The organism is Amycolatopsis sp. NPDC114505 (genome assembly GCF_055633615.1).
Genome location: NZ_JBVKDV010000002.1, coordinates 1,397,386 through 1,455,056, shown reverse-complemented (window position 1 = coordinate 1,455,056; position 57,671 = coordinate 1,397,386). Strand labels below are relative to the sequence as shown.

Genomic DNA, 57,671 nt, shown 5'->3' with positions numbered 1-57,671 from the left:
CGAGCCCACCGTCAGTCCGAAGTAGACGTTCGCGGCGATCACCGCGGCGAACCCCACCACCATGGCCCGCTGCAGGTTCCGGTCCGCCTGCCAGCCGCCCAGGATGTTCCCCGCCGTCATGCCGAGCCCGACGGCGACCAGTGCCCACGGGACCGCGCCCGGCGACAGTCCCGTGACCGACGTGGTGATCGGCGCGAGGTAGCTGTCGACGGCGAAGAACCCGGCGATCCCGATCGACGCCGTCACCGCGACCAGCCACACCTGCGGCCGGCGCAGCGCGCGCAGCTCGTCGGCCGGTGACCCGCCCGCGGCCGGCGCGTCCGGCACCGTGGCCGCCACCGCCAGCAGGGCGAGGAAAAAGACCCCGGCGATGATCAGGTACGCCGTCCGCCAGCCGGCCGCCTGCCCGAGCCGGGTGATCACCGGGACGCCGGCCACGTTCGCGACGGTCAGCCCGCTCAGCACCACGGCGAACCCGCGTCCCTCGCTGCCCGGCCCCATCAGCGTCGCCGCCAGCAGGCCCGCGGCCCCGAAGTACGCGCCGTGCGGCAGGCCCGCGGCGAACCGGGCCACCAGCACGAGGCCGAACGTCGACGCCACCGCGGAGGCGACGGTGCCGAGCACGAACAGCACCAGCAGCCCGAGCACCAGCCGTTTGCGCCGCATCCGCGCGGTGATCGTGGCGAGCACGGGCGCGCCCACGACCACGCCCAGCGCGTACGCGGTGATCATCCACCCCGCCCGCGCGACCGAATCCGGTTCGGCGTTCCCGAGCACGCTGTGCGCGATTTCGGGCAGCAGCCCGGCCGGCACGAACTCGGTCAGGCCGATCGCGACCGAGCCGAGGGCCAGGGCGAGCAGGGCCGCCCATCGGCGTCGCCGGGTGAGATCGTCCATTCCGGCGACTTTAGCAACGCTGTTGCATTAATACCAGAACCCGGCGGTAAGGTGGCTCGGTGCACCTGGCCTACCTGCGGGAATACCACGAAGCGCTGGTGATCGCGCTGGCCCGGACCGTGCCCACGCTCGAACGCGGCACCGTCGCCGAGGTCACCGGGCTGACCCCGCAGGCCGTGTCGAAAGTGCTCGCCCGCCTGGTCGACGACGGCCTGCTCGAACCGGCCGGCGTGCGACGCCCGGCGCGCGGCAAACCGGCCGCGGTCTACCGGCTCGTCCCCGGCAGCCGCTGGGCGATCGGCGCGCACGTGACCCGCCGGGAACTGCGCCTGGTCCTCGCCGACCTGGCCGGCACCGTCCGCGCGTCGATCACGACGCCCCTGCCGGGCGACTTCACGCCGGAGCAGCTGCTGGACGAGCTGGCGGCCGGCGTCACGGCGATGATCGCCGAGCACCGCCTCAGCACCCCGGAGCTCGCCGGCGTCGGCATCGGCATGATCGGGCCGCTCGACCAGTCGACCGGCACCGTGCGCGGCGCCCACCGGCTGCGGCACTGGCGCGACGTCCCGCTGGCCGAGCTCGCCGAGAACCGCCTGGGCCTGCCCGTGCTCGTGGACAAGGACGTCACCGCCGGCGTCACGGCCGAAGCCTGGCGCCGCGGCACGGCGTTCCGCGACGCGGCACTGGTCGTGGTCGACGCCGGGGTCGGCGCCGGGCTGTGGCTGGGCGGTGCCGCCCACCGCGGATCGCACACCAACGCCAGCGAGTTCGGGCACGCCGTCGTCCAGCTCGACGGGCCGCGCTGCGCCTGCGGCCGGCATGGCTGCCTGGAAGCTGTCCACGAGCAGGCACCCGATCCCGCCGCGGCGGCCGCCGTGCTCGCGACCGGCGTGGTCAACCTCCTGCAGACCCTCGACCTGGGCCACATCGTCCTCGGCGGCGCGGACCTGCTCCCCCACGGCGAGCTGTACCGGGAAGCCGTCGACCACGCGGTGCGCACCCAGCTGCCGGGCGCCGACTGGCTGACGGTGGAGGTCTCCCTGACCGCACTGGGCACGGACGTCGTGGCCGCCGGCGCGGCGATGCAGGTGCTCAACGCCCGCTACGGCCTCCCCGATCCGGCCAGGCCCCGCGAGTGAAGCGGTTTTCGACAGGTCCTGCCCATGCGGGCGGCGCTCAAGAGTGGACGGGGCTCGATTGAGCACGCGCGGCCCGGATCAGCGGTGGTCGAGTTCGTCGTCCAGTGCGGCTGAAGCGGTACTCGACCGGGTCCGGCACATGCAGGCGCTCAAGAGTGGACCCAGGGCTCGGCTGAGCACGTGAGGCGCGCGGCCCGGATCAGCGGTGGTCGAGTTCGTCGTCCAGTGCGGCGTCGACCTTCGCGGCCGCGCGCACCAGCGCCCGATAGGCCAGCGCCGCGAGCGCCGACACGGCGAACACCGCGGCCATCGCCCACACGTCCCCGCCGTCGTCGGCCGGTACCACCGCGACCGTGACCAGGGTGAACAGCAGCCACCGGTTGCGCGCGGCGGGCCGGGGCCGCCACCGGCCGGCGACCTGCGCCTTGGCGACCAGGGACAGCGGACCATGAACACCCACGGCGACCGACCTTTCGTCCAAGATCAGCCACGGACCGTGACCGACCACGAATGAGAGACGTCCCGACAGTCGCGTAATCCGCCATCGGAGTTACCAGCTTCAGGCCGAACGACCCTTCGTAAGCAACAGTCCACTCGAAAGAGTGAGATGCAGAGTTGTTACCCTCTTGTGACCGGGTGTTTCTCTGGCTATTTCCGGCATTGCGTGGCAATACTGGTCCTCCCCCACCGAAGAGGTGATTTCCGAAAATGACTAAACGGATACTTCTTGCCGTTTTCACCACCATTTTCCTGATTTCGAGCAGCACGAACACAGCCTTCGCGGAAATCGATTCCGGCCCGATTTCGGCGTGGTCGCCGAGCATGACGATCGGCGGCCCGAACTTCACCGACCGGACGCTGCGGATGGTCGTCCACCCGAGCGTCGGCGGTACCGCGCTACGCCTGCACCTGTCGAACCTGCGCGGCACCACCCCGCTCGCCGTCGGCGCGGTGAGCGTCGCCCTGCAGGCCGACCGGGCGACCGCCGCCGACGGCTCCCGGCGCACCGTGACGTTCTCGCACGCGAAGACGCTCACGATCCCGGCGGGCCAGGAGGTCGTCAGCGACCCCGTGCCGCTGCCGGTGCGCGCGGAGCAGAACCTGCTCGTGAGCCTGTACCTGCCCCAGGCGACCAGTTCGGCGACCTGGCACTCCGACGCGTTCGACGTCTCCTACCTCTCGAAGCCGGGCGACCACACGGCCGACACCGACGACGGGAACTACGTCACCGCAACGACTTCCTGGTACTACCTGTCCGGTTTGGACGTCGTCGCCCCCGCGGCGCGCGGCACCGTGGTGGCCTTCGGCGACTCCATCACCGACGGCTACAACACCCCGGCGAGCGTCTACCACCGCTGGCCGGACGACCTCGCCCGCCGGCTCGCCGGGCCGCACCCGACCGCGGTGGTCGACGCCGGGCTCGGCGGCAACCGGGTGCTGACCGACGTGCCGAACATCTGGCAGGGCGTCAGCGCCCTCAAGCGGTTCGGCCACGACGCGCTGGCGCAGCCCGGCGTCCGGACCGTGATCCTCATGGAGGGCATCAACGACATCGGGAACAACGCCGGCCCCGGCGGCGTCCCGCTCACCGCGCAGCACCTGATCGACGGCTACCGCGAGCTGATCCGCCAGGCGCACGCGGCCGGGGTGCGGATCCTCGGCGGGACGATGCTGCCGGACAAGGGCGCCGGCTACTACAGCGAACCCGCCGAGGCGATCCGCCAGGCGGCGAACGCCTGGATCCGCACCGGCGGGCAGTTCGACGGCGTCGTCGACTTCGACCAGGCGCTGCACGACCCCTCCGATCCCGCGGCCCTGCGAGCCGGCTTCGACTCGGGTGATCACCTCCACCCGAACGAAGCCGGCATGCAGGCCATGGCCGACGCGGTCGACCTGCGGCTGATCAACTCTTAAACCGCTCGACCCTCAAGAAACGCGGAAGCCGTCCACCAGGAAATAGGTCCCGCTCTTCTTGGAAACGGTCAGCGTGTGCCGCCCGGCGGCGAGCCCGGTCACCGAATAAACGGGGAACCGGGTTTGCCGCTGGGCGGTGTTCGCGCTGACGGTTCCCTTCGCAACCCCGTCGAGGGTGACGGCGATGTCACCTTCGTCGGAATTCGTCTCGGTGAGGAAGTCGATCCCGGTCCCGGTGAAGGTGATCGACGCGGAACCGCCGTCCTGCTGGGTGTAGTGCACCCCGTTTTCGAGGTCGCCGTACGTGCGCGAGCCGCTCGAGGCCCAGCTCCCGGTGTAGGAGATCCGCAGATCGTCGTCGTCGAGCACCTTGGCGGGCGGGAGCCGCGGCCCGGCCGCGTCGATGATCGCCTGCGCCGCGGGCGGCCAGCGGCCGTCGGTGACCACAGTGGACGGCGTCAGGTCGATGTCCGTGCCGCTGTTGTTGTAGCGGTCGGTGTCGGTGAAGTTGCCGTGGATGGAGTCGTCGTGGATGGTCGGCGTCCACAGGTTCAGCCACAGCGAGCCGTTGCTGAACTCCACCACGTTGTCGTGGGTGTTCCACAGCGAGCTGCCCTCGTCGTGGTAGATCATGTTGCAGCCGTTGACGCACTCCCCCAGCACGTTGCCGACGAACTCGGAGCCCGACGCCTGCCCGCCGAGGGTGTAGACCGGGCCACCGTCGAACAGCACGCCCATCACGCTGTGCACGTGGTTGCCGACGACGTGGTTGCCGCCGGTGTAGGTCGTGCCGTGCAGGCACTGGTCGGGCAGGCCCTGCTTGGCCTGCAGCGCGCAGCTCGACGCCCAGCCCCAGCCCCAGCCGATCGACACGCCCGAGTACGGCGTGTAGCCGATGTCGTTGTGGGACAACGTGGTCCCGCGGCTGTGCCCCACCCAGACGCCGACCGCGTCCTGGTACTCCTGCCCCGGCCGCTGGACGACGTTGCCGGCGACGGTGTTGCCGCTGGTCATCAGCGCGGGCTGGGTCTGGTAGTAGTCGTCGACCTCCCCCACCGCGACGCCGCTGCCGCCGAGGTCGGTGATCGAGCCGCCGGACACCGTCGAGTCCTGGGTCTGGTCGGCGAGGTCGATGCCGCTGGTCCCGGTGTGCTGCACGGTGACGCCGGTGAAGGCGATCCGCGCGCCGCGGTGCACCTGCACGGCGGCCGGGATCCGGGTCGGCGTCCGCGTTGTCGGATCCCAGAGGATGCCGGCCTGGTTGTCGATGTAGCCCGCGGTGGTCGGGGCGTTCCAGGTCGTGTAGGCGAAGGTGATGCCCTCGAAGGCGATGTCGTGCACCAGCGCGACGACGTCGGGGATGACCGTGAAGGCGTCGATCAGCAGGTAGTCGCCGCCGGCCTTGACGACGCGGACAGTGTGCTCGCCCTTGGCGAGCCCGGTGACCGAGACGACGGCCTGCTGCGCGAGCCGTTCGGTGCTCTTGGCCGAGACCGTCTGCTTCTTGACGCCGTCGACGTAGACATCGATGTCGCCTTCGTCCGAGTTCGTCTCGGTCAGGACCTGGATGCCGGTCCCGGTGAAGGAGTAGCCGAACGCGTCACCGTCGGTCTGGGTGTAGTGGACGTCGGCGCCGAGGTCGCCGAGGTGCCGGCCGTTCGAGTAGTTCCAGCTGCCGGTGTAGGTCGCGCGCCAGTCGGTGTCGTTGAGCGGCGCCAGGTGCCCGGGGGTGCCGGCCAGGTCGAGCAGTTCCGGCGCGACGGGCAGCTCGACATCGGCCTTCGCGAGGTCCTCACCGGGCCTGGGCACGTAGTAGAGGAAGCCGGCGTCGCCGTCGAGGTAGAACTGGCCGGGCGTGCCGAGCAGCTGGTAAGCGTTTTCGAGCCAGGTCACGCGGTCGAGGCTCGGCAGGCCGGCGCCGTTGAAGGGGAAGCTCGGGTTGGGGACCGAGGTGTGGTTGTTGGTCCAGCACCCGGGGTCGACGGTCAGCGCCGAGCCGCCCGACGCGCCGGGGGTGATCGAGGCCAGCGGGCAGCGCAGCTGCTTCCAGCCGTTGTTGGCGACCACCTCGACCCGGGCGGCGTTCGTCCAGCCGGTGTAGGACGCGTCGGCGGTGGTGAAACCGGTGGCGGACACGGAAAACCCGCCCGGGTCCGGTGCGGTGCGGGCCCGCGCCGCACGGACGCCGTTCACGAACAGCTCCCGGCTCGCCGTCCCCTTCGGCACCGGCGCGCGGTAGATGTTCTTGGCGGCGTCCGTCTTCCGGAAGCCGCCGATCTTCATCGCGCCGCTGAAGACCGGCGTCTGACCGGCGGCCGCGCGGTAGACGACGCGGTGCCCCGGCCGGCCGGAGTCCTGCACGCCGAGGCGCAACGGCGTCGTGAGCGAGTAGGTGCCGCCGCGCAGTTCGACCACGACGTCCCCGGCGGCCCGCGGGACGAGCCCGCGGACGCGGTCGCGGGCCGTGGCCAGGTCGCACGGGGAGGACGAGCCGCAGGCGGAGCCGTGCCCGGAAGGGGCGGCGTAGAGGACGTCCGGGGGTCTTCCGGGCGTGGCGCCGACAGCCGCGACGACGGCTGTGGCGGTGACCAGGTGCGCGACGACGGTGACGATTCGCATCAAGGTTCTCCGGCGGGTCAGCGGGCAGACATCTGATGAATATAGCCCGACCCAGCGTTCAACGGAGCATTCCGCGACCTGAAACCACTCAGAGTTCCTACCTTTGACGGGAGCGAGCGCCGTCAGGGCACCAGCAGCTCGACCGCCGCGGTGAACCGGCTCAGGTAGGCCTCGCGGGTCTCGACCTGGTGCTTCAGCCCGATCGACGCGCTGATCAACGTCTGCGCGACGCGGACCGCCGCGGACCGCCCGGACTCCTCGGCGATCGCGTCCGTCACGAGCTCCTCGAAGCGGGCCGGAGCCGTCTCGACGATCTCGCCGAGCAGGTCCGGGTTCTGCTCGATCACCCCGGTCACGTCCCGGCCGAACGGCCCGGCGTACCGGCCGGCCCACCGGTCGAACGCGCCGGCGAGCCGCTCCCGCAACGGCTTGCCGGGGTCGGCGAGGATGCGCCCGGCCGCGGCGAGGTCCTCCTCCAGCGCCCGGGTGACCGCGGCGCGGAACAGCGTTTCCTTGGAGGCGAACAGGAAGTACAGGCCCGGCCGCGAGATCCGGGCCGCGCGCGCCACTTCGTCCATCGAGGTCTTGCGGTAGCCGTGCCGGGCGAACGTCAGCAACGCCGAGTCGAGCACCGCGTCACGACGGCCGCTGCCGTCGCCCGATTCGGAAGCCATCCGACGACCCTACGAGAGTAAGACGTACTTTACAAGTTCTGTCTAGTTCGTATAGTCGATGGCATGTCCTCCCGAGCACTGATCACCACCCCGTTCACCGCCGGCAGCACCGCGGCCGAGGTCCTGGCCGGCGTCGACCTGGCCGGCGTCCGCGCGATCGTCACCGGCGCGTCGTCCGGCCTCGGCGCCGAAACGGCCCGCGTGCTGGCCGCGGCCGGAGCCGAAGTGACGCTCGCCGTCCGGAACCCGGCCGCCGTCACCCCCGGTGAAAACTCGCGGGTCGCCCGGCTCGACCTCGCCGACCAGGCGTCCGTCCGGCGGTTCACCGGCGCTTGGCGGGGACCCCTGCACCTGCTGGTCGCGAACGCGGGCATCGTCACCGGTGGCCTGGCCCGCACGCCGGAGGGGTGGGAGCTGCAGTTCGCGACCAACCACCTCGGCCACTTCGCCCTCGCCACCGGCCTGCACGACGCGCTCGCGGACGGCGCGGCGCAACGGGGCGAAGCGAGGATCGTCTCGCTCAGCTCGACCGCGCACATGCGCGCCGGCGTCGACTTCGACGACCTCCACTTCACGCGCCGGCCCTACGACCCCCAGATCGCTTACGCCCGCTCGAAAACGGCGAACTCGCTCTTCGCGGTCGAAGCGACGCGACGCTGGGCGGGCGACGGCATCTTCGCGAACGCCGTGAACCCCGGCGGAGTCGCGACCGGCCTGCAGCGCGACTTCACCGACGCCCAGAAAGAGTCGCTGGCGGCAGCCGAAGCCGCGGGAATCTTCAGCTACAAGACCGTCGCACAGGGGGCGGCGACGACGATTGTCGCCGCGGTCAGGCCCGAGTTCGCCCGCACCGGCGGCCACTACCTCGACGACGCCCAGGAGGCGTACCCCGTCCCCGACGACGCCGCCCTCGCCGACCACCCCCACGGCGTCAAGGAATGGGCGCTGGACCCCGCGCTCGCCGAACGCCTCTGGACCGTCTCGGCCGACCTGATCGACGGCGGCTCCGGCCGCCGTGTCTTGTCAGCGTGAAGAACTTCGGCCTACGATGACTCCAGTCGCTTGATTGAAACGATTCAATTTTGCTCGGCCGCCACCTTTCACCGCAGAGAGGGACCGCGATGCTTTCGCGCCTGATGAGGGTTTCCCTGGCACTGGTGACCTTTCTGGCCCTGACGGTGGCACCCGCCGCGGCGGACCCCGGCGGGGTCCAGGTCGGTGGGCTGGAGGTCGAGCACCAGGTCGACCCGCTCGGCGTCGACGTCACGCGGCCGCGGTTCGGCTGGACCCTGGACACGCGCGCCGTTCGTCAGTCGGCGTATCGGATCGTCGTGTCGACCCAGCCCGGCGGGCGGGCGGACGTCTGGGACAGCGGCGAAGTCCGGTCGGCACAGTCCTTCGACGTCGCCTACGGCGGACCGGCCCTGCGAGCGCGCACCCGGTACTTCTGGCGCGTCCAGGTCTGGGACGCCGCCCGGCACGCGTCGCGGTGGAGCGAGCCGGCGTGGTTCGAGACGGCGTTCCCGGACCCCGCCGAGTTCCGGGGCGACTGGATCGGCTCGCACACGACCGCGGCCCCGCCCTCGTTCGACGGCGCGAGCTGGATCTGGTTCCCCGAGGGTGCCCCGGCCGACTCCGCGCCGGCCGGGACGCGCTACTTCCGGCGCGCGTTCGACCTGCCCGCGGGCCCGATCACCGCGGCACAGCTCGAGCTCACGGCCGACGACAGCTTCACCGTCTACGTCAACGGACAGCAGTTCGCCGCCTCGCCCCGCGTCGCCGACTCCTGGCGGACGGCGACCGTCGTCGACATCGCGGCCGCCCTGCGTCCCGGCCGCAACGTGATCGCGGCCGAGGCGGCCAACGCCCTGCCCGGCCCGGCCGGGTTCCTGGCCAAGCTCCGGGTGGAAAGCCAAGCGCCCGTGGACGTCGTCACCGACGGCGCCTGGAAATCCGCCGACGCCACCGCGACCGGCTGGCAGCAGCCGGACTTCGACGACTCCGCCTGGCCGCAGGCGCTGGTGGCCGCCGCGTACGGCGCCGGCCCGTGGGGCAGCTCCGTCACCACGCAGCCGCCAGCGGAACCGTTGCTGCGCAAGGACTTCTCCCTGACCAAGCCGATCAGGTCCGCGCGGGCCTACATCGCCGGTCTCGGCTACTACAAGCTCTACCTCAACGGCGCCCGGATCGGCGACCACGAGCTCGACCCGGCGTTCACCGTCTACGACAAGACCGACCTCTACGCGACCTACGACGTCACCGATGCCCTGCGAGCGGGCGGCAACGCGGTCGGCGTCAGCCTGGGACGCGGGTACTACGCGATGACGAACCCCGACGAGTGGCTGGCTTCCCCGTGGCACAGCGAGCCCAAGCTGAAGCTCGAGCTCGACGTCACCTACCAGGACGGCAGCACCCAGCGGGTGACCAGCGACCGCACCTGGAAGACCGCCGACGGGCCCACGCGCTCGGAGTCGCTCTGGTTCGGCGAGACCTACGACGCGCGCCTGGAACAGCCCGGCTGGAACCGCACCGGGTTCGACGACACGAGCTGGCGGCCCGCACTGCCGGTGGCCGCCCCCGCGGGGACGCTGCGCGCCGCGTCGTTCCCGCCCGTCAAGGTGACCGATCACCTGCCGATCGCCGCCGTCACGACGCCGAGCGAGGGCGTGCACGTCTACGACGTAGGCACGACGACGGCGGGCTGGGCCCGGGTCGCCCTGCACGGGCCCGCCGGTGCCGAAGTGAAGATCACCTACGGCGAAAAGCTGCGCCCGGACGGCACTGTCGACAACATCGGCGGCTTCGGCATGCAGCTGCAGTCCTACACCTACGTCCTCAAGGGCGGCGGGCCCGAGAGCTTCCAGCCGAGCTACAGCTACGCGGGCTTCCGCTACTTCCAGGTCACCGCGCCGGCCGGCGTCACCGTCGACTCGGCCGACGCGCAGCGCGTCCACACGGCGGTCGCGAGCACCGGGGGCTTCACCAGTTCCAGCGGGCTGCTCAACCGGTACGACGACGCCGAAGCGAACACGATCCTGAACAACCTGCACTCCGTCCCGACCGACACCCCGATGTACGAGAAGCGGCCCTACACCGCGGACGCGCACCTGTCCGCCGACGCCGCGATCGCCCACTTCGACATGCAGGACTTCTACGCGAACTGGATGCGCGACCACCGGGACGACCAGAACCCGGACGGCTCGGTCGGCCAGACCGTGCCCGCGACGGTGGGCGGCAAGAAGGTCACCGACCCGGTGTGGTCGGCGAGCTTCGTCCTGATCACCTGGGACCTGTACTGGTACTACGGCGACACGCGCGCGCTCGCGGAGAACTACGACGCGATGAAGGCGTGGCTCGGCTTCTACGAACGCGACATCGCCAAGACCGGCAACATCTACACGGGCTTCAGCTACGGTGACTGGCTCGCGCCGGGCGCCGCGAACCCGCCCGAGGGCACGCGGCTTTCCGGGACCGCTTATCTCAACAAGACCGCCGGCACCATGGCGCGGATCGCGCGTGCACTCGGCCACGACGCCGATGCGAAGCACTTCGACACCCTGGCGGGCACGATCGCGAACGCGCTCAACGCGACGTTCTTCGACAAGGCGGCCGGCGCCTACTACGACGACCGCGCGGCCGGGTACCGCCAGACGTCCAACCTGCTGCCGCTGAGCCTCGACATCGTGCCCGCGGCGGATCGCCCGGCCGTCGTGGCCAATCTCGTCCAGGACATCAAGGCGCGCGGAGTCCACCTGAACACCGGTGCGCTGGGCACGAAGCTCATCCTCCCGGCGCTCACCGACGCCGGCTACGGCGATCTCGCGTACCAGGTGGCGACCAACCCGACCTATCCCGGCTGGGGCTACTGGTTCCAGGGGCTCGGGGCCACGACGATGTGGGAGGAGTGGCCGGCCACGTCGCGGTCGCACGACCACGCGTTCCTCGGCACCGTCGACGACTGGCTGTACCAGCGCGTCGCCGGGATCCAGCCGGCCGCGCCCGGCTACGCGGCGGTCAAGATCCAGCCGTATCCGGTCGGTGATCTGACGAACGCGTCCGCGCACGTCGACTCGCCGTTCGGCCGGGTGAGCTCGGCCTGGACCCGTGACCACGGCCGGTTCACCCTGCGGGCCGGCGTCCCGGCCGGGGCGACGGCCGAGATCTTCGTCCCGGCGCGGGACGCCCGGTCGGTCCAGGCTCCCCCGGGTGCCCGGTTCGAGGGCGTGCGCGACGGGTACGCCGCGTTCCGGGTCGGTTCCGGCGATTACGTGTTCCGCGCCCCGGCCTCGTAGTCTGCGGACAGACGATCAGACCTGGGGAGCTTCGCCATGACGAACAGCACTGAGACCACGGAGGTCGTCATCGCCGGGGGCGGCCCGGTCGGGCTGACCCTCGCCCACGAGCTCGGCAGCCGCGGGATCGGCTGCGTCGTGCTCGAACCGCGGCCGGAGCCGAGCCTCGCTTCCCCGCGGTGCAAGCAGATGAACCCCCGTTCGATGGAGATCTTCCGGCGCCTGGGCATCGCCGATGCCGTGCGCGCCACCGCGCGGCTGCCCTTCGGCTGGTCCGACTCGGCGGTCTTCTGCACGTCGCTCACCGGGCACGGGTTGGAACGTTTCGACGGCGTCTTCGCCCTCAGCGACGTCCAGCGCCCGGAGCTGGCCGAACCCGCGTTGTGGTGCGCGCAGAACCACGTCGAGGAGGCGTTGCGCACCACGCTCGCCGGGCGGGAGACGGTCAGCGCGCGCTGGGGCTGGACGTTGACCGGCGTTGCCCAGGACGCCGACGGCGTCACCGCCACCGCGACGGACGACGCGGGCCGGGAGCGCGTGGTGCGGGGCAAATACCTGGTCGGAGCCGACGGCGCCCGCAGCGCGGTCCGGCGGGCGTGCGGGATCCCGCTCACCGGGCGGAGCCACGAGATCCGGAACGTGCAGGTGATCTTCGACGCGCCGGGGCTGTCCGCCCGCCACCGGCTGGGCCGCGCGGTGCAGTACTGGGTGGTCAACCCGGACGTCAACGGCCTGATGGGCACGCTGGACACCGAAGACCTGTGGTGGGCCATCATCATCAACGCGCCCGAAGACGCCGACGCCGCGTGGTACGAACGAGCCGTCCACCGCATGATCGGCGCCGAGGAGCCCATCACCGTCACCGCGACCGATCCCTGGACGGCCCGGATGCTGGTGGCCGACCGCTACCGGGACGGCCGCTGCTTCCTGGCCGGCGACGCCGCCCACCAGAACCCGCCGTGGGGTGGGTTCGGTGCCAACACGGGCATCGGCGACGCCGCCGACCTCGGCTGGAAGCTCACGGCCGCGGTCCGAGGCTGGGCCGGCGACGGCCTGCTCGACTCGTACGAGACCGAACGCCGTCCGATCGCGCGGCGCGCCATCGCCGAGGCCGAGCGCAACATGCGGGTGTTGACGGGCGAACTCGCCGTCCCGGGCCTGGACGACGACGGACCGGACGGGCAAGCCCTGCGCGCGAAGACGGCGGAGCTGATCCGCCAGGCCAAGACGGCGGAGATGTACACACTCGGCTTCGTGCTCGGCACGGCGTACCCGGACTCCCCACTGGTGGTTCCGGACGACGGCCCGGCACCGGCGTCGACCGGGACGGAGTACCGGCCGTCCGGTGCGCCGGGTAACCGGCTGCCGCATCAGTGGCTGGATCGGACTCGGTCGTTGCAGGATGAGCTTGGTCCTGGGTTCACGCTGTTGGAGATCGCGGCGCAGCCTGCTCCGGAGTGGGAAGCCGCCGCGGTGGTGGCGGGGGTGCCGTTGCGGCGGTATCGGCTCAACCGGCCGGATCTGCGTGGGCTTTACGCCGCGCGGTATGTTTTGGTGCGGCCCGATGGGTATGTCGCTTGGCGCGGGGAGACCTCGCCTGGGGACCCGCGGGCGGTATTGGACCAGGCTCGGGGACAGCGGGATTGACCGCTTGGTGCTCGTGGGCGGCGGGAACGCGCCTGGCCGAGCGGGCGCCCCGAGCGGTGCCGCGCGTCGCTTGAGGGGCGGCTTCCTCCCGACGACCCGCGGGACTGGCCGCTCGGTCTCGCCGACAGCGGTAGAAACGCCCCTCGCCGCTCAGACGCGCCTGAGCAGTGCGCCCAGTGCCGCGCGCCGGTATGGCTCCCCATCGACCCGGGGACCGACCGCTCGGTCCCCAGCGGCGGAAGAAATGCCTCTGGCAGAGCTGGCACACTCGAGCGGTGCGCCCGGAGCCACGAATCGCAAGTCGGTTGAGGGGCGGCGGCACCGACTCCCCGGCGACCCGCGGGATCGACCGCTCGATGCCCGCCGACGGCAGCAGAAACCCTGGCCGAGTGAGCGCGCCCGGTGCCGCGCGCCGCGAGTCGGTTGAGGGGCGGCGGCACCCGCACCCCCGGCTACCCTCAGGACCGACCGCTCGTTCTCGCCGACTGCAGCAGAACCGCCCCCGGCCAAGCACGCGCGCCCGAGCGCCGGGCGGCGCAAGTTGTTTCAGGGGGCCGTGTCTAGCCCGCCACGTGGGCCGTGTTCTCTACCCAATGCCGGGCCAGCTCGGCGTCACCGTCCATGGTGATCGCGGTCAGGGGGCTCCGGCGGGTCAGGACCAGCAACAGCGACTTCGCCGGACCCCGCACCGTCACATTTGCCCCACCTCCGCCCGACTCGCGGCGCGCGCCGTCGGCGTGGCGCTTGATGTGCCAGTCGCCGACGCTGGGCTTGTCCGTGGCCTGCCAGTGCAGCGTCTCGCCCGTTCCGCGCAGCGCGGCCGCCGCCTCGGGGCGGCGGGCCGTCCACGTCGGTGATGTCAGCATGGCCAGGTGGTTGGTGATCAGCGCCGCGGCGATGTCCGCGTCCAGGGCGTGGTCGCGCCCGGCGGCCGCCGCCGCGTCGAAGCCGTGGATCACCGCCTCGTTGAGCAAACTGTGGAGCCAGAACTGTGCGCCCGTCCGGTCGTCGCCCGCGGCGTTGAACACCGCCGCCGTCAGTGCCGTGTCGGAACAGGCCGCGGCCGCTCGGGCTGCCGCGTCGGACAGCCACTCCGGCCAGGTCTCGGGGTCCGCCGGCAGCTCGGCCACCTCGGTGGGCAGCTCGGCCGGGTCGGTGATGCGGCGCTCGATGATCTCGGACACCCAGTTCAGGGTCTGGCCGACGTGCTCGACCAGGCTGCGCACCGTCCAGTCCGGGCAGGTCGGCACCGCGGCGTCCGGGCCCGCCGCGCCGGCGGACGCCGCCAGCTGCCGAGTGTGGTCCTGGAGTGCCTGCCGGCAGCGTTCCGCGCTCAGCTCGGGACTCATCGGTCGTCCTCCCCCACTACTGCCTCGCGACCGCCCAGGGCATCAGCTCCTCGGCGAGCGCCTTGCTGTACGGGCGCACCAGCGCCTGCAGTTCCGCGCAGGCGGGCTCGCCGATGTGAGCGTAGGGCGTCACGCTGTTCTCGTCAGTCACCTTCTCGATTTCCGCCCGGCGGGCCGCGCCCGTGGGGGTGAACGTCGGCGCCGCGTCGTCGGTGAGCCAGTCTCGCTCGCGGAGGCCGGCGACAGCCTGGTTCCACTCGTCCTCGGACCACGCCCGGGAGGTGCGCAGGGTCTCGGCGGGGACGGCGCCGGACGCCGCATGCGTGACGAGCGCCTCGATCCCCCGCAAGCCGGCCGTCAGCAGCGCGGCGATGTGGGCGTCGCCGCGGTACTCGCGAAGCAGGGTCTGTGCGTGCCACAGCACCAGATGGGGCTCGGTGGGCCACGGCAGGGCCGCGTGGGCGGCGAAGAGCGGGCGGCCGGTGACGTCGCCGGCGATCGTCTCGGCGGCCTCACGCAGGAGTGCGGCGGCCCGGGCCATCTCGGGTGACGTGATCGCGTCGCCCAGGATGGCGCGCAAGGTCCGGTCGGCCGCGGCGTAGCGCGCGGCGAGGACGGCGGCCGGGTCGGTGGTCGACCACGCGGTGGTGATCGACGCCTCGACGAGGGCCGGGTTGAAGTTGAAGAAGGTCGCGACGACGACCGGCGCCGGGACCGCGCCCAGCGCCGCCGACCTCGACGCGAAATAGCCGGCCCGGCCGGTGAGACCGAGCTCCGCGTAAGCCGCAGTCGCTTCCGGGGCGAAGTAGATCATTCCGTGGTAGGGCTCGAGAAACCGCCAGGTCCGGCGCGCCGCTTCGATCACGCGGTGAACATACCATCCGGTCGGTACGGCGAGGGTCTATCGAGGCGGGAGCACCTCCGGCACGTCGACGATGCGGCTGCGCAAGTACTCGCCGAGACCCTTCGCTTGCGGGTCGGGACGCACCGACGCGGCGACGCCCTCGCCGAGCAGCCCGACCACGACGAAGTTGAGCGCGCGCAGGTTCGGCAGCTCGAAGCGCCGTACTTCGAGGCCGGCCGCTTCGGGGAGCAGGGACCGGAGCCGGTCTTCGTCGAGGTACTGCCGGAGCCAGGTGTACTCCTCGTCGGTCCGGGTCCAGAGGCCGATGTTGGCGTTGCCGCCCTTGTCGCCGGAGCGGGCGCCCGCCACCTCGCCCAAGGGCACGCGATGGACGGGGCCCGGGAAGACGCGCGATTCGGGAGCAGCATGCGCCGACGACAGAGACAGCCCGGGCGCGGGATGCGGGATCACGCGCCGGGTGCCGTCGGGCAGGGTGACGCGGTGCCGGACCTCGGCCGCCGGCACCAAGGCCGGCCAGTACACGCCGAACCCGCTCTCCGCGGCCGGTGGGGTCGTCGTGTGGAAGCCCGGGTAGCCGCCGAGTGCCAGCTCCATCGTCGTGTTCGAGAAGCGGCGGCCGACCTTGGCCCGGTCCGGGTCCTTGACCGTGATCCGCAGGTGCGCGGTGGCTTCGGCGTTCACCGCCGCGTCCGGGTGGTCGAAACGCAGCAGCGTCACGTCGACCTCGGCGTACTGCTCCTTCCCGCCCAGCAGCTCGAACAGCTGCCGCTCGGCCCACTCGGCCTTCTCCTCGATGCGGCCGCCGGTGAGCACCAGGGTCATCGTGTTGCGGTAGCCGCCGTCGTGGTTCAACGCCACCTTCAGCCGGTCGCCCGGCGCGCTCCCCCGCGTGCCGCTGATCCGCACGCGGTCGGGGCCCGCCTGCTCGAGCCGCACGCTGTCGAAGTGGGCCACCGCGTCCGGTCCGGCGTAGGCCGGTTCGGCGATCTCGTACAGCAGCTGCGCGGTGACCGTGCCCACCGAGACCAGCCCACCGGTGTTGTCGTGCTTGGTGATGACGCTCGAACCGTCCGCCTCGACCTCGGCGATCGGGAAGCCCGGGTAGCGGCGGTCGGTGACCTCTTCGAAGAACGCGTAGTTGCCGCCGGTGGCCTGCGGGCCGCACTCGATCACGTGTCCCGCGGCCATCGCGCCCGCGATCGCGTCGAAGTCGGCCGGCGCCCAGCCGTGCCACCACGCCGCGGGGCCCACCACCAGGGACGCGTCGGTGACGCGGCCCGTGACGACGATGTCGGCCCCGGCGCCCAGTGCTTCGGCGATGCCCCGGCCGCCGAGGTAGGCGTTGGCCGTCACCGGCGTCACCCCGGCTTCGGCCAGCTTGCGCCCGGTGTCGAGGTGGGCCAGGTCGTGTCCGGCCGCCTGCAGCTCGTCGAGCCGGTCGACGAGGTCGTCGCCGTCCACGTACGCGATCTTCGGGTGCAGGCCCAGCCGTCCGGCGAGCGCGGCGATCTCGGCGGCCAGTCCCGGCGGGTTCAGCCCGCCGGCGTTGGACACGATCCGGACGCCGCGGTCCAGGCAGGTGCCCAGCACCTGCTCGAGCTGGGTGAGGAACGTCTTCGCGTAGCCGGCGCCGGGATCCTTCCGGCGCGCCTTCCAGAGGATCAGCATCGTCAGCTCGGCGAGGTAGTCGCCGGTGAGGACGTCGATCGGGCCGCCCTCGACCATCTCCCGCGCGGCCGCGAGGCGGTCGCCGTAGAAGCCGGAGCAGTTCGCGATCCGGACCGGGCGGCTCATGCGCGTCCCCGGCCGGGTGCGCCGGCGAATGCCTGGGCGAGGCCGATCCACTCCCGCGCGACGGGTCCGGACACGAGCAGATCGGTGTTCTCGGCGAGCCGGCGCTGGGTGACCGTGAGGCAGAAGTCGAGCGCGGGGCCTTCGACGCGGTCGGTCGCGGCCGCGTCGCCCCACTCCCACCGGGCACCCGAGGGCGCCCGCAGCTCCACCCGGATCGGCACCGACGGCGCCGGGCGGTCGTGCAGCCCGAAGCTGAACGCCGTCGTGGACACACCCAGGTGCGCGATGTGCCGGAGCCGGTCGGTCGGCACGCGCGTCACGCCGAGGGTGTCGGCGATGTCCTGGCCGTGCGCCCAGGTCTCCATGATCCGCGCGGTGACCGACGACGCCACGCTCATGTCGGGCCCGTACCAGGGCAGCCGGGCTCGTGGGTCGCGCCCGCGGAACGCCGTCACGAACGCCGACCGCGCACGCGTGAACCACGTCCGGGCTTCGGCCGCGGTCAGCCCCGCGTACCGCGCCGCGACGCGGTCGGGGAAGTCCATGCCGCCGGCCATCAGGGCCGCCGCCGCTTGTCGGAAGCCGTCGGGGTCGACGGCCGCCTGGGTCGCGGACTCGTCGAAGAACGCGAGGTGCGTGACCTGGTCGCGGACGTCCCAGCCGGCCGCGGGGGTGGGCCGGGCGATGCCCTCGTCGTCGAGCGGGGCGAGCATCGCTTCGACGTCGGCGGTTTCCGCCAGCAGGTCGTCGAGCAGCGCGTCCAGGGAGACCGGCATGTCAGCGTCCTTCCCACACCGGGGTGCGCTTCTCGCGGAACGCCGCCGGGCCTTCCTGCGCGTCGCGCGAGCGGTACACCGGGGCCCAGATCTCCTCGGCCCGCTCGTAGGCGTCCGGGCGGGACAGGTAGGCGGTGCGCTTGGCCGCGTGCACCGACAGCGGTGCGTTGGCGGCGATCCGTTCGGCAAGTTCCTGTGTGTGCGACCGCAGCTCATTCAGCGGGACGACGTGGTTGACGAGCCCGGCCTCGCGGGCCCGGTGCGCGTCGAGCGGGTCGCCGGTGAGCAGGATCTCCATGGCCACCCGCGGCGGGACGAGCCAGGACAGCGGCGCCGCCCACGGCGCGCCGCGGCCCACCTTCACTTCGGTCACCGCGAAGCGCGCGTGGGAAGCCGCGACGACGAGGTCGCACTGCTGGGCCAGCAGGAACCCGCCCGCGTAGGCGATGCCGTTGACGGCGGCGATCGTCGGCTTGGGCACGTCGATGTTCCGGCCGAACTGCGGCAGGAAGTCCGGCGGCGGAACTTCGAGGGCCGTCTCGGCCATCTCCTTGAGGTCGCCGCCGGCGCAGAACGCCTGGTCGCCGGCCCCGGTCAGCACGAGCACGGCGGCGGAGTCGTCGGCGACGAACCGCCGGGTCCCCTCCCACAGGCCGTCACGGACCTCTTTGGACAGTGCGTTGCGTGCTTCGGCGCGATCGATGGTCAGCCACGCGACGCCGGCGCGGACCTCGTAGGAGACGCTCACGACACCACCGCCAGCAGCTGCCCGGTGTCGACCTGGTCGCCCTGGCTCACCCGCAGGTCGGACAGGACGCCGTCGGCCGGCGCGGTGACGGTGTGCTCCATCTTCATCGCCTCCAGGACGACCAGCGGCTGCCCCGCGGTCACGGCATCGCCCGCACCCGCCAGCACGCGCACGACGGCGCCGGGCATGGCGGCGAGCAACGACCCCGCGGCCGTGGCGGCGTCCGGGTCGGCGAAGCGCGGCACCTCGGTCAGGGCCGCCGACCCGTCCGCACCATCCACATAGGACACTCCGGCTTCGGTGTGCACGGCGTAGGTGCGGTGGACGCCGTCGATCTCCAGCTCCACCAGCGAAGGTGACGCGGACAGCAGCCGCACCGCACCACCGAGCGGCTCGCCGTTCACGGTGACGTCCAAACCCCGCCGCCGCAGCGAGTACGCGACCTCCAGGGTTTCCGGACCGGCCGTGTACGAGATCCGCTGGGGTGCGCGGCCGACGTTGCGCCACCCGGACGGCATCTCGGGCACCACCCGCGCGGCGAGCCGGTTGCGGGCCTGCGCGGCCAACGCGGCCGCGGCCGCCTGCCGGGCGCCGCTGTCGGACGCGCCGAGCGCGGCCGGATCGTGGCGGGTCAGGTAGCCGGTGTCCGTGCGGCCGGCCAGGAACTCGGCCTCCCCCAGGATGCCGGCGAGCAGGTCGCGGTTCGTCGTCACGCCGTGGAGCTCGGCGGTGCGCAGCGCGCGGGCCAGCGTGCGGGCGGCCTCGCGGCGGGTGCGGCCGTGGGCGATCACCTTGGCCAGCATCGGGTCGTAGTGGGGGCCGACGACGGAACCGTCGGCGACTCCGGAGTCGACGCGCACGCCACGCAGCGGCGGGACGCGGAAGCGGTGCAGTGTCCCGGTGGCGGGCAGGAACCCGGCCGGGACGTCCTCGGCGTAGAGCCGGACCTCGATCGCGTGCCCGTCGATCCGGGCCCCGGTCACCGAAGGCGGCAGCGGCTCCCCTTCCGCGACCCGCAGCTGCAGCTCGACCAGGTCCAGGCCGGTGACCAGCTCGGTCACCGGGTGCTCGACCTGCAGCCGCGTGTTGACCTCCAGGAAGAAGAACCGGCCGTCGTGGTCCAGCAAGAACTCGACCGTGCCGGCGCCGGTGTAGCCGATGGCCTTCCCGGCGGCGACGGCCGCGGCGCCGAGCTCGGCGCGCAGGGCGTCGTCGACCGCCGGGGACGGGCACTCCTCGACGATCTTCTGGTAGCGCCGCTGGATCGAGCACTCGCGCTCGAACAGGTGCACCACCTCGCCGCGGGCGTCCCCGAGGATCTGGACCTCGACGTGCCGCGGGTCGACGACGAACCGTTCGAGGAACACCGTCCCGTCGCCGAACGCGGACGCGGCTTCGCGGCGGGCGCCGGCCACGGCGTCGGCGAGCCCGGCCGCGTCGTGGACCACGCGCATGCCCCGGCCGCCACCGCCGAATGCGGCCTTGACCAGCACCGGGAACCCGATTTCGGCGGCCACGGCGGCGAGGTCGGTGTCGTCGGTGACGGTCGCTCCCGGCAGGACCGGGACGCCGGCCGCGTCCATCAGGGCCTTGGCTTCGATCTTCGACCCCATCGAGGCGATGGCTTCGGGCGACGGGCCGACGAACGTGAGCCCGGCGCCGGCGCAGTCGCGGGCGAAGCCGGCGTTCTCCGACAGGAAGCCGTAACCGGGGTGGATCGCGTCGGCGCCGGTGGCCCGGGCCGCGGCGATGACGAGGTCGCCGCGCAGGTAGGTGTCGGCGGGCGCGGTGCCGGGCAGCCGGACGGCCTCGTCGGCCAGCCGGGCGAAGGGCGCGCCCGCGTCCGGGTCGGAGTAGACCGCGACGGTCGAGATGCCGAGGTCGTGCGCGGTGCGCATGATCCGGACGGCGATCTCCCCGCGGTTCGCGACCAGCAGTTTCGTGATCATCGGCCTCACATCCGGAAGACGCCGAAGCCGCGCCGGCCCTCGACGCGGTTGGAGTGGACGGCGGACAGCGACATCCCGAGCACGTCGCGGGTGTCGCGGGGGTCGACGATGCCGTCGTCGTAAAGCCTCGCGGTGACGGCGAAGGCGTGCGACTCGGCTTCGATCTGGCTCTCGATCGCGGCCGTGCGCTCGCGGTCGGCGCCTTCGTCGAACTCCCGGCCCTGCGAGGCCGCGGAGGCGCGCCCGACGATCGACATGACGCCGGCGAGCTGGGGTGCGCCCATCACCGCGAGCTTCGCGCCCGGCCAGGCGAACATCAGCCGCGGGTCGTAGGCCCGGCCGGACATGCCGTAGTTGCCGGCGCCGAACGACGAAGCCATGTTGACCGTCAGGTGCGGCACCGTGCTGTTGGTGACGGCGTTGATCATCTTGGCGCCGTCCTTGATGATGCCGCCCTGCTCGTACCGCGTGCCGACCATGTAGCCCGTGGTGTTCTGCAGGAACACCAGCGGGACGTCGGTCTGGTTGGCCAGCAGGATGAACTCGCTGGCCTTCTTGGCTTCCTCGCTGAAGAGCACGCCGCGGTGGTTGGCGAGCACGCCGACCGGATAGCCGTGGACGCTCGCCCAGCCGGTCACCAGCGAGGTGCCGTAGAGCGGCTTGTACTCGTCGAAGTCGGAGCCGTCGACGGTGCGGGCGAGGATCTCGCTCGGGTCGAAGGGCACCTTGGTGTCCGGCGGCACGATGCCGAGGATCTCCTCGGGGTCGTAGCGCGGCGGCTCGGGGCGCCGGCTCGGGGCCGGGCCGAGCTTGCGCCAGTTGATCCGGGAGACGACCCGCCGGCCCAGCCGGATGGCGTCGCGCTCGTCCACCGCGAAGTAGTCGGACAGGCCGGAGACGCGGGAGTGCATGTCCGCGCCGCCGAGCGACTCGTCGTCGGCCTCCTCCCCCGTGGCCATCTTGACCAGCGGCGGGCCGCCGAGGAACACCTTGGCCTGGCGGTCGACGAGCACCGCGTAGTCGCACATGCCGGGCACGTACGCGCCGCCCGCGGTGGAGTTGCCGAACACGATGGCCAGGGTCGGGATGCCGAGTGCGGACAGCCCGGTCAGCTCGTGGAAGATCCGGCCGGCGGGCACGAACAGGTCGGCCTGGGTGGGCAGGTCGGCGCCGCCGGACTCGACGAGGTTGATCACCGGCAGCCGGTTGACGCGCGCGATCTCCAGTGCCCGCAACGTCTTGCGCAGCGAGTACGGGTTCATCGCCCCGCCGCGGACGGTCGGGTCGTGCCCGATGACCACACACTCCACATCGGACACCACGCCGATGCCGGTGAGCACCGACGCGCCGACCGTGAAGTCGGTTCCCCACGCGGCGAGCGCGGACAGCTCCAGGAACGGGCTGTCCGGGTCGAGCAGCAGTTCGAGGCGTTCGCGGACCGGGAGCTTGCCCCGGTCGCGGTGGCGCTGCACGTACCGTTCACCACCGCCGGCGACGGCCAGCTCCAGCTGCTCTTCCAGCTTCGCCAGCGCCTCCAGCTGGGCCTTGCGGTTGGTCGCGTAGCTCTCGGCCGAGACGTCGAGCAGGGATTTGAGCAGGGTCATGCGGTTCCCCCGTAGTGTCCGGCGTGCGTCTCCCGGACCACGTTCTTCTGGATCTTCCCGGTCGAGGTGCGCGGCAGCTCGTCGGTGACGATCACGGCTTTCGGGACCTTGTAACCGTCCAGGCGGTCCTTCAGCCGCCGCCGCAGGTCGTCGGCGTCGATCGACGTCCCCGGTTTCGGCACGACGACCGCGGTGATCGCCTCGGTCCACCGTTCGTGCGGCAGCCCGACCACCACGACCTCGGCGACGTCCGGCTCGGTGTCGTAGACGGCCCGCTCCACCTCGATCGAGGCGACGTTCTCGCCGCCGGTCTTGATGACGTCCTTGAAGCGGTCGGCGAACCACAGCACGCCGTCCGGGCCGAACCGCCCGACGTCGCCGGAGTGGAACCAGCCGTGCCGGAACGCTTCCGCCGTCGCCTCGGGGTTGTGCAGGTACTCCTGCATCGCCGACGGCGCCCGGTAGACGATCTCGCCCTGTTCGCCGCGGGGCAAAAGGGTCCCGTCCGGGTCCATGATCCCGACCTGGACACCGGTGAGCGGCGTGCCGACCGCGCCGACGTGCGAGAGCTGGTGCTCGGGCCGGAACAGCGTCGTGATCGGGCTCATCTCGGTCTGCCCGAACAGGAGCGCGAAGTCGCAGCGGAAGCCGTCGAGGCACGCCTTGATCTGTGCTTCCGGCATCGGGGCCATCGCGTAGACCGCGCGGCGCAGCGAAGACAGGTCCCGGGAGCCGAACGACGGGTGGTCCAAAGCCGCGCGGTACATCATCGGCAGGCCGAAGACCTGGGTGATCCGCTCGCGTTCGATCGTGGCGAGGAACCGGTCCGGGTCGAAGCCGCGGTGGACGAAGATCGCGGCGCCGACGACGATCGCGGGGGTGCAGAAGGCGTTGAGCTGCGCGGTGTGGAACATCGGCATCATCGCGATGAACCGGTCGGCGGCGGACCAGCCGGAGTCCAGCGCGGCCGACATCGACTCCAGGTGGATCGCCAGGTGCGTGCCGACCACGCCCTTCGGCGACGCCGTGGTGCCCGAGGTGTACAGATAGGACAGTGGAGCGCGGTCCTCGACGACCACCTCGGGCGACGTCGTGTCGTCCGAGAGCACGTCGTCGAGATCCAGGCCGGTGGCTTCTCCGCCGGTGCCGGGCGCGAGGAACACGTCGGCTCCCTCGGGCACCGCGGGGGCGATGCCCGCGAAGAGCTGACGTTCCACGACGATGCCGCGTGCCCGCGAATGCCCGAGCACGTAAGCGACTTCGCCCGCTCGCCAGCCGAGGTTGATCGGCACGCAGACGAGCCCGAGCTTCGCGCAGGCGTAGTAGACGGCGAGGAACTCCGCGCTGTTGGCCGAGGCCAGCGCGAGGACGTCACCGGTCGTGTAGCCGCGGGCGGTCAGGCCGTTCGCGAGCCGGTTGACCCACGCGTCGAACTCGCCGTAGGTCCAGCGGCGCTCGCCGTCGACCACGGCGAGGGCGTCCGGACGGGCGAACGCGACGCGGGTGAGCGCGTCGCCGACGTTGACCCGGTGGACGAGGTTGTGGTCCGTCATCAGTCCTCCTAATAGGACCGGGGCAGCCCGAGGCTGTGCTGCGCGACGAAGTTGAGGATCATTTCGCGGTTCACCGGGGCGATCCGCAGCAGCCGGGCCAGCCCCCAGTACGGCAGCAGCCCGAAGTCCGCCGAGACGCCGTTGCCGCCGTGGGTCTGGATCGCGGCGTCGACGGCGGCCAGCGCGGCCTCCGCGGCGGCGTACTTGGCCATGTTCGCCGCCTCGCCCGCGGGCAGCCCGCGGTCGTGCAGCGCGGCCGCCCGGTGGGTCATCAGCGCGGCCAGCTCGGTTTCGATCTTGGCCTTGGCGAGCGTGTGCGCGACGCCCTGGTGGGCGCCGATCGGCCGGTCCCAGACGGTGCGGTCCCGCGCGTAGCGGCTCGCGACGTCCAAGGCGTAGCGCGCGATGCCGACGCAGAGGGCGGCGCCGGTGATGCGCTCGGGGTTGAGGCCGTGGAACACCTGCCGGAACCCCGCGCCCTCCTCGCCGACGAGCGCCGTCGCGGGCAGCCGGACGCCGTCGAAGCGCAGGGTGAACTGCTTCTCCGGCAGCATGACGTCGACCGGCAGCGGCGTCGTGACGAGGCCGGGCGCGTCGACCGGGACCAGGAACAGCGACAACCGCGCGGTCCCGTCGGGATCGCGGCCGGTGCGGGCGACCAGCAGCAGCGCGTCGGCGGTGTCGACGCCGGAGATGTAGTACTTCTCGCCGTCGACCACCCACTCGTCGCCGTCGCGGCGGGCGGTGGTGGCCAGCTTGTGGGTGTTGGACCCGGCGTCCGGCTCGGTGATGGCGAAGACGACCTTCCGCCGGCCGCTCGCCAGGCCGGGCAGCCACTCCTTGCGCTGCTCCGGCGTGCCGAACTCGGTGATCACCTCGGCGGAGATGGCTTCGGTGACGAGCAGGAGCAGCATCGGGGCGCCCTTCGCGGCGCTCTCCTCGATCACGATGGTCAGCTCGGCCAGGCCGCGGCCGCCCCCGCCGTACTCCTCGGGGATGTTGACGCCGATGAACCCCGCGTCGCCGAGCGCGTGCCACAGCTCGGTGCACTCGCGGCCCGCACGGGCGTGCTCGACGTAGTAGCGGCCGCCGAACGGAGCGGCGATGGCGCCCACCGCGGCCCGGAGATCCCGGGCCTCATCGCTGTCGAGCACGTCCACGCCGACGCTCCTTAGTGATTTCTCATTCACTTATAGCGCACCGTAGCGCCCGGCTGCGATGATGACAAGATGACGAGCACTTCCCCGGCCACCCGACGGCGGCGCGACCCCGACCGGCGGGAGCGGATCCTGACCGCGGCCGCCGAGCTCACCGCCCGGCGCGGCTTCCACGCGATCGGCATGGCCGACATCGGCGCGGAGGCGGGCATCGTCGGTTCCGGCGTCTACCGGCACTTCGAGAACAAGGACGCGATCCTCGTCGCGCTGCTCGACCGCGTGATGGCCCGCCTGCAGGACGGCGCCGCGGCCATCCTCGCCGACGCGCCCGCCGACCGGATCGCGCTGACCGGCCTGATCAGGGACCACGTCCGGGTCGCCATCGAGGACCGGACCGTGCTCGCGGTCTACCACCGCGAGATCCACAACCTGCCCGAGGAGGACCGGCGGCGGCTGCGCCGGCTGCAGCGGCACTACCTCGAGGACTGGGTCCACGTGCTCGCCCCGCTGCGCCCCGAGCTCGCCGACGGCGAGCTGCGCCTGGCCGTGCACGCGGCGATCGGCGCGGTGCAGTCGACGCTGTTCTTCCGCAGCGGCCTCGCCCCGGAGCGGCTCGCGGAACTGCTGGACGAGATGGCGCACGCGTGCCTCGGCGTCACGCCCTCTCAGTGAATGGCGAATAACTTTCTTCTTGCTTCGGTGACCGCGGTCACGGCATGCTGGTCGGCGGCAGCGACGGCGAAGGAGCCTCAGCATGACCACGACCAGTGAGAGCGCCACGCAGGCGGCCATCGACGTCGAGACGCTGCGCGGCCGTCGCGCGGTGCACCGCTGGGAACGCACGTCGATCGGCGACGTCTTCGAACGGCTCACCTGGAGCCGCCCGGACCAGGTCGCGATCGAGGGCGTCTGCGGCGAAGAGCGCTTCGCCTCCGTGACCTACCGGCAGGCCGACCAGGCCGCCAACCGGCTCGCGCACGCGCTCGCCGCCGCGGGTCTCGTGCCCGGCGACCGCGTGCTGCTGTTCTGCGAGAACACCGTCGAGGCGTTCCTGGCCAAGATCGGGATCGCCAAGGCGGGCATGGTCGCCGTCCCGCTGAACCCCGGTCTCGCCCCGGACGTCCTCGCGCACCTCGTGCGGCGGACCGAACCCCGGCTGGCGGTCGTCGACGCGGAACTCTGGCCGCGCCTGGAGGGCGTCCCGGGCGTGCGGGTCGGCGCCACCATCACGGTCGGCGGCGGCCCGGTCGCCGGCAGCCCGGCGTTCGGCGCCTTCCTCGACGGGCACCCGGACACCGAGCCCGACGTCGAGATCCACGGCGACGACATCTTCCAGCTGCTGTTCACCTCCGGCACCACCGCGCTGCCGAAGGGCGTGATGCTCTCGCACAGCTACGCGCACCTCGCCGGGCTGAACTTCGCCCTGTCGCTCACGCGTGGCCTGCGGCACGAGACCGACCTGCGCGTCTGCACGTTCCTGCCGATGATCTACCACGTCGGCGACGCGCTGTTCACGTACTCGACGTTCTTCGCCGGCGGCACGCTGATCCTCGGCCGCCGTCCGGTGCCCGGTCCGGTCGCGGAGTCGCTGGCACGGTCGCGAGCCACCGCCGTCTGGGCGGGCTCACCCCAGTTCGTCGCCGCGCTGGCCGACGCGATCGACGCCGACTCCACTTTGGACCTGACCTCGCTGACGGCGCTCGTCTACGGCTGGGGTGCCCTCTCCCCCACGCTCCTGCACCGCCTCGAAGCCCGGACGGCGCCGGGGTTCGTCGCGATCGGGATCTTCGGGCAGACGGAAGCCATCGCCTGCCACCGGTTCTGGCCGAGCGCGTGGCCCGAGGTGCACGCCCGCACGGCACCCGCGATGAACTACGTCGGCGTGCCGAGCGGGCTGCTGGCCTCCGACGTCGTCGACGAACGGGGCGAGCCGGTCCGCGGCACCCCCGGCGAGGCCGTCTACCGGTCGCCGGTGATGACCGCGGGCTACTACCGCGACCCCGCCGCGACCCGGGAAGCGTTCCGCGGCGGCTGGTTCCACTCCGGCGACTCGGCGGTGGTGGACGAGCACGGCCTGCGCGTGATGGTGGACCGCTACAAGGACATCGTGAAGACCGGCGGTGAGAACGTCTCGAGCATGCGCGTGGAAGCGGTGCTGCACGAGCACCCCGCCGTCCTGCGCGCGGCGGTGATCGGCCTGCCGCACGAACGCTGGGGCGAAGCGGTCACGGCCGTCGTCGTCCCGCGCCCGGGCAGCGACCCGGTGGCGGACGACCTGATCGCGTACTGCCGTGAACGCCTGGCGGGCTACGAAACCCCGAAGGCGATCGTGCTCGCCGACGCCCTGCCCGAAACCGTCGGCGGGAAGGTGCTCAAGTACCAGCTCCGGGCCACGCACCAGGACCTGTACCGCTGACGGTCAGCCGCGCCGGTACCGGGCCGCCATGGCGTGGAACGCCTTCTTCGGTTCCCAGCCGGTCCGGTCGAGCATCCGGACCACCCCGTACGAACCGAGGTCCTGGTCCGCGAGCCGGTTGAAGGCGGCGAAAGTGAACCAGAGTGCCGTGTCGACGCCTTCTTCCTCGAAGACGTCGAGCAGTTCGGTGAGGTAGCGCACCTGCTCGTCCTCGTCCGGGATCGCGCCGGCCGGCACCTGCCAGGCCATGCCGCCGCGCTCGCCGGCGCCACGGTAGGCGCAGGTTCCGTACTCGACCACCGCGACCGGCTTGCCGTGGGCGAAGTGCCGGCGCAGCTCGTCCCGGAAGGTACCGGCGTTGTAGGCGGCGCGGTAAGCGTCGACGCCGACGATGTCGAAGGGGGCCCAGTCGACGGACTCCCACGGGGCGGCGGCGTAGGTGACCTGCCCGGCGAAGTGCGCGCGGACGGTCGCGGCGACTTCGGCGAGGAAGTCGTCGAGCCGCCGCAGCACCGGGCCGAGGGAGGTCCACCAGGCCAGGTCGGCGGTGGCCATGGCTTGCAGGCGCGCACTGTAGGTGTCACCGGGGATGAACCCCGGACAGAAGGCGCTGATCTCGCAGCCCGCGACGAACACCACCTCGGCGCCCGTCCGCCGGACGGCTTCGGCTCGCCGGGCGCAGCCGGCGAAGAACGGGAGCAGCCGGTCGGCGGGGAGGTCGACGGGGAACGGGGCGAACCAGACCTCGAGGCCGGCATCGGCGGCGAGCCCGGCGGCGACCTCGAGCCGTTCGGGCTCGCGGCCGGAGACGCGCACGGCGTCGCAGTGCAGCTCACCGGCGATCACCGCCATGTCGTGGCGGACCGCCTCGGGAGTGAAGACCTTCCGGGACAGGCCGTCGCCGGGGAGGAATCCGGTGTCGTAGTTGATGCCGCGTGCGCGCACGTTACTGCCCTTTCCGGTGGTCGATGCCGTGTTCCAGCAGGTCGAACGCGAGCTCGGTGTCCTCGGCCAGGGATCGGGCCGCCTGCTCGGGTGACGCGTCGCCGGCCAAGCGGTGGAAGAACGACTCCTGCAGCGTGAGCACGGTCGCGGCGAGCTGGGCCGCGATCAGGGTGGCGGCCGGCTGCCCGTAGTCCTCGGCCAGCACCCGAGCCAGATCCTGGCGCTGCCGGTAGAGCAAGGTGTTGGCGGCGGCGGAGAGCGCGGGACTGTCGAAGATCACGCGCATCCGCGTGACGATCTCGTCGCGGTCCACCGCGCCCAGCTCACCAGTGGCGAACGCACTGTAGTGCGCCCGCAAGGCATCGAGGGGTGACTGCCCCGGCGGCCGCCGTCCGACGACGCCGGCCAGGTCGTCCTCGCCCACGCCCTGGAGCACGAGTGACTCCTTGCCGGGGAAGTAGGCGAAGAGGGTCGCCTTCGCCACCTCGGCGGCTTCGGCGATCTCGTTGACGGTCACCGCGTCGAAACCGCGTTCGGCGAACAACCGCACCGCCACCGCGGCGATCCGGCGCTTCGTCTGCTCTTTCTTGCGCTCCCGCAGTCCTGCCACCCGGCAATAATATCAGACTCGGTCCAGAATCATACTCGGTTCAGTTTATCGACGGCAGACGGGCGGCTGACGGCGGCGGACTGTGGCAGGCTCGCGACCATGACGACGCAACGGTTCGAGGTGACCCGCACCATCGCGGCCGCCCCGGAGAAGGTGTTCGCGCTGCTGTGCGACCCGCGCGGGCACGTGGCCATCGACAGTTCCGGAATGCTGCAGTCCGCCGACGGCGAACCGGTCCGGCGCGCGGGCGACGAGTTCACCGTGCACATGGACCGCGAGGCCCTCAACGACCTGCCGATGGGCAAGTACGACGTCACGGTCGTCATCACGAAGCACGAGCAGGACAGCCTGCTCGAATGGACGATCTCGGGCACGATCCAGCCACCGATCCGCCACCTGTACGGCTACCGGCTCGAGCCCGACGGCACCGGAACCCGCGTGACGTCGTACTACGACTGGAGCGAGATCGAGCCGCGTTACCGGGACAAGATCGACTTCCCGATCATCCCGGAGGCCGCCTTGCGAGCCACCCTCGGCATCCTCGCCCGCACCGTCGAGTAACCGACCCGCGCGGTTATTCCCGCCACCCCCCGCCGTCCCAGCAGTTGGCCGTTCCCGCCCGGGTCGCGGAATCCGGCGCACACTGCGGGCACAGGCCGACAGGAGGGACGCCGGGATGGCTTCAGGAACCGGACCACGGATCGCCGTCGCGTTGGACGGGGCCGGGTGGCACCCCGCCGCCTGGCGGGAGCCCGGCGCGCGGCCGCGGGAGCTGCTCACCGCCGGCTACTGGGCCGACATCGTCCAGGAGGCCGAAGCCGGCAAGCTGGACTTCGTCACCATCGAAGACTCCCTCGCCCTGCAGACGGCGCACCCGCTCGACCGGCCGGGCGAGCGCACCGACATCGTCCAGGGGCGGCTCGACGCGGTGCTGATCGCCGCCCGGGTCGCGCCGCTGACCTCGCGCATCGGGCTGGTGCCGACCGCCGTCGTCACCCACACCGAGCCCTTCCACCTGTCGAAGGCCATCGCCACCCTCGACTACGTCAGCACCGGCCGGGCCGGTGTGCGGGTGCAGGTCGCCGGCCGGGCCGAGGACAACCGGCACTTCGGACGCCGTGAGTTCGGCGAGTTCCGGCTCGAGGACGCCGCCGAGTCGGATCGGCCCAGCCCGCTCAACGAGCTGTTCGACGAGGCCGCGGACTACGTCGAGGTGCTGCGCCGGCTGTGGGACAGCTGGGAAGACGACGCCGAGATCCGCGACGTCGCCACCGGCCGGTTCGTCGACCGCGAGAAGCTGCACTACATCGACTTCAGCGGGCGCTGGTTCTCGGTCAAGGGCCCGTCGATCACGCCGCGGCCGCCGCAGGGCCAGCCCCTGGTCACCGCGCTGGCGCACGCCGCCGTCCCCTACCGGCTCGCCGCCCGCTCGGCCGACGTCGTCTACGTGACGCCCTTCGACCGCGAGCAGGCCGCCACGATCGTCGCCGCCGTCCGGGACGAACAGGAACGAGCCGGACGCGGCAAAGACACGCTGCACGTCTTCGGTGACGTCGTCGTGTTCCTCGGCGAGACCGAGCAGGCCGCCGCGGACCGCAAGGCGCGGCTCGACGAACTGGCCGGCGCGGAGTACACCTCGGACGCCCACGTCTTCACCGGCACCCCGGCCGGGCTCGCCGACCTGCTGCTCGACTGGCAGCGCGCCGGGCTCTCGGGCTTCCGGCTGCGGCCAGGTGCCGTGCCGCACGACCTGACCGCGATCACCCGCGGCCTCGTTCCCGAGCTCCAGTCCCGCGGCGCCTTCCGCACCGAGTACGAAGCGGACACCCTGCGCGGGCTGCTCGGACTCGCCCGCCCCGCCAACCGCTACGCCGCCGTCTGAGGAGGCCGCGCAATGACCCGCAAGCAGATCCACCTCGCGGCGCACTTCCCCGGCGTCAACAACACGACCGTGTGGAGCGACCCCGAAGCCGGCAGCCACGTCGAGTTCAGCTCCTTCGTCAAGCTCGCGCAGACCGCCGAGCGCGCGAAGTTCGACTTCTTCTTCCTGGCCGAAGGCCTGCGGCTGCGCGAGCAGGGCGGGCAGATCTACGACCTCGACGTCGTCGGCCGCCCGGACACCTTCACCGTCCTGTCCGCGCTGGCGGCGGTCACCGAGCGGCTCGGCCTGGCCGGCACGATCAACTCGACGTTCAACGAGCCGTTCGAGGTGGCCCGCCAGTTCGCCTCCCTCGACCACCTCTCCGCGGGGCGCGCCGCGTGGAACGTCGTCACGTCGTGGGACGCCTTCACCGGCGAGAACTTCCGGCGCGGCGGGTTCCTCCCGCAGGACCAGCGGTACGAGCGCGCCGAGACGTTCCTGCGCACCGCGTGGGAGCTGTTCGACTCGTGGCGCGGCGGCGAGATCACCGCCGACGCCGAGACCGGCGTCTTCCTGCCGGACCCGGCCGCGGGTGCCTTCGCCCACCACGACCGGCACTTCGACATCGAGGGCCGCTTCCCGGTGCCGCGCAGCCCGCAGGGCCGTCCGGTGATCATCCAGGCCGGCGACTCCGAGGAGGGCCGCGAGTTCGCCGCGGCCACCGCCGACGCGATCTTCAGCCGCTACGGCACCCTCGAAGCGGGGCAGGCGTTCTACTCGGACGTGAAGGGCCGCCTGGCCAAGTACGGCCGGACCTCGGAGCAGCTGGTGATCCTGCCCGCGGCGACGTTCGTGCTCGGCGACACCGACGCCGACGCGCACGAGCTCGCCCACGTCGTGCGGCGGCAGCAGGTCAGCGCGCAGACCGCCATCAAGTTCCTCGAGCAGGTCTGGAACACCGACCTCGCCGACCACGACCCCGACGGCCCGCTGCCGTCGACGGATCCCGTGGTCGACGGGTCGACGATCGCGCCCGGCCGCGCCAGCGTCCGGATGTACCGCGACCCGCTGGCCACCGCCCGCGAGTGGCGGCAGCTCGCCGAGGCGAAGAACCTGTCCACGCGCGACCTGATCATCGAGGTCACCGGCCGGCAGACGTTCATCGGCTCGCCCACGACCGTCGCGGCGGCGATCGACGACCTGGTCCAGGCCGACGCGAGCGACGGCTTCATCCTGGTCCCGCACGTCACCCCGGGCGGCCTCGACGCGTTCGCCGACCAGGTGGTGCCGCTGCTGCAGGAGCGCGGCTCCTTCCGCACCGAGTACACCGGGACGACCCTGCGCGAACACCTCGGCCTGGACGCGTGAGCCGGGTGCGGCCGGGCTTCCCCGGCCGCACCCGGACCGTCACTCCGCGGCCATGCGCTCCCGGAGGCTGCGGGGGCGCATGTCCGTCCACACCTCGTCGACGTGGGCCATGCACTCCTCGCGGGTTCCGCGCGTGCCGTCGGGACGCCAGCCCGCCGGGACCTCCTTGTCCGCCGGCCACAGCGAGTACTGCTCCTCGTCGTTGACCAGGACCTGGAATGTCGTGTTCTCGTCCATCGGGTTCCTTTCTCTTACGGGCCAGGGGTTTCTTCGAGCTCACGGATCCGGTCCACGGCCGGGAACCCGCGAAGTGTCCCGCTGAACGTCGTCAGCAGGGTGACCACCGCGATCGCCGCGGCGCAGGTCAGGACGGCCGCCGTGCCGGGGAGCACCTCGACCAGCCAGCCGCCCAGCGCCGGGCCGAGCGCCGCCGCCAGGCCGCCCGTCACGCCGAGTACCCCGCCCAGGCGGCCGCGCAACGCGTCCGGGGTGAACAGCAGTTGGTAGGTGCTGATCGTCGTGTTGGCCGCCGGGGGCAGGAACGCGATGGCCGCGAACAGCGCGCCCAGCACGTACCCGTTGGTCGCGAACACCGCCAGCGGGGTCAGCACCGTCAGCGCCCAGAAGACGCCGGCGATCAGCAGGTGCGGGCTGACGCGGCGGTGCAGCCAGGGCGCGGCCAGCGAGCCAAGGATGCCGCCCGCGCCGAGCATCGCCGCCATCACGCCGATCTCGCCGGCCGGCACCCCGCGGTCGTTCGCCAGCACGATGATCACCAGGTAGTAGGCCGAGAAGAACAGGTTCAGGCTCACCACGCAGAGGACCGTGACGCGCAGCCGCGGCTGGCCCCACACCCAGCGCAGGCCCTCCGCGATCTCCCGGCCCAGGTGCGCGGGCGGCTGGTCCGGCGTGCGCTCCGGCCGGCCCGGCAGGCGCACGAACAGCAACGCCACGAAGGCGAAGACGTGCGCCACGACGTCGAAGGCGAACGGGACCAGCCGGCCCACGGCGAACAGGAACCCGCCGAGCGCCGTGCCGGAGAGCTGGCCCGCGCTGGTGCGGGCCGCGTTCAGCGCGACCGCCGACGGCACCTGGTCCTCCTTGACCAGGCGCGGCAGGCTCGCCTCTTCGGCCGGTTCGAACAGCGCACGGCTCACGCCCATCACGACGGCGACGGCGACCAGCAGCCCGACCCCGGCGACGTCCCAGAACAGGGCGAGCACCAGCCCGGCGGCCGCGATCGCTTGCGCCGCTTCACAGCCGAGCATGATCCGCTTGCGGTGCCAGCGGTCCACCAGCGCTCCGGCGGGCAGGCCGGCCACCAGCTGGGCGACCGCCACGGCGCCGAGCACGAGCCCCGACTGCGCCGCCGATCCGGTGAGGGCCAGCACCAGCAGCGGGAAGGCGATCGCCGTCGTGCTGAACCCGGCCTCGGAGACGACCTGGCCGATCCAGAGCAGGCGGTAGTCGCGGGTCACGCGTCGTCCCCCCGGCAGTCGGCGGCGATGGCGCGCAACGCGGCCGCGAAGTCCGCCGCGACGGCGGTCACCGTCGCGCGTTCGTGCCGGTCGGGCCGGTAGTACCAGGAGAACTCCAGCCGGCCGTCCCGCACGCCGCCGACCACTTCCAGCAGATGCGCCGGCACGTTCGCCGGGTCCTGCTCGCGGCCCAGCGGCGGGTGCGCCCGCAGGTAGAGGCCGCCGGCGGCACCGCCGTGCTCGCCCTGGCCCAGGTAGTTGAACGCCACGCGCGGCGCGTCCCGGCCGAGGTCCGGGTCGCGGAAGCAGCGCAGGACGCCGTGCCCGAACCCGTTGCCCGGCACCGCGCGCAGCTGCCGCCGCACGCTCTTGACCGACTGCCGCCAGCCCGCGGCCGGGTCGACTTCCAGTGCGACCGGGAACAGCGTGGTGAACCACCCGACGGTCCGGGTCAGGTCGACGTCGTCGAGGACCTCCTCGCGGCCGTGCCCTTCCAGGTCGACCGCCACCGCGCGCTCCCCCGTCCAGCGGGTGAGGGCCCGGGCGAGCGCGGTCAGCAGGACGTCGTTGATCCGCGTCCGGTAGGCGCCGGGCGCCCGGTGCAGCAGCGCGTCGGTGTCGCGCTCGTCGACGGCGACCGTGACCAGCTCGGGTGGTCCCGGCGCGATCCCGGTCTCCTCACACGGGATCTCGCGCCCGGGGAGCTCGCGGGCCCAGTGCTCGCGTTCGCCGTCCAGCGCCCCGCTCTCGGCGAACGCGCGCAGCCGGTGCGCCCAGTCGCGGAACGACGTCGTCTTCGCGCCGAGGTCCGGCTTCTCCCCCGCCTCGATCTGCCGGTACGCCTTCTCCAGGTCCTCCAGCAGGATGCCCCACGAGACGGCGTCCACGACCAGGTGGTGCGCGGCGAGGAAGAGCCGCGGGTTCCCGTTCTCCCCCGGCCCGGACAGCAGCGCCCGCAGCTGCGGCGGCCGGGCGAGGTCGAAGCTCGCCTGCGCGTCGTCCGCGGCGCTTTCCAAGTCCACAAAGGACACCGTCCGCAGCACGGATCCCGGCTCCACGGGGGCGTTGTGCTGGGTCCACCCGGTCGCCGTCGGCTCGAAGCGCAGGCGCAGCGCGTCGTGGTGGGCGACGACGGCGTCGATCGCCTGCCGCAGCGCCTCTTCGTCCACCGGCCCGGCCAGCTCGACGAGGACGGACTGGTTGAAGTGCGCCGGGTTCGCCGGTCCGGAGTCGAGGAACCACCGCTGGACCGGCGTCAGCGGGACGTCGCCGACGACGGCCTCGCGCGCACCGTCGGCCGCCTCGGCCGGCCGGACCACGGTCGCCAGCTCGGCGACCGTCTGGTGGGTGAACAGGTCCTTCGACCGCATCGCCAGGCCCGCCTGCCGGGCGCGGTGGACGACCTGGATGCTCAGGATGGAATCCCCGCCCAGGTCGAAGAAGTTGTCCTCGGCGCCGACGCGGTCGAGGCCGAGGACCTCGGCCCACGTGGTCGCCAGCAGCTCTTCGAGCTCCGTGCGCGGGGCGACGTACTCGGCGGTCCGCAGCGCCGAGAGGTCCGGCTCGGGCAGGGCCGCGCGGTCCACCTTGCCGTTGGGCGTCACCGGCAGCTCCGCCAGGGGCACGAACACCGACGGCACGAGGTAGTCCGGCAGGGTGTCGCCGAGCCGGTCGCGCAAGTCCGTCACGTCGCCGACGACGTAGGCGACCAGCCGCTTGTGCCCGTCGGCTTCCCGGGCGACGACGACCGCTTCCCGCACGTCCGGGTCCCGCCGCAGGGCGGTCTCGATCTCGCCGAGCTCGACGCGGAACCCGCGGACCTTGACCTGGTCGTCCGCGCGCCCGGCGAACTCGAGGTCGCCCGACGCCCGCCGGCGCACGACGTCGCCGGTGCGGTACATCCGGGACCCGGGCGGGCCGAAGGGGTCCGCGACGAACCGGTCCGCGGTCAGGCCCGGCCGGTTCAGGTACCCGCGGGCCAGGCCGAGGCCGCTGACGTACAGCTCGCCCGGCGCCCCGACGGGCACCTGGCGCAGGCCGCCGTCCAGCACGTGCACCCGGGTGTTGGGGATGGGCCGGCCGATCGGCGGAGTGCCACCGGGCGCGAGCGCGTCGCTCCACGACGTGACGACGGTGGATTCGGTGGGCCCGTAGGCGTTGATCATCCGGCGACCGGGTGCCCAGCGGTCCACCAGCGAGGCCGGGCAGACGTCCCCGCCGACGATCACCGTGCGGAAGTCCGGCAGCGGCACCTCGGGCACGGTCGCGAGCGCGACCGGCGGGATCAGCGCGTGCGTGACCCGGTACCCGGCCAGTACTTCGGCGAGCTGCGCGCCGAGCAGCGGGCCTTCGGGCGGCACGACGAGCGCGGCACCGGCGGGCAGCGCCATGGCCAGCTCCAGCACCGACGCGTCGAAGCTCGGCGAGCTGAAGGCGAGCACGCGATCGCCCGGCCGCACCTCGAAGTGGGCGATTTCGGCCGCGGAGAGGGAGGCCAGCCCGGCGTGGGACACGACGACGCCCTTGGGCCGCCCGGTCGAGCCGGACGTGTAGATCACGTACGCCGGCTGGTCCGGGTCCACCGGGACACCGAGGTTCGTGTCGTCGAAGCCCCCGGCGTCGGGCTCCTCGTCCACCACGACGACCGGATCGGCGTCACGCAGCATGAACTCGATCCGCTCGGCCGGGTAGCCGGGGTCGACGGGCAGGAACGCGGCGCCGGTCTTCGCCACGGCCAGTTCGGTGACCACGAGCGCGACCGACCGCGGCAGCCGGACCGCGACGATCCGCTCCGGACCGGCACCGCGGCCGGCGAGCGCGCGGGCCAGCCGGTTCGCCCGCGCGTTCAGCTCGGCGAAGGTGAGGTCGCCCTGGTCGGAGACCAGCGCCGGCGCGTCGGGGGTGCGCGCCGCCTGTGCCTCGACCAACTGCGCGAGCGACGCCGATGCGACGGCGAGTGCGGTGTCGTTCCCGGCCCGCAGCAGGTCGAGTTCGGCCTCGGGGAGCAGCGGCAGCGCTGCCATCGGCCGGTCGGGTTCCGCGGCGAAGGCCGCCAGCGCCGTCTCCAGGCGGGCTGCCAGCCGTTCGATCGTCGCGGCGTCGAACAGGCCGGTGGCGTAGTTGATCGCGCCGTGCAGCGCGCCCCCGTCCTCTTCGAACTGCACGAGCAGGTCGAAGTTCGCCGACGTCGCGGGCAGCGCGACCTCGCCGGCGACGAGCGTGCCGCCGCCCGGCCGGTCGCCGGTGTTCTGGAGGGCGACCATCACCTGGAACAACGGCGTCCGGCTCGGGTCGCGGACCGGCTGCACCGCGTCCACCACGCGCTCGAACGGCACCTCCTGGTGCGCGAAGGCGTCGAGCACGGTTTCCCGCACACCGGCCAGGAACTCCCGGAACGACCGGCGATGATCCACTGTGGACCGCAGGACCAGGGTGTTGACGAAGAAGCCGACCACGCGGTCCAGCTCGGCCCGGTCGCGCCCGGCGGTGACCGTGCCGACGGCGACGTCGTCCTGGCCGGCCCAGCGGGCCAGCAGGACCTGGCACGCGGCCACGAGCGTCATGAACAGCGTGCTGTCCCGCGCGCTCGCCAGGTCACGCAGCTTCGCGGCGACCTCGGCGGGGATGGCGAAGCCGAGCCACCGCCCTTCGGTGGTGCGCACCGGGGGCCGCGGCCGGTCGGTGGGCAGCTCGAGCGGGGTGAGCCCGGCCAGCCGGTCGCGCCAGTGGTCCAGCTGCCCGGCGAGCGCGGGCCCGTCCAGGAAGTCCCGTTGCCAGGACGCGAAGTCCGCGTACTGCACCAGCAGCTCCGGCAGGTCCGGCTCCTCGCCGCGGACGTGGGCGGCGTAGCAGGCGTCGAGCTCGGCGGCCAGCACGCCGGACGACCAGCCGTCGGTGACGATGTGGTGCAGCACCAGCAGCAGGACGTGGTCGTCGGGCGCCCGCCGGAACAGCCGGGCCCGCAGCAGCGGTCCGGTGCGCAGGTCGAACGGCCGCCGAGCCTCTTCCGCCAGTGCCTCCTCGTCGAAGTCCCGCACGGGGAGCTCCACCGGCCGGGGTTCGTGGACGTGCTGGACGCCGCGGCCCTCGACCGCGTCGAACGTCGTGCGCAGCGACTCGTGCCGGGCGACCAGGGTGTCGAGGGCCCGGCTCAAGGCGTCGACGTCGAGGGACCCGCGCAGCCGCAACGCCGTGGGCGAAAGGTAGGCGCTGCCGCCCGGCTCGAACTCGTCGAGGAACCACAGGCGCTGCTGGGCGAACGACAGCGGCAGCGGGCCGCCCCGCGGCACGACCGGGATCGGGGCCGCGGCGGACTCGCCGGAGGGCAGCGCGGCGGCGAACGCGGCGAGTGTCGGGGTCTGGAAGAGGGCGCGCGGCGAGACCTCGACGCCCAGCTCGGCCCGCACCCGCGAGCTGATCCGCATGCTCAGCAGCGAATCCCCGCCCAGCTCGAAGAAGCTGTCGGTGCGCCCCACCCGGTCGACGCGCAGCACGTCGGCCCAGATCGCCGCCAGCCGCCGTTCGGTGCCGGGCCGCGGCGCGGCGTACTCGGCCGAGGTTTCCCACTCGGGACTCGGCAAGGCGCGCCGGTCGACCTTGCCGTGACGGGTCAGCGGGATAGCGTCCAGTGCCACGAACGCCGACGGCACGAGGTGGTCCGGCACCCGCTCGCGCAGCCAGGCGCGCAGGCCGCGGACGTCGCCGACGACGTAGGCGACGAGCCGGCCGTCGCGGGCGGCCACCGCGGTGTCGGCGACCGCCGGGTGCCGCCGGAGGACGGCCTCGACCTCGCCGGGCTCCACGCGGAAGCCGCGGATCTTGACCTGCTCGTCGACGCGGCCGAGGTAGTCGAGCTCGCCGGCGGTCCAGCGGACGCGGTCGCCGGTGCGGTACATCCGGCCGCCCGGCGGACCGAACGGGTCCGCGACGAACCGGTCCGCGGTGAGCCCGGGGCGGTTCAGGTAGCCGCGGGCGAGCTGGCCGCCGGCGAGGCACAGCTCCCCCGGCATCCCGGGCGGCACCGGCTCGCCGGCCGAGTCGAGCACGTAGGCGCGCAGGTTCGCCAGGGGCCGCCCGATCACCGGCCGGTCCCCGGTCACGGGTGCGCGGACGGCGTCCACAGTGGTCTCGGTGGGCCCGTAGTAGTTGTGGACGGCGGTTCCGCACGCCGCCAGCTCGCGCCACAGCGGCTCGGGAGTGGCCTCGCCGCCGAGCATCAGGTGCGCGGGCCGGTGCGTGCCCGACAGCAGGCCGGCGGGCAGCAGCTGGCGGACGTAGGACGGCGTGACGTCGAGGAAGTCGATGCGGTGGTCCCGGACATACCGGACGAGCGCCGCGGGGTCGAGCCGGGTGTCGTCGTCGATGACGTGCAGCTCGTGCCCGTCCGCCAGCAGCAGCGGGCCTTCCCACGACGTGTCGAACGAGAAGGCCGCCGTGAGCGCCACCCGCATCCGGTCGCGGCCGAACACCGCGCGGTGGTTCACCAGGAGGTTCATCAGCGCGGGGTGCTCGACGAGCACGCCCTTGGGCGTCCCGGTCGACCCCGAGGTGTAGATGACGTACGCGGCCGGGGACGACGCGGCCGGCGCCCCGGGCCGGTCTTCGTGCGGCAACCCCAGGACCACGGCGGGATCGGCGTCGTCGAGGAGGAACCGGATCCGTTCCGCCGGCAGGCCGGGATCGATCGGCAGGTACACCGCACCCGCCTTGAGCACGGCGAACAGGGCGATGACGGCGTCGGCCGAGCGGGGCAGCGCCACGGCCACGACCCGTTCGGGACCGGCGCCGCGCGCGGTCAGCTCCGCGGCCAGCCGGGTGGCGCGCGCGTCGACCTCGGCGAAGTCCAGCTCGGTGTCGCCGGAGACGAGCGCGGTCTCGTGCGGCGTCCGCGCCACCGTCGCTTCGAAGACGTCGAGCACCGTGCCCGCGGGGACGTCGAGCTTCGCGCCTTCGCCGGCGGTGAGCAACAGCCGCCGCTCTTCGGGCGTCGAGAGCGACAAGGAGCCCAGCGGGCGGTCCGGATCGGCGGCGATCGCGCGGACGAGCTGGGCGAGCTGCCCGGCGAGCCGCCGTGCGGTCTCCTCGTCGAACAGCCGGGGATCGTAGGACAGTTCGAGGCCCAGGCGGTCGTGCAGGTAGGCGGTGAGGTTCAGCGGGTAGCTCGTCGTGTCGAGCGAACCGACGTCCAGCACGCGCACGCCGTCCTGGCCGCTGTCGGAGATCGGGTAGTTCTCGAAGACCACCACGCTGTCGAACAGCGCCGAGCCCGCCGGAACCCCAGTGAACGCCTGCAGCCGCGACAACGCGAGGAAGTCGTAGCGCCGCGCGTCGGCCTGCCGTGCCTGGACCGCGCGCAGCCACTCGCCCACTGGTTGTCCACTGTGGACTTCGATCCGGGTGGGCACGGTGTTGATGAACATCCCGACCATCGCCTCGACTCCGGGCAGCTCGGCCGGCCGGCCGGACACCGTCGTGCCGAACACGACGTCGGACTCGCCGCTGTAGCGCGCCAGCAGCAGCGCCCACGCGCCTTGGACGACCGAGTTGATCGTCAGCGCGGCCGCCTTCGCCGTGGCGTGCAGCCGGGCGGACTCTTCGGCGGACAGCTCGACCAGGACCTCCGCCGCCGACTCGGCCCGGTGGGCTTCCTGGGGCCGCCGGTCGTACGGCAGCGGGGTCGGCGCGGTGAAGCCCTCGAGCACCGCGCGCCAGTGCCGTTCGGCTTCGGCGTGGTCCTGCCCGGCCAGCCAGGCGAGGTAGTCGCGGAAGGGGCGGCGCGGTGCCAGCTCGGCCGGCCGGCCTTCGACGATCGCGGCGTACTGCTCGCCCACCTCCCCGAAGACCTGGGCCGTGCTCCAGCCGTCGAGCAGGACGTGGTGCGACGTCCAGATCAGCTGCACCTCGTCGTCGGCGACGCGGGCGATCTCCAGGCGCATCAACGGCGGCGCCGTCAGGTCCATGCCGGCCGCCTGGTCGGCTTCGAGCAGCTTCGCGAGTTCCCCCTGCTGCGCGTCCGGAGTGAGCCCGCGCCAGTCGTGCTGCCCGACCGGCACCCGGACCCGCCGGTGCACGCGCTGGAGCGGCTCGTCGACGCCGTCCCAGACCATGCTGCTGCGCAGGATCGGCGTGCGGTCGACCACGCGCTGCCACGCCTCGGCCAGCGCCAGCGGGTTGCGCACGCCGCCCAGCCGCAGGCGGAACTGGTCGAAGTACGCGCCGGAGCCGCGGTCGACCAGGCTGTGGAACACCATGCCGGCCTGCAGCGGGGTGAGCGGGTAGAGGTCCTCGACGTCGCGGCCGTCGCCGGCCAGGCGGTCGACGGTGGCCTGGTCGAGCCGGGCGAGCGGGAAGTCCGACGGCGTGCGGCCACCGGCGCCGGCGCAGTGGACGACGATGTCCCGCAGCGCCTCGGCCATCTCCTCGGCGAGCGCGCGGACGGTGGACTCGTCGTGGACGTCTTCGGCGTACTCCCAGGTGAGGTGCAGCTCGCCGGCTTCGACCACGCCGACGACGTCGAGCAGGTACGGCCGCGTGCCCTCCGGGTCGCTGTCGTGGCCGAGGGGTTCGCCGCGGCCCTGGTACCAGCCGTCGCCGGGGGCGCCGACGTCCCAGCGGCCGTGGTAGTTGAACGAGATCCGCGGCGCGGGGTCGTCGCGGAGGGCGGTATCGGGCGGGCCGAGGTAGCGCAGGGCTCCGTAGCCCACGCCCTTGTCCGGGACGGCGCGCAGCTGTTCCTTGACCGCCTTGAGGACGTCGCCCCAGTCGCCCTCGAGCAGGGTGAGCGTCAGCGGGTACTGGGCGGTGAACCAGCCGATCGTCCGGGAAAGTTCCAGTGGTGCCGCGATTTCCTCGCGGCCGTGGCCTTCCATCGCCACGATCACGCGCGCTCGGCCCGTCCAGCGGGCGAGCACCCGGCCGAGGGCGCTCAGCAGGACGTCGTTGACCTCGGTCCGGTACGCCGAAGGCACGTCGTGCAGCAGCGCGGTGGTCTCGGCCCGGCCAAGTGACACCGAGACCGCGCGCGCCGACTTCGCGCGGTTGCGGCCGGTCCGGTCGACCGGAAGCTCCGTCCGCACCCCGCCGGGAGCAGTTTCCCAATAGGCGGCGTGCTTGTCGAGGTGTCCCATTTTCACGTGCGCGGCCAGCGACCGGGCCCAGTGGGTGAACGAGCTGCCCACCGGTTCCAGTGCGGCTCCCCGGTAAGCGTGGTCGAGGTCGGCCAGCAGGACGCGCCAGGAGACCCCGTCCATGACGAGGTGGTGGGCGGTGAGGAACAGCTGCGGCGGGCGGCCGGCGAAGGTGAACAGCACCACTCGCCACACCGGGCCTTCGCTGATGTCCAAGGAGGTCTGCGCGCGGACGGCTTCGGTGTGCATCGCGGTGGCGGCGTCGTCCACTTCGGACAGGTCGACGTGCCGCAGGATGTCCGCGGTCTCGGTCGCGGCGGGCTCCTGCTGCCAGGTGCCGTCGACCCGTGAGAACCGCATGCGCAGGGCGTCGTGCCGCTCGGCCACGCGGGCGAGCGCGCCGACCAGCCGGGGAATGTCCACCGAGGACAGGACGACGTGGACGGACATGGTCAGCCGCCACGGGTCGTCGAACTGCTCGAACAGCCACGCCTGGATCGGGCCCAGCGGCGCGGGCCCGCTCGCTTCCGCGGGGGCCGGCGCGGGGGTGTTCGTGGTGGCGACCTGCGCCAGTTCGGCGATGGTCTGGCGCTGGAAGAGGTCCTTCGACGAGAGGGTCAGCCCGGCCTGCCGGGCCCGGGCCACGACCTGGATGCTGAGGATCGAGTCGCCGCCGAGGCCGAAGAAGTTGTCCTCGACGCCGACCCGGTCGACGCCGAGCACCGCGGACCACACCTCGGCGAGCGTGGCCTCGGCGTCGGTGCGCGGAGCGGTGTACCGGGTTTCGGTGCGCGCGCCTGGTTCCGGCAGCGCCCGGTGGTCGAGCTTCCCGTTGGCGTTGAGCGGCAGCTTCTCCAGGCCGACGAACACCGCCGGGATCATGTGCGCGGGCAGGGAGCGGCCGAGGAACTCGCGCAGCGCCGTGGTCCCGGGCACCGTCCCGGTCAGGTAGGCGACCAGCCGCGCGTCGCCGGTGCCGTGGGCGACGACCGCGGCACCGGTCACGTCCGGGTGCGCGGTCAGGGCCGCTTCGACCTCGCCCAGCTCGATCCGGAAGCCGCGGATCTTGACCTGCTGGTCGGCGCGGCCGCGGTAGGCCAGCTCTCCCCCGGCGGTCCAGCACAGCAGGTCGCCGGTGCGGTACATCCGGGTGCCGGGCGCGCCGAAGGGATCGGCGACGAACCGGGACGCGGTCAGGCCCGGCCGGTTCAGGTAGCCGCGCGCGAGCCCCGCGCCCGCGACGTACAGCTCGCCCGTGACACCGGGCGGCACCGGTTCGAGGCCGACGTCGAGGACGTAGCACCGCAGGTCCGGGATCGGCACGCCCACGCCGGCCCGGTCGCCGTCGAGCACGCGGTGGGTGACGTGCACGGTGGTCTCGGTGATGCCGTACATGTCGACCAGCCGCGGCCCGTCCGGGTGCCGGCGGCGCCAGTCCGCCAGGCGTGCGGGCTCCAGTGCCTCGCCGCCGAAGATGACGTACCGCAGGCTCAGCGGCGCGGACGGCAGCGTGCCCAGGCGGTGGAACGCGGACGGCGTCTGGTTGAGCACGGTCACCCGCTGTTCGGCCAGCAGCGCCAGGAAGTCTTCGGGCGCGCGGACGACGTCCTGGCCGACGACGACGAGCCGGCCGCCGTGCAGCAGCGCGCCCCACAGCTCCCACACCGAGAAGTCGAAGGCGTAGGAGTGGAAGAGCGTCCAGACGTCCTGGTCGCCGAAGCCGAACCAGTGCGCCGTCGAGGAGAAGAGCCGGGTCACGTTCGCGTGCGGCACCAGCACGCCCTTCGGCACGCCGGTCGAGCCGGACGTGTAGATGACGTACGCCGTGTTGTCCGGACCGACCGGCACGCGCGGATCGGTGTCCGGCCGGTCATCGGCGGTGACGTCGTCGACGACGCAGACCGGCCGCGCGTCGGCGAGCATCGCCTCGATGCGGGCGGGCGGGTAGGCCGGGTCGATCGGCAGGTAGCCGGCGCCGGACTTCAGGACGGCGAGGACCCCGACGACGAGGTCGGCCGACCGCGGCAGCCGCAGGGCCACCAGCCGCTCCGGCGCGGCTCCCGCGTCGATCAGCCGGTGGGCCAGGCGGTTCGCCCGGCGGTCCAGCTCGCGGTAGGTCAGTTCGGTGCCTTCGTGCGTCACGGCGACGGCGTCCGGCGTGCGCGTCACCTGGGCGGCGAACAGCTCGGGCAGCGTCGGTTCCGGCCGGGGCCCGGCCGTCGGGTTCCACTCGCGCAGGACCAGCTCGCGCTCGGCGGCGGTGCTCCAGGGCAGCCGGCCGAGCGGCCGCGACGGCGTCGCCGCGATGCCGTCCAGCAGGATGCGCAGCCAGCCGGTCAGTCGCTCGATCGTGGCGGCGTCGAACAGGTCGGTGTTGTAGTTGACGACCGCGTCGAGCCGCCCGGCCGTCTCCTGGAAGTGGACCATCAGGTCGAACCCGGCCGTCACGATCGGCGGGGCCAGCTCTTCGACGACGAGCCCGGGCAGCGTGGGCCGCGCGTCCGGGGTGTTGTGCAGCACGACCATCACCTGGCACAGCGGCGTGCGGCTGGTGTCCCGCTCGGGCTGCAGATCGTCGACGACGCGGTCGAAGGGGACGTCCTGGTGGGCGAAGGCGTCCAGCACGGTGTCGCGGACGTCGCCGAGGAAGGCGTCGAAGCCGCGGCTCAGGTCCACTGTGGACCGCAGGACGAGGGTGTTGACGAAGAAGCCGATCAGGCCTTCCAGTTCGGTGCGTTCCCGGCCGGAGACGACGGTGCCGACGGCGACGTCGTCCTGCCCCGACCAGCGGGCGAACAGCAACTGGCAGGCGGCGAGCAGGGTCATGAACAGCGTGCCGCCGTGCTGCCGGGACAGCTCCTTGAGCCGCGCGGTGGTGCCCGCGGGGACGCCGAACTCGTGCAGCGCGCCGTTCTTCGTGCGGACCGGCGGGCGCGGCCGGTCGGTGGGCAGCTCCAGGATCGGGACGCCGTCGAGGCGGTGGCGCCAGTAGCTCAGCTGGTCGTCGAACTCGGGCCGGTCCCGCTGCCAGACCGCGTAGTCGGCGTACTGCACCGGCAACGGCGGCAGCGCCGGGTCGTCGCCGCGGACGAACGCGGCGTAGAGCGTGGCGAGCTCGCTCAGCAGCACGCCCGAGGACCAGCCGTCGGTGACGATGTGGTGCAGCACCAGGGTGAGCACGTGGTCGCCGGGGGCGAGCCGGGTGAGCGCGGCGCGCAGCAGCGGGCCGGTGCGCAGGTCGACCGGGCCGGTCGCGCCGTTCATGGCCGTGGCCAGGTCGCCATCGCTCACCGGGACGTCGAGGGCGTACGGCGGGTGGACGACCTGGACACCGCGGCCGTCGACCTTCGCGAAGGTCGTGCGCAGTGACTCGTGCCGGGCGACCAGCGCGGTGAGGGCGTGGTTCAGCGCGGCGGTGTCCAGCTCGCCGCGCAGGCGCAGCACGGTCGGCGAGACGTACTCGGTGCTGCCCGGTTCGAACTCGTCGAGGAACCAGAGCCGTTGCTGGGCGAAGGAAAGCGGCGCTTCGAGCGGGCCGCCGTCCCGCGGGAGGAGCGGGATCGCCGCCTGCGGCGTGACGGCGTCGGGCAGCTCGGCCGCGAGACGTGCCGGGCTCGGCGCGCTGAAGACCAGCCGGGCCGGGACGTCGGCGCCGAGTTCCGCACGCAGCCGGGAGACGACCCGGATGCCGAGCAGCGAGTCCCCGCCGAGGTCGAAGAAGTCGTCGTCGACGCCGACCCGCTCGACGCCGAGGACGTCGGCCCAGATGCCGGTGACCAGCCGCTCGCGGTCGTCGCGCGGTGCGACGTACTCGGTGGACGCGGTCCGCTCCGGCTCCGGGAGGGCACGGCGGTCGAGCTTGCCGTGCCGGGTCAGCGGCAGCCGGTCGAGGCGCACGAACGCCGACGGCACGAGGTGCGCCGGCAGCGTGCGCGTCAGTTCGGCGCGCAGGGCGGCGGGGTCGGCGGCGCCGACGACGTAGGCGACGAGCCGGCCGCCGCGCACGTCCACCGCGACGTCGGTGACGAACGGCCGCAGCGCCGTCTCGACCTCGCCCGGCTCGATCCGGAAGCCGCGCACCTTCACCTGCTCGTCGGTGCGGCCGAGGTGCTCGAGCTGCCCGTCCGCCGTCCAGCGGACGCGGTCGCCGGTGCGGTACAGCCGAGATCCCGGCCCGCCGAACGGGTTCGCCACGAACCGATCCGCGGTCAGCCCCGGCCGGCCGAGGTAGCCGCGCGCGAGCTGGGCGCCGGCGAGGCAGAGTTCGCCGGGGACGCCCGGCGGGACGAGCCGGAGGTGCTCGTCGAGGACGTACGCGCCGACGTTGCCCAGCGGACGGCCGATCAGCGGGCGGTCCCCGGTCACCGGCGTGCACGTGGCGTCCACAGTGGACTCGGTGGGGCCGTAGTAGTTGTGGGCGGCCGTTCCGGAGCCGGCCAGCTCGCGCCACAGAGCGCGGTCCATCGCCTCGCCGCCGACCATCAGGAACCGCGGGCGGCGCTCGCCGTCGAGCAGCCCGGCGGGCAGCAGCTGCCGCAGGTAGGACGGCGTCACGTCGAGGAAGTCGACGCGCTCGTCGTGGACGTACCGGGTCAGCGCGGCCGGGTCGAGGCGGGTTTCGTCGCCGATCAGGTGCAGCTCGTGGCCGTCGGCCAGCAGCAACGGGCCTTCCCACGAGGTGTCGAACGACAGGGTCGCGGTGAGGGCGACGCGCAGCGGGTCGCGGCCGAACACCGCCCGGTGGTTGCCGAGGAGGTTGACCAGCGCCGCGTGCTCGACGACGACCCCCTTGGGCGTGCCCGTCGAGCCGGAGGTGTGGATGACGTAGGCGGCGTCCGAGGGTCTCGGTCCGGCCGGGCGCGGACCGCCGGACGGCTCGGCGGTGCCGTCGAGCACGACCACCGGCCGGGTGTCGTCGAGGAGCACCCGGATCCGCTCGGCCGGCAGCCCGGGGTCGATCGACAGGTGCACCGCGCCGGCCTTGAGCACGGCGAACAGCGCGACGATCGCGTCGGCCGAGCGTGGCAGCAGCACGGCGACGACCCGGTCCGGCCCGGCGCCCCGGGCGGCGAGGTCCGCGGCGAGGGCGTCGGCGCGCGCGGTGAGCTCGGCGAAGGTCAGCCGGACGTCGCCGCAGACCAGCGCGGTCGCGTCCGGCCGCGTCCGCGCCTGGTGGTCGAGGAGGTCGGCGACGGTCGTCGCCGGGACGTCGAGGGCCGTGCTCCCCCACTCCAGCAGCGCGGCTTCCTCGGCCTCGGTCGTCAGCGGCAGGTCGGCGACGCGGCGGCCCGGGTCCGCCGCGACCCCGGCCAGCAGGCGCAGCAGGTGCGTGACCAGGCGGTCGATCGTGGCCGCGTCGAACAGCTCGGTGCTGTACTCGACGAGCCCGGCCAGCCGGCCGCCGGACTCCTCGAACTCGACGGAGAGGTCGAAGTTCGCCGAGTCCCGCGCGACCTCGGCCGGCTCGGCGGTGAGCCCCGCGAACTCCGGCCCGGCGCCGGTGGCGCTGTGCAGCAGCACCAGGACGTCGAACAGCGGGTTGCGCCCGGGATCCCGCCCGGCGTGCACGGCGTCGACCAGCTCCTCGAACGGGACGTCGTCGTGGGCGAAGGCGTCCAGGACCGTCTGCCGGGCGGCCGCGAGGTGGTCGGTGAACGGCACCGAGGTGTCGACGGCCGAGCGCAGGACGACGGTGTTGACGAAGAACCCGACGACCCGTTCCAGCTCCGGCCGGTCGCGGCCCTGCACGACGGTGCCGAGCGCGATGTCGTCCTGGCCGGTGTAGCGCGCGAACAGCGCCTGGCAGGCGGCGACGAGCACGGTGAACAGCGTGGTCTCCGACGTCCGGGCCAGCTCGGCGAGCCGGCGCGCGACGTCTTCGGGGACGGCGAACTCGCGGACCGCGCCCGCGGTGCCGCGGGTGGCCGGGCGCGGGTGGTCGGCGGGCAGGTCGAGCGGCGTGACGCCGGTCAGCTGCCGCGTCCAGTACTCGAGCCCGGCCGCGCGCGTCGGCCGGTTCTGCTGCCACACGGCGAAGTCCGCGTACTGCAGGGGCCGCGGCGGCAGCTCGGCGCCGGCGTAGAGGAGGCCGAGCTCTTCGGTCAGGATGCCCATCGACGCGCCGTCGGTGGCGATGTGGTGCACGGACACGAGCAGCACGTGCTCGGCCGGGCCGAGCCGGGCCAGCATCGCCCGCAGCAGCGGCCCGCGGCCCAGGTCGAACGGCCGCGCGTACTCCTCGCGCAGGACGGCGTCGAGGTCGGCCGGCGTGACGTCGACGACCGGCAGCGGCACCTCGGGGGGCGGCCCGACGAGCTGGACGCCCTCGCCGTCGACCTCGTCGAAGGTGGTGCGCAGCGGCTCGTGCCGGGCGACGAGCAGCCGCAGCGCCGCGGCCAGCGCGTCGACGTCCAGCTCGCCGGTCAGGCGCAGGGCGAACGCGCTGTTGTACTCGGGGTCGTCCGGGCGCAGCCGGCCGAGGAACCACAGCCGGCGCTGGGCGGACGACAGCGGGATCGGGCGGGAGCGGTCGGCGGCGGCCGGGATCTCCGGCGTCCGCTCGCCCGCTCCCGCCATCCGCCGGCGCAGCGCTTCCTGCAGGTGGGCGGGCAGCGCCGCGATGCGGTCCTGACGGGACGAGGTCATGGAAAGGTCCTCACGATTCCTGGTCGGCGGCGAGGCTTTCCAGCTCGCCCAAGATGAGTTCCTCGACGGTTCCGGCCAGCCCGGCGACGGTGCGCGCGGTCAGCACGTCCGCCGGGGTCAGCCGGACGTCGAACAGCGCGCCGGCCTTGGCGGCGATGTGCAGGCTCCGCAGCGAGTCGCCGCCGAGGGCGAAGAAGCTGTCTTCGGTGCCGATCCCCTCGACGCCGAGCACCTCGGCCCAGATCCCGGCGAGGGCGCGCTCGATCTCCGTCTCCGGTTCGACGTGCCGGGTTTCCGGCGCGGCGGGCGCGGGCAGCGCGCGGCGGTCGAGCTTGCCGTTGGCGCTCACCGGCAGCCGGTCGAGCGCGACGAACGCCGACGGCACCAGGTAGTCCGGCAGGGTGCGGGCCACGAACTCGCGGAGCGTGTCCTCTCCGGCGGCCGAAACCACATAGGCGACCAGGCGCTTCACGCCCGGCTGGTCCTCCCGGACCACGACGGCGGCCTGGGCGACGTCGGGGTGCCGGGCCAGCGCCGCCTCGGCTTCGCCCGGTTCGACCCGGAACCCGCGCAGCTTGACCTGGTCGTCGCGGCGGCCGAGGAACTCCAGCGTGCCGCCGGGGGTCCGGCGGACGAGGTCGCCGGTGCGGTACATCCGCGCTCCGGGCGGACCGGCGGGGTCGGCGACGAACCGGTCGGCGGTGAGACCGGGCCGGTCCCGGTAGCCGCGGGCCAGGCCCGCGCCCGCCAGGCACAGCTCGCCGGGCACTCCCGGCGGGACCGGCCGCAGGTCGGCGTCGAGCACCCGGGCCCGCATCCCGTCGAGCGGCCGGCCGATCGGGATCCGGTCCGGGACGACGCCGGCCATCGCGTGGGACGTCGCGAAGGTCGTGGTCTCGGTGGGGCCGTAGCCGTCGACGACCGTCAGCCCGGCGCATTCGGCCAGGACGCGCCGCACGGCCACCGCGGGGACGACGTCACCGCCGGTCCAGACCTCCCGCAGGCCGGCGAAACAGCCGGGCTCCTCCTGGGCCAGGACGCGGAACAGCCCGGCGGTGACCCACATCGCGGTCAGGCCGTGTTCGCGGACCAGGTCCCGCAGCATCGGCGCGTCGACGCCTTCGCCCGGCGCGACGACCACGCGGCCGCCGTTCAGCAGCGGCACCCACAGCTCGTACGTGGTGGCGTCGAACGCCAGCGGTGAGTGCAGCAGGACGCGCTCGTGCGCGCCACCGCGGAACCGGTGGTCGGCGGCGAGGGCGGCGACGTCGCGGTGGCGCACCACCACGCCCTTCGGCACCCCGGTGGACCCGGAGGTGTACATCACGTAGGCCGGCTGGTCGGGATCGACGGCTATCTCAGGGTTCCCGTCCGGTTCATCGTCCACAGAGGACAATAGAACCGTCTGCCCGAACGGGTACTCCTGCGCGGCGACGACGAACCGGACGCCGTCGAGCAGCAGCCGCTGCCGCTCGGCCGGGGCGCGGGTGTCGATCGGCAGGTAGGCCCCGCCCGCCTTGACCACGGCCAGTTCGGCCACGACAGCGCCGGCGCGGTCCACGGCGAGCCCCACCGGTTCTTCCGGTCGCAGGCCGAGCCCGAGGAGCCGGTGCGCGAGCCGGTTGGCCCGGCGGTTCAGCTCGACGTAGGTGACGTGCTCGCCGTCGAGGACGGCGGCGACCGCGTCCGGCCGGGCGCGGACCTGCTCGGCGAACAGCCCGGGCAGCGTCCGGGCCGGCGGCTCGTCGCCGGTCTCGGCCCACTCCGCCAGGAGCCGCGTCTCGTCCGGGGTGGTCATGGTGACCGCACCGAGGAGCCGGTCGCCGTCTTCGGCCAGCTCGCCGAGGACCGTCAGCAGGTGCCCGGCCAAGCGCGACACCGTCGCGGGGTCGAAGAGGGCGAGGTCGTAGCCGACGTCCACCGACAGCTCGGCGCCCGGCGAAGCGACCACGGTGAGCGGGAAGTTCGTCGTCTCCCGCGCCGAGAGGTCGCGCACGGTCAGCCCGTGCCCGGCTTCCGCGCCGGTGATCGGGTAGTTCTCGAACACCACCAGGCTGTCGCACAGGTCGATCCCGCCCGGCAGGCCCGCCCAGCCCTGGACCCGCGCGAGGGGCACGTGGCCGTGCCCGCGGGCTTCGGCTTGCGCGGTCTGGAGAGCGGCGAGCCAGTCCGCCACGCGGGCGCCCCGGTCGACGGTGGCCCGGACCGGCAGGGTGTTGATGAACAGGCCGGTGACGTCGTCCACGCCGGGTATGTCGGCGGGGCGCCCGGAAGTGGTGGCGCCGAACACGACGTCGTCACGTCCACTGTAGACGGACAGCAGCAGTGCCCACGCGCCCTGCAGCACGACGTTGAGCGTGAGGCCGTGCCGCTTGACGAACGCGTCGAGCCGGGCGGTGGCGTCCTTGTCCAGCCGGACCGGCAGCCACTCGGCCGAGCGGGGCGCGTGCCCCGGGACCGGCGTCCGGTCGGCGGGCACCGGGGTGGGGCCCTCGATCCCGTCGAGCGCGGCGCGCCAGAAGCGTTCGGCCTCCGCCTGGTCCTGCCCGGCCAGCCAGGCGAGGTACTCGCGGAACGGCGGCCGCGCCGGCAGCGGCTGCGCCGCGTACGCCGTGCAGACGTCCGAGAGGACCTGGAAGACGCTCCAGCCGTCGAGCAGGACGTGGTGGAACGTCCACAGCACCTGGACTTCCGTGGCCGAGAGCCGGGCGAGCGCGACCCGCAGCAGCGGCGCCGCGGCGAGGTCGAGGCCCTGCTCGCGGTCTTCGGTCAGCAGCCGCCGCAGCGCGTCGGCACGCTCCGGCGCGTCGAGCCCGGTCCAGTCGAGCCGGCGGACCGGCAGCGTCACCGCGCGGTGCACGACCTGGACCGGTTCGTCGACGCCGGTCCAGACGAAGGACGTCCGCAGGACCGGGGTCCGGTCGACGACCCGCTGCCAGGCCGCGGCGAGCCGGTCCACGTCGGTGACGCCGTCGAGCACGAACGTCGCCTGCTCGAAGTACAGGCTCTGCGAGAGCCCGTGGAAGACCATCCCGCCCTGCATCGGCGTCACCGGGTAGAGGTCCTCGACGTCCCGGCCGTCGCCGGCCAGTGTGTCCACTGTGGACTGAGGCAGCGAGAGCAGGGGGAAGTCCGACGGCGTCCGGCCGCCCGCACCCGGCTGGGCGCAGTGCGCGACGATCTCCCGCAGCGCCGCCGTCATCCGGCCGGCCAGAGTTTCGATGGTGCTCCGGTCGTGCACGCCCGCGACGTAGGACCAGGACAGCTCCAGCTCCCCGCCGGCGACCCGGCCGACGACGTCGAGCACGTGGGTGCGGGGCGCGTCCGGGTCGACGTCGGCGTCGAGGTCACCGGCGGCGTCGTCGAAGCGGCCGAGGTAGTTGAAGCTGACCAGCGGGTCGATCACGGGCGCCGTGCCGGTCAGGTACCGCAGCGCGCCGTAGCCGATCCCGCGCCGGGGAACCGCCCGGAGCTGTTCCTTGACGGTCTTCAGCGCGGTGCCCCAGCCGTCCGGGACGTCCAGCGCCACCGGGAACATCGTCGTGAACCAGCCGACCGTGCGCGACAAGTCGACATCGCCGAACAGCTCCTCCCGGCCGTGTCCCTCGAGGTCGACGACCGGGGTGTGCCCGGTCCAGTCCCGCAGCACCCGGCCGAGCGCGGTCAGCAGAACATCGTTGACCTGGGTGCGGTACACCTCGGGAACGTCCTGCAGTAGCGCCCGCGTCTCCTCGGCGGTGAGCCGAATGGAGACTTCGCGGCTGTCGGCGATCGTGGCCGGGCCCTCGCCGTCAACGGGCAACGGCCGCACGGGCGGCAGGGAGCGCCAGTGGTCCAGTTCGTCGTCGAGGCCGCCTGCCTCGGCGTGCTCGGCCAGCCGCCGGGCCCAGGCGAGGAACGACGTCGTCTTCGGCGCGAGGTCTTCGCCGCGGTACGCGGCCTGAAGGTCCTCCAGGAGGATTCGCCACGAGACGCCGTCGACGACGAGGTGGTGTGCGGCCAGCAGGAGCCGCCGCCCGTCGAGGACGGTCTTGAGCAACGGACCGTGCTCGACGTCGATGTCCCCGGAGCGGAAGTCCGAGACCGGTTCCCCGTGCTGGACGCCACCCTCGAACCGGAGCCGGAGACCGTCGTGGTGTGCCCAGAGGGTGTCGAGCGCGCGGCGCAGGGCCGCCTCGTCGACGTCCTCGGCGAACTCGACGACCACCCGCTGGTCGAACCGCGCGGGCTGGGTCTCGAAGTACCAGCGCTGGATCGGGGTGAGCGGCGCTTCGCCGGTGACCGGCCCCTGCTCGGCCCGCGGGGAGCCGTCGCCGGCGTGCGCGGCGAGCGAGGCCAGGGTCGGGTGCCGGAAGACGTCGTGGGGCAGCAGCGTCAGCCCGGCGCGGCGGGCCCGCGACACGACCTGGATGCTGAGGATCGAGTCGCCGCCGAGGGCGAAGAAGTTCGCCTCGGCCCCGACGTCCTCGACACCGAGGACCTCCGCCCAGATCGCGGCCAGTGCCCGCTCGGCGTCCGTGGCCGGGGCCGTCCACGCGCGGGTGCCGCCGAAGTCCGGCGCCGGCAGCGCGTGCCGGTCGAGCTTTCCGTTGACGTTCAACGGGAAGCGGTCGAGCCCGACGAACGCGGCGGGGATCATGTAGTCCGGCAGGGTCCGGCCGAGGAACTCCGCCAGCCCGCCGGTCTCGCCGACGACGTAGGCGACGAGCCGCTTGACGCCGTGGTCTTCGCGGGCCAGCACCGCGGCCTGGGTGACGCCGGGGTGCGCGGCCAGCGCGGCCTCGATCTCACCGGGCTCGATCCGGAAGCCGCGGACCTTGACCTGCTCGTCGGCGCGGCCGGTGAACTCCAGTTCGCCGCGCGCGGTCCACCGGACGAGGTCGCCGGTGCGGTACATCCGCTCCCCCGGCGGCCCGAACGGGTCGGGCCGGAACCGGTCGGCGGTCAGGCCGGGGTTGCCGTGGTAGCCGCGGGCCAGGCCCGCCCCGGCGAGGTGCAGCTCGCCGGACGCGCCCGGCGGCACCGGCCGCAGGTCCGGGCCGAGGACGTAGGCCCGCATGTTGTCCAGGGGTTTCCCGATCGGGACGACGTCCGGCACGGCGCCGGGCATCGGGTGCGACACGGCGAAGGTCGTGGTCTCGGTCGGGCCGTAGCCGTCGACGACGACGGTGCCGGGGCAGGCTTCCCGCACCCGCCGCACGGCCGCGGCGGGCACGGCGTCCCCGCCAGCCCAGACCTCGCGCATGCCGCGGAACGTCGCTGGGGCCTCCTGCGCGACGAGCCGGAACAGGCCGGCGGTGATGAACGCGCCGTCGACGCGGTGCTCGGCGATCACCCGGGCCAGGGTTTCGACGTCGAGGTCGCCGGGCGGGGCGACGACGACGGTGCCGCCGGTGAGCAGCGGGACCCAGAGCTCGTACGTCGAGGCGTCGAACGCCGGGGAGGCGTGCAGCAGCACCCGTTCGTGCGCGGCGAACCGCCGGTCCGCGGCCAGCGCCACGACGTCCCGCCGCCGTACGGCCACCCCCTTCGGCTTCCCGGTGGAGCCGGACGTGTACATGACGTACGCGAGGTTGTCCGGGTCCGCGGCCGGGAGTGCCACGTCGGCGGTCTGTCCATTCGGGACGACGATCGGTCCACCGTGGATCTTGTGCGCGGTCTCGGCCCAGGTGTCGTCGGCGACCAGGATCGACGCTCCTTCGAGGAGGAGTCGGAGGCGCGGCGCCGGTGCCCGGGTGTCCAGCGGCAGGTAGGCCGCCCCGGCCTTGACGATCGCGAGTTCGGCCACGACCAGTCCGGGCGAACGCTCCATGAGCACGCCGACGAGCCGCTCGGGTCCGGCGCCGAGGGAAACGAGGTGCCGGGCGAGCCGGTCGGCGGCCGCGTCCAGTTCGGCGTAGGTCAGGTGGACGTCGTCGCCGGTCAGCGCGACCGCGTCCGGGGTGCGCCGGACCCGGTCGGCGAACAGGCCGGCCAGGTCGCCGTCCGGCAGCGGGTGGGCGGTGTCGTTCCAGGCGACGAGCACCTGGTGGCGCTCGGCCTCGGTGAGCAGGTCGACGTCGTCCAGGGGCCGGTGCAGGTCCGCGGCGAAGGCGTCGAGGATGCCGGTGAGCTGCCGGGTGATCCGCTCGGCCGTCGCGGTGTCGAAGAGGTCGGGGTCGTAGCCGACGTCGAGGGTGATCCGCTCGCCGGGCGAGGCGACGACGCTGAGCGGGTAGTTGGTCGTCTCCGCTGCGTCGACGTCGCGCAGGCGCAGCCCGTGGGCCTCGGCGGTGTCGGCCGGGTAGTTCTCGAACACGACGATGCTGTCGAAGAGGCTGCCGGCGCACCCGCTCCAGGCCTGGAGCCTGGTCAGCGGCAGGTGCCCGTAGCGGCGGGACTCGACCTGGCGGGCCTGCAGCGCGCTCAGCCAGTCCGCCACCGCCGCGCCGGCCACGGTGACCCGCACGGGCAGGGTGTTGATGAAGATGCCGGTGACGTCGTCGGCGCTGGGCAGGTCGACCGGGCGGCCGGACACCGTCGTGCCGAAGCAGACGTCGCGCTCGCCGCTCAGCCGCGAAAGCAGCAGGGCCCACGCGCCTTGCAGGACCGTGTTCACGGTGAGCCCGGCCCGCCGGGCGGCGTCGCGCAGCCGTCCGGAGCTCTCGACCGGCACGCGCAGCCACTGCGAGGAGCGGGTGGTGTGGGCCTGCGCGGGGGCGCGGTCGTAGGGCGGCCGGGCCGGGGCGACGAGGTCGCCGAGCTCCGCGCGCCAGTGCCGCTCGGCCGCCGCGTCGTCCTGGCGGCTCAGCCAGGAGACGTAGTCGCGGAACGGCGGCCGCTCGGGCAGCGCGCCGCCGGCGTAGGCGGCGAAGACGTCGGACAGCACGCCGAAGACGCTCCAGCCGTCGAGCAGGACGTGGTGGAACGTCCACAGGACCCGGACTTCGGTGTCCGACAGACGGGCCAGCACGAGGCGCAGCAACGGCGTCTCGGTCAGGTCGAGCCCCCGCGCGCGGTCCGCGGTCAGCAGCTCCTGCCAGGCCTGGCCCTGTTCTTCAGGGGTACGGCCCCGCCAGTCGTGGTGCGTGACCGGGACGTCCGCGTGGCGCTGCACGACCTGGACGGGTTCGGGTACGCCTTCCCACACGATCCGGGTCCGCAGCACGGGGGTCCCGTCGACGACCCGCTGCCACGCGCGCTCCAGGGCGGCCGGGTCGCGGACGCCTTCCAGGACGAAGCCGACCTGCTGGAAGTAGACACGTTCGTCCTGCTGGGACAGTGCGTGGAAGACCATGCCGGACTGCATCGGCGTCAGCGAATAGACGTCCTCGACCGCACGCCCGTCGCCGACCAGTTCGTCCAGAGTGGACTGGTCGAGCGCCGTCAGCGGGAAGTCGGACGGCGTCCGGCCGCCCGCGTCCGGTTCCGCGCAGTGCCGGACGATCTCGCGCAGCGCGTCGAGCATCCCGGCCGCCAGAGAGTCCACAGTGGATTCCTGGTGGACGCCCTCGGCGTAGTACCAGGTCAGCTCCAGCTCGCCGGCCTCGACGCGGCCGACGACGTCCAGGAGGTGCGCCCGGGCCGACTTCGGGCTCTCGTCGGATTCGAGGCGCCCGGAACCGAACTGGCCGAGGTAGTTGAAGCTCACCTGCGGGTCGATCGCCGGGGCCGCGCCGGTCAGGTAGCGCAGGGCGCCGTAGCCGATGCCGCGCCGCGGGACCGCGCGCAGCCGCTCCTTGACCGTCTTGAGCGCCGTGCCCCAGTCGTCCGGGACGTCCACGGCCACCGGGAACACACTGGTGAACCAGCCGACCGTGCGCGACAAATCGACATCGCGGAACAGTTCTTCGCGGCCGTGCCCTTCGAGGTCGACGACGGGCACGTCGCCGGTCCAGTCGCGCAGCACGCGGCCGAGCGCCGTCAGCAGGACGTCGTTGACCTGGGTGCGGTACACGGCCGGGACCTCGCGCAGCAGGGCGTTCGTCTCGGGCGCCGGCAGCCGGACGGTGACCGACCGCATCGCGGCGATGGTGGCCTCGCCTTCGCCGTCGACCGGCACCGTGGTGCGGCCGCGCAAGCCCTGCCAGTGGCCGAGTTCGTCGTCGAAGCCGCCCGCGGTGGCGTGCCCGGCGAGCCGGATCGCCCAGTCGCGGAACGACGTCGTGCGCGGGCCGAGGTCGATCGGCTCACCCCGCGCCGCCCGGTCGTAGGCGCGCTCGAAGTCCTCCATCAGCACCCGCCAGGACACGCCGTCGACCACGAGGTGGTGCACGACCAGCTTGACGTCCTGTTCGGACACTTCCAGGCGGACCAGCGGCGTCTCGGCGCCGACCGGGCCGTTCTCCTGGCGCCACTCGTCGCCGTCGCGGGTGAACCGCATCCGCAACGCGTCGTGGTGCGCCAGCAAGGCGTCCACCGCCGCGCGTGCGGCATCGACGTCCACTGTGTCCGGTCCCAGGTGGACGAACTGGTGGAAGTGGTCCGGCGCCGCGGTCTGCGTCGCGAAGAACCAGCGCTGGATCGGGGTGAGCGGCACCTCGCCGCTGACCGGACCGCGCTCGGCGGTCTCGGTGGCGGTGCGGGCCGCCGCGGCCAAGGCGGCCGGCGTGCGGTGCTCGAAGAGGTCGCCGGGCAGCAGCTCGAGCCCGGCCCGGCGGGCCCGGGAGACGACCTGGATGCTGAGGATCGAGTCGCCACCGAGCTCGAAGAAGTCGTCGGTCGCGCCGACCCGCTCGACACCGAGCACCTCGGCCCAGATCCCGGTGACCACGCGCTCGCGGTCGGACCGCGGTGCCACGTGCTCCCGGACGCCGAAGTCGGGCGCGGGCAGCGCGTTCCGGTCGAGCTTGCCGTTGACGTTCACCGGGAACCGGTCCAGCCGGACGAAGGCGGCGGGGACCATGTAGTCCGGCAGCGTCCGGCCGAGGAACTCGGCCAGCCCGCCGGTCTCGCCGACGACGTAGGCGACCAGGCGCTTCACCCCGCCGTCCGCGCGCGCCAGCACGGCCGCCTGCTCGACGCCCGGGTGCTCCCCCAGCGCGGCCTCGATCTCGCTCGGCTCCACCCGGAACCCGCGGACCTTCACCTGCTCGTCGACGCGGCCGACGAACTCGAGCGCGCCGTCGTCGTTCCAGCGCACGAGGTCGCCGGTGCGGTACATCCGCTCCCCCGGCGGCCCGAACGGGTCCGCGACGAACCGTTCGGCGGTCGGCCCGGGCCGGCCGAGGTAGCCGCGCGCCAGCCCGGCACCGGCGATGTGCAGC

At 73.1% G+C, this 57,671-nt stretch carries 29 protein-coding genes (2 of these 29 only partly in view); 10 read left to right on the top strand and 19 right to left on the bottom strand.

The window, feature by feature from the left end; genetic code table 11:
- Positions 1-897 carry the 5' portion of an MFS transporter gene (locus ACZ7OU_RS24770; RefSeq protein ID WP_470256886.1) on the bottom strand. 312 nt of this gene lie to the left of the window's left edge, so the window shows 897 of its 1,209 coding nt (coding positions 1-897); the start codon lies at positions 895-897; its stop codon lies beyond the left edge, outside the window.
- 59 nt (positions 898-956) lie between these two features.
- Between ACZ7OU_RS24770 and ACZ7OU_RS24765 the strand changes: the two genes are divergently transcribed.
- Positions 957-2,036, top strand: coding sequence for an ROK family protein (locus ACZ7OU_RS24765; RefSeq protein ID WP_470256885.1), 1,080 nt, complete (start codon positions 957-959; stop codon positions 2,034-2,036).
- Between the two features lie 199 nt (positions 2,037-2,235).
- Here ACZ7OU_RS24765 and ACZ7OU_RS24760 read toward each other — a convergent pair whose 3' ends face one another.
- The gene (locus ACZ7OU_RS24760) at positions 2,236-2,496 is read right to left on the bottom strand and encodes a hypothetical protein (protein WP_470256884.1); all 261 of its coding nucleotides are present in this window, start codon (positions 2,494-2,496) and stop codon (positions 2,236-2,238) included.
- Positions 2,497-2,858: 362 nt separating this feature from the next.
- Between ACZ7OU_RS24760 and ACZ7OU_RS24755 the strand changes: the two genes are divergently transcribed.
- On the top strand, positions 2,859-3,950 hold the full coding sequence (locus ACZ7OU_RS24755; RefSeq protein WP_470256883.1) for an SGNH/GDSL hydrolase family protein: 1,092 nt from the start codon (positions 2,859-2,861) through the stop codon (positions 3,948-3,950).
- A gap of 12 nt (positions 3,951-3,962) precedes the next feature.
- Here the strand turns inward: ACZ7OU_RS24755 and ACZ7OU_RS24750 are convergent, their stop codons facing one another.
- Positions 3,963-6,569, bottom strand: coding sequence for a hypothetical protein (locus tag ACZ7OU_RS24750; RefSeq protein WP_470256882.1), 2,607 nt, complete (start codon positions 6,567-6,569; stop codon positions 3,963-3,965).
- A 122-nt stretch (positions 6,570-6,691) separates the two neighbouring features.
- Complete coding sequence (locus tag ACZ7OU_RS24745) at positions 6,692-7,243, bottom strand: TetR/AcrR family transcriptional regulator (RefSeq protein WP_470237717.1); 552 nt, start codon at positions 7,241-7,243, stop codon at positions 6,692-6,694.
- 63 nt (positions 7,244-7,306) lie between these two features.
- Between ACZ7OU_RS24745 and ACZ7OU_RS24740 the strand changes: the two genes are divergently transcribed.
- From ACZ7OU_RS24740 to ACZ7OU_RS24730, 3 genes are all read left to right on the top strand, one after another.
- The gene (locus ACZ7OU_RS24740; protein ID WP_470237718.1) at positions 7,307-8,275 is read left to right on the top strand and encodes an SDR family NAD(P)-dependent oxidoreductase; all 969 of its coding nucleotides are present in this window, start codon (positions 7,307-7,309) and stop codon (positions 8,273-8,275) included.
- A gap of 125 nt (positions 8,276-8,400) precedes the next feature.
- Entirely contained in the window at positions 8,401-11,535 is a 3,135-nt protein-coding gene (locus tag ACZ7OU_RS24735; RefSeq protein ID WP_470256881.1) for a family 78 glycoside hydrolase catalytic domain, read from the top strand.
- Positions 11,536-11,571: 36 nt separating this feature from the next.
- Positions 11,572-13,182: an FAD-dependent monooxygenase gene (locus tag ACZ7OU_RS24730; protein WP_470256880.1), complete on the top strand. Its 1,611-nt coding sequence runs from the start codon at positions 11,572-11,574 to the stop codon at positions 13,180-13,182.
- Between the two features lie 560 nt (positions 13,183-13,742).
- Here the strand turns inward: ACZ7OU_RS24730 and ACZ7OU_RS24725 are convergent.
- Genes ACZ7OU_RS24725 through ACZ7OU_RS24685 form a run of 9 tightly spaced genes read right to left on the bottom strand, consistent with a single transcriptional unit; the run spans position 13,743 to position 24,980 of the window.
- Positions 13,743-14,531 (bottom strand): maleylpyruvate isomerase family mycothiol-dependent enzyme, encoded by a 789-nt coding sequence (locus tag ACZ7OU_RS24725; RefSeq protein ID WP_470256879.1) that lies wholly within the window; start codon positions 14,529-14,531, stop codon positions 13,743-13,745.
- Positions 14,532-14,547: 16 nt separating this feature from the next.
- Entirely contained in the window at positions 14,548-15,396 is an 849-nt protein-coding gene (locus tag ACZ7OU_RS24720; protein ID WP_470256878.1) for an SCO6745 family protein, read from the bottom strand.
- A 36-nt stretch (positions 15,397-15,432) separates the two neighbouring features.
- Positions 15,433-17,190, bottom strand: coding sequence for an acyclic terpene utilization AtuA family protein (locus tag ACZ7OU_RS24715; protein WP_470256877.1), 1,758 nt, complete (start codon positions 17,188-17,190; stop codon positions 15,433-15,435).
- Positions 17,187-17,966: a TIGR03084 family metal-binding protein gene (locus ACZ7OU_RS24710; RefSeq protein ID WP_470256876.1), complete on the bottom strand. Its 780-nt coding sequence runs from the start codon at positions 17,964-17,966 to the stop codon at positions 17,187-17,189. The genes ACZ7OU_RS24715 and ACZ7OU_RS24710 overlap by 4 nt, the downstream gene beginning before the upstream one ends.
- Position 17,967: 1 nt before the next feature.
- Complete coding sequence (locus ACZ7OU_RS24705) at positions 17,968-18,714, bottom strand: enoyl-CoA hydratase/isomerase family protein (protein WP_470256875.1); 747 nt, start codon at positions 18,712-18,714, stop codon at positions 17,968-17,970.
- Entirely contained in the window at positions 18,711-20,663 is a 1,953-nt protein-coding gene (locus tag ACZ7OU_RS24700) for an acetyl/propionyl/methylcrotonyl-CoA carboxylase subunit alpha (protein ID WP_470256874.1), read from the bottom strand. The genes ACZ7OU_RS24705 and ACZ7OU_RS24700 overlap by 4 nt, the downstream gene beginning before the upstream one ends.
- Positions 20,664-20,668: 5 nt before the next feature.
- Complete coding sequence (locus ACZ7OU_RS24695; protein WP_470256873.1) at positions 20,669-22,267, bottom strand: acyl-CoA carboxylase subunit beta; 1,599 nt, start codon at positions 22,265-22,267, stop codon at positions 20,669-20,671.
- Positions 22,264-23,820 (bottom strand): AMP-binding protein, encoded by a 1,557-nt coding sequence (locus ACZ7OU_RS24690; RefSeq protein ID WP_470256872.1) that lies wholly within the window; start codon positions 23,818-23,820, stop codon positions 22,264-22,266. Before ACZ7OU_RS24690 ends, ACZ7OU_RS24695 begins: the two co-directional genes overlap by 4 nt.
- 8 nt (positions 23,821-23,828) lie before the next feature.
- Complete coding sequence (locus ACZ7OU_RS24685) at positions 23,829-24,980, bottom strand: acyl-CoA dehydrogenase family protein (protein WP_470256871.1); 1,152 nt, start codon at positions 24,978-24,980, stop codon at positions 23,829-23,831.
- Between the two features lie 69 nt (positions 24,981-25,049).
- Here ACZ7OU_RS24685 and ACZ7OU_RS24680 point away from each other — a divergent pair, with 69 nt between their 5' ends.
- Complete coding sequence (locus ACZ7OU_RS24680; RefSeq protein ID WP_470237730.1) at positions 25,050-25,649, top strand: TetR/AcrR family transcriptional regulator; 600 nt, start codon at positions 25,050-25,052, stop codon at positions 25,647-25,649.
- 82 nt (positions 25,650-25,731) lie between these two features.
- Complete coding sequence (locus ACZ7OU_RS24675; RefSeq protein WP_470237731.1) at positions 25,732-27,393, top strand: AMP-binding protein; 1,662 nt, start codon at positions 25,732-25,734, stop codon at positions 27,391-27,393.
- Positions 27,394-27,396: 3 nt separating this feature from the next.
- On the opposite strand, the gene ACZ7OU_RS24670 is transcribed toward ACZ7OU_RS24675, so the two are convergent.
- On the bottom strand, positions 27,397-28,338 hold the full coding sequence (locus ACZ7OU_RS24670; protein WP_470237732.1) for a hypothetical protein: 942 nt from the start codon (positions 28,336-28,338) through the stop codon (positions 27,397-27,399).
- A 1-nt stretch (position 28,339) separates the two neighbouring features.
- Entirely contained in the window at positions 28,340-28,948 is a 609-nt protein-coding gene (locus ACZ7OU_RS24665) for a TetR family transcriptional regulator (protein WP_470256870.1), read from the bottom strand.
- A 99-nt stretch (positions 28,949-29,047) separates the two neighbouring features.
- Between ACZ7OU_RS24665 and ACZ7OU_RS24660 the strand changes: the two genes are divergently transcribed.
- The 3 genes from ACZ7OU_RS24660 (at position 29,048) to ACZ7OU_RS24650 (ending at position 32,177) form a co-directional block, all read left to right on the top strand.
- Positions 29,048-29,509, top strand: coding sequence for an SRPBCC family protein (locus ACZ7OU_RS24660; protein ID WP_470237734.1), 462 nt, complete (start codon positions 29,048-29,050; stop codon positions 29,507-29,509).
- 115 nt (positions 29,510-29,624) lie between these two features.
- On the top strand, positions 29,625-30,830 hold the full coding sequence (locus ACZ7OU_RS24655) for an LLM class flavin-dependent oxidoreductase (protein ID WP_470256869.1): 1,206 nt from the start codon (positions 29,625-29,627) through the stop codon (positions 30,828-30,830).
- Between the two features lie 12 nt (positions 30,831-30,842).
- Positions 30,843-32,177, top strand: a complete 1,335-nt coding sequence (locus ACZ7OU_RS24650) for an NtaA/DmoA family FMN-dependent monooxygenase (RefSeq protein ID WP_470256868.1) — start codon at positions 30,843-30,845, stop codon at positions 32,175-32,177.
- Positions 32,178-32,216: 39 nt separating this feature from the next.
- Here ACZ7OU_RS24650 and ACZ7OU_RS24645 read toward each other — a convergent pair whose 3' ends face one another.
- The 4 genes in view from ACZ7OU_RS24645 to ACZ7OU_RS24630 are tightly spaced (at most 14 nt apart) and all read right to left on the bottom strand, a layout consistent with a single transcriptional unit that may run on beyond the window.
- Positions 32,217-32,414: an MbtH family protein gene (locus ACZ7OU_RS24645; RefSeq protein ID WP_470237737.1), complete on the bottom strand. Its 198-nt coding sequence runs from the start codon at positions 32,412-32,414 to the stop codon at positions 32,217-32,219.
- 14 nt (positions 32,415-32,428) lie between these two features.
- Complete coding sequence (locus ACZ7OU_RS24640; RefSeq protein ID WP_470256867.1) at positions 32,429-33,655, bottom strand: MFS transporter; 1,227 nt, start codon at positions 33,653-33,655, stop codon at positions 32,429-32,431.
- Positions 33,652-48,426, bottom strand: a complete 14,775-nt coding sequence (locus ACZ7OU_RS24635; protein ID WP_470256866.1) for a non-ribosomal peptide synthetase — start codon at positions 48,424-48,426, stop codon at positions 33,652-33,654. The genes ACZ7OU_RS24640 and ACZ7OU_RS24635 overlap by 4 nt, the downstream gene beginning before the upstream one ends.
- Before the next feature lie 10 nt (positions 48,427-48,436).
- A protein-coding gene (locus tag ACZ7OU_RS24630; RefSeq protein ID WP_470256865.1) for a non-ribosomal peptide synthetase crosses the window boundary here: on the bottom strand, positions 48,437-57,671 show its 3' portion. It continues 8,372 nt past the right edge of the window; only the last 9,235 of its 17,607 coding nucleotides appear in the window; its start codon lies beyond the right edge, outside the window — the gene reads right to left on this strand; its stop codon occupies positions 48,437-48,439.

Bases quoted from the DNA above. Each gene is read 5' to 3' on its own strand.
- ACZ7OU_RS24755 (WP_470256883.1), top strand. From the start codon at position 2,859: ATGACGATCGGCGGCCCGAACTTCACCGACCGGACGCTGCGGATGGTC.
- ACZ7OU_RS24750 (WP_470256882.1), bottom strand. From the start codon at position 6,569: ATGCGAATCGTCACCGTCGTCGCGCACCTGGTCACCGCCACAGCCGTC.
- ACZ7OU_RS24745 (WP_470237717.1), bottom strand. From the start codon at position 7,243: ATGGCTTCCGAATCGGGCGACGGCAGCGGCCGTCGTGACGCGGTGCTC.
- ACZ7OU_RS24740 (WP_470237718.1), top strand. From the start codon at position 7,307: ATGTCCTCCCGAGCACTGATCACCACCCCGTTCACCGCCGGCAGCACC.
- ACZ7OU_RS24730 (WP_470256880.1), top strand. From the start codon at position 11,572: ATGACGAACAGCACTGAGACCACGGAGGTCGTCATCGCCGGGGGCGGC.
- ACZ7OU_RS24725 (WP_470256879.1), bottom strand. From the start codon at position 14,531: ATGAGTCCCGAGCTGAGCGCGGAACGCTGCCGGCAGGCACTCCAGGAC.
- ACZ7OU_RS24715 (WP_470256877.1), bottom strand. From the start codon at position 17,190: ATGAGCCGCCCGGTCCGGATCGCGAACTGCTCCGGCTTCTACGGCGAC.
- ACZ7OU_RS24710 (WP_470256876.1), bottom strand. From the start codon at position 17,966: ATGCCGGTCTCCCTGGACGCGCTGCTCGACGACCTGCTGGCGGAAACC.
- ACZ7OU_RS24700 (WP_470256874.1), bottom strand. From the start codon at position 20,663: ATGATCACGAAACTGCTGGTCGCGAACCGCGGGGAGATCGCCGTCCGG.
- ACZ7OU_RS24695 (WP_470256873.1), bottom strand. From the start codon at position 22,267: ATGACCCTGCTCAAATCCCTGCTCGACGTCTCGGCCGAGAGCTACGCG.
- ACZ7OU_RS24690 (WP_470256872.1), bottom strand. From the start codon at position 23,820: ATGACGGACCACAACCTCGTCCACCGGGTCAACGTCGGCGACGCGCTC.
- ACZ7OU_RS24680 (WP_470237730.1), top strand. From the start codon at position 25,050: ATGACGAGCACTTCCCCGGCCACCCGACGGCGGCGCGACCCCGACCGG.
- ACZ7OU_RS24675 (WP_470237731.1), top strand. From the start codon at position 25,732: ATGACCACGACCAGTGAGAGCGCCACGCAGGCGGCCATCGACGTCGAG.
- ACZ7OU_RS24660 (WP_470237734.1), top strand. From the start codon at position 29,048: ATGACGACGCAACGGTTCGAGGTGACCCGCACCATCGCGGCCGCCCCG.
- ACZ7OU_RS24655 (WP_470256869.1), top strand. From the start codon at position 29,625: ATGGCTTCAGGAACCGGACCACGGATCGCCGTCGCGTTGGACGGGGCC.
- ACZ7OU_RS24650 (WP_470256868.1), top strand. From the start codon at position 30,843: ATGACCCGCAAGCAGATCCACCTCGCGGCGCACTTCCCCGGCGTCAAC.
- ACZ7OU_RS24645 (WP_470237737.1), bottom strand. From the start codon at position 32,414: ATGGACGAGAACACGACATTCCAGGTCCTGGTCAACGACGAGGAGCAG.
- ACZ7OU_RS24635 (WP_470256866.1), bottom strand. From the start codon at position 48,426: ATGACCTCGTCCCGTCAGGACCGCATCGCGGCGCTGCCCGCCCACCTG.